48 protein-coding genes (1 of these 48 only partly in view) are annotated in these 57,671 nt (G+C 42.4%); 20 read left to right on the top strand and 28 right to left on the bottom strand.

What is annotated here, in order from left to right:
• The 6 genes from coaBC to ACN0T8_RS05290 all read left to right on the top strand — a co-directional run.
• Positions 1 to 350, top strand: partial view of a bifunctional phosphopantothenoylcysteine decarboxylase/phosphopantothenate--cysteine ligase CoaBC gene (coaBC, locus tag ACN0T8_RS05315; RefSeq protein ID WP_417879716.1) — the 3' portion only. Its footprint begins 859 nt before the window's first position; 350 of the gene's 1,209 nt are visible here — the last part of the coding sequence; its start codon lies off the left edge, out of view; its stop codon occupies positions 348 to 350.
• Positions 351 to 365: 15 nt separating this feature from the next.
• Positions 366 to 824 carry a dUTP diphosphatase gene (gene dut / locus ACN0T8_RS05310; protein WP_417879616.1) on the top strand — a complete coding sequence of 153 codons (459 nt, stop codon included), beginning with the start codon at positions 366 to 368 and terminating at the stop codon, positions 822 to 824.
• A 160-nt stretch (positions 825 to 984) separates the two neighbouring features.
• Positions 985 to 1,575 (top strand): nucleoid occlusion factor SlmA, encoded by a 591-nt coding sequence (gene slmA / locus ACN0T8_RS05305; protein WP_192999792.1) that lies wholly within the window; start codon positions 985 to 987, stop codon positions 1,573 to 1,575.
• A gap of 160 nt (positions 1,576 to 1,735) precedes the next feature.
• A complete protein-coding gene (gene lpxL, locus ACN0T8_RS05300; RefSeq protein ID WP_417879615.1) occupies positions 1,736 to 2,707 on the top strand; it encodes an LpxL/LpxP family Kdo(2)-lipid IV(A) lauroyl/palmitoleoyl acyltransferase in 972 nt (323 codons plus the stop codon).
• A 180-nt stretch (positions 2,708 to 2,887) separates the two neighbouring features.
• Positions 2,888 to 4,969 (top strand): ATP-dependent DNA helicase RecG, encoded by a 2,082-nt coding sequence (gene recG, locus ACN0T8_RS05295; RefSeq protein ID WP_417879614.1) that lies wholly within the window; start codon positions 2,888 to 2,890, stop codon positions 4,967 to 4,969.
• Between the two features lie 480 nt (positions 4,970 to 5,449).
• Positions 5,450 to 6,811 (top strand): uracil-xanthine permease family protein, encoded by a 1,362-nt coding sequence (locus ACN0T8_RS05290; RefSeq protein WP_417879613.1) that lies wholly within the window; start codon positions 5,450 to 5,452, stop codon positions 6,809 to 6,811.
• A gap of 394 nt (positions 6,812 to 7,205) precedes the next feature.
• On the opposite strand, the gene envZ is transcribed toward ACN0T8_RS05290, so the two are convergent.
• The 3 genes from envZ to greB all read right to left on the bottom strand — a co-directional run bounded on the left by envZ (position 7,206) and on the right by greB (position 10,181).
• Positions 7,206 to 8,549, bottom strand: a complete 1,344-nt coding sequence (envZ, locus tag ACN0T8_RS05285; RefSeq protein ID WP_417879612.1) for a two-component system sensor histidine kinase EnvZ — start codon at positions 8,547 to 8,549, stop codon at positions 7,206 to 7,208.
• Positions 8,550 to 8,765: 216 nt separating this feature from the next.
• A complete protein-coding gene (ompR, locus tag ACN0T8_RS05280; protein WP_089124664.1) occupies positions 8,766 to 9,488 on the bottom strand; it encodes a two-component system response regulator OmpR in 723 nt (240 codons plus the stop codon).
• Between the two features lie 213 nt (positions 9,489 to 9,701).
• A complete protein-coding gene (gene greB / locus ACN0T8_RS05275; protein ID WP_417879611.1) occupies positions 9,702 to 10,181 on the bottom strand; it encodes a transcription elongation factor GreB in 480 nt (159 codons plus the stop codon).
• A 160-nt stretch (positions 10,182 to 10,341) separates the two neighbouring features.
• On the opposite strand from greB, the gene ACN0T8_RS05270 reads away from it, so the two are divergent.
• A complete protein-coding gene (locus ACN0T8_RS05270; protein WP_417879610.1) occupies positions 10,342 to 12,675 on the top strand; it encodes a Tex family protein in 2,334 nt (777 codons plus the stop codon).
• Positions 12,676 to 12,954: 279 nt separating this feature from the next.
• Here the strand turns inward: ACN0T8_RS05270 and glpQ are convergent, their stop codons facing one another.
• The 4 genes from glpQ to ACN0T8_RS05250 all read right to left on the bottom strand — a co-directional run bounded on the left by glpQ (position 12,955) and on the right by ACN0T8_RS05250 (position 18,205).
• Complete coding sequence (gene glpQ / locus ACN0T8_RS05265) at positions 12,955 to 14,067, bottom strand: glycerophosphodiester phosphodiesterase (RefSeq protein WP_417879609.1); 1,113 nt, start codon at positions 14,065 to 14,067, stop codon at positions 12,955 to 12,957.
• A gap of 142 nt (positions 14,068 to 14,209) precedes the next feature.
• The gene (gene glpT / locus ACN0T8_RS05260; RefSeq protein WP_417879608.1) at positions 14,210 to 15,571 is read right to left on the bottom strand and encodes a glycerol-3-phosphate transporter; all 1,362 of its coding nucleotides are present in this window, start codon (positions 15,569 to 15,571) and stop codon (positions 14,210 to 14,212) included.
• A 247-nt stretch (positions 15,572 to 15,818) separates the two neighbouring features.
• Positions 15,819 to 17,318, bottom strand: coding sequence for a glycerol kinase GlpK (gene glpK, locus ACN0T8_RS05255; protein WP_417879607.1), 1,500 nt, complete (start codon positions 17,316 to 17,318; stop codon positions 15,819 to 15,821).
• Positions 17,319 to 17,356: 38 nt separating this feature from the next.
• Entirely contained in the window at positions 17,357 to 18,205 is an 849-nt protein-coding gene (locus tag ACN0T8_RS05250) for an MIP/aquaporin family protein (protein ID WP_417879606.1), read from the bottom strand.
• Positions 18,206 to 18,592: 387 nt separating this feature from the next.
• On the opposite strand from ACN0T8_RS05250, the gene glpD reads away from it, so the two are divergent.
• Both glpD and ACN0T8_RS05240 read left to right on the top strand, forming a co-directional pair.
• Positions 18,593 to 20,152: a glycerol-3-phosphate dehydrogenase gene (gene glpD, locus ACN0T8_RS05245; protein WP_417879605.1), complete on the top strand. Its 1,560-nt coding sequence runs from the start codon at positions 18,593 to 18,595 to the stop codon at positions 20,150 to 20,152.
• A 115-nt stretch (positions 20,153 to 20,267) separates the two neighbouring features.
• The gene (locus ACN0T8_RS05240; RefSeq protein ID WP_417879604.1) at positions 20,268 to 21,035 is read left to right on the top strand and encodes a DeoR/GlpR family transcriptional regulator; all 768 of its coding nucleotides are present in this window, start codon (positions 20,268 to 20,270) and stop codon (positions 21,033 to 21,035) included.
• A 164-nt stretch (positions 21,036 to 21,199) separates the two neighbouring features.
• Here ACN0T8_RS05240 and bioH read toward each other — a convergent pair whose 3' ends face one another.
• The gene (gene bioH, locus ACN0T8_RS05235; RefSeq protein WP_417879603.1) at positions 21,200 to 21,964 is read right to left on the bottom strand and encodes a pimeloyl-ACP methyl ester esterase BioH; all 765 of its coding nucleotides are present in this window, start codon (positions 21,962 to 21,964) and stop codon (positions 21,200 to 21,202) included.
• Between the two features lie 100 nt (positions 21,965 to 22,064).
• Here bioH and ACN0T8_RS05230 point away from each other — a divergent pair, with 100 nt between their 5' ends.
• Complete coding sequence (locus ACN0T8_RS05230; protein ID WP_417879602.1) at positions 22,065 to 22,784, top strand: ComF family protein; 720 nt, start codon at positions 22,065 to 22,067, stop codon at positions 22,782 to 22,784.
• A 249-nt stretch (positions 22,785 to 23,033) separates the two neighbouring features.
• Positions 23,034 to 23,621 (top strand): Fe-S biogenesis protein NfuA, encoded by a 588-nt coding sequence (gene nfuA, locus ACN0T8_RS05225; RefSeq protein ID WP_417879601.1) that lies wholly within the window; start codon positions 23,034 to 23,036, stop codon positions 23,619 to 23,621.
• A 133-nt stretch (positions 23,622 to 23,754) separates the two neighbouring features.
• Here nfuA and cysQ read toward each other — a convergent pair whose 3' ends face one another.
• The 14 genes from cysQ to gspC form a co-directional block, all read right to left on the bottom strand.
• Complete coding sequence (gene cysQ / locus ACN0T8_RS05220; RefSeq protein WP_417879600.1) at positions 23,755 to 24,582, bottom strand: 3'(2'),5'-bisphosphate nucleotidase CysQ; 828 nt, start codon at positions 24,580 to 24,582, stop codon at positions 23,755 to 23,757.
• Between the two features lie 2 nt (positions 24,583 to 24,584).
• Positions 24,585 to 25,163: an ADP compounds hydrolase NudE gene (nudE, locus tag ACN0T8_RS05215; RefSeq protein ID WP_417879599.1), complete on the bottom strand. Its 579-nt coding sequence runs from the start codon at positions 25,161 to 25,163 to the stop codon at positions 24,585 to 24,587.
• A 35-nt stretch (positions 25,164 to 25,198) separates the two neighbouring features.
• Positions 25,199 to 25,948: a type II secretion system protein N gene (locus ACN0T8_RS05210; protein ID WP_417879715.1), complete on the bottom strand. Its 750-nt coding sequence runs from the start codon at positions 25,946 to 25,948 to the stop codon at positions 25,199 to 25,201.
• A gap of 45 nt (positions 25,949 to 25,993) precedes the next feature.
• The gene (locus ACN0T8_RS05205; RefSeq protein WP_417879598.1) at positions 25,994 to 26,503 is read right to left on the bottom strand and encodes a type II secretion system protein M; all 510 of its coding nucleotides are present in this window, start codon (positions 26,501 to 26,503) and stop codon (positions 25,994 to 25,996) included.
• Positions 26,500 to 27,888, bottom strand: a complete 1,389-nt coding sequence (gene gspL / locus ACN0T8_RS05200; RefSeq protein WP_417879597.1) for a type II secretion system protein GspL — start codon at positions 27,886 to 27,888, stop codon at positions 26,500 to 26,502. The genes ACN0T8_RS05205 and gspL overlap by 4 nt, the downstream gene beginning before the upstream one ends.
• On the bottom strand, positions 27,854 to 28,927 hold the full coding sequence (gene gspK, locus ACN0T8_RS05195) for a type II secretion system minor pseudopilin GspK (protein ID WP_417879596.1): 1,074 nt from the start codon (positions 28,925 to 28,927) through the stop codon (positions 27,854 to 27,856). Before gspK ends, gspL begins: the two co-directional genes overlap by 35 nt.
• A complete protein-coding gene (gene gspJ, locus ACN0T8_RS05190; RefSeq protein WP_417879595.1) occupies positions 28,927 to 29,604 on the bottom strand; it encodes a type II secretion system minor pseudopilin GspJ in 678 nt (225 codons plus the stop codon). Before gspJ ends, gspK begins: the two co-directional genes overlap by 1 nt.
• Positions 29,591 to 29,953, bottom strand: a complete 363-nt coding sequence (gene gspI / locus ACN0T8_RS05185; RefSeq protein ID WP_417879594.1) for a type II secretion system minor pseudopilin GspI — start codon at positions 29,951 to 29,953, stop codon at positions 29,591 to 29,593. Before gspI ends, gspJ begins: the two co-directional genes overlap by 14 nt.
• Positions 29,943 to 30,530 (bottom strand): type II secretion system minor pseudopilin GspH, encoded by a 588-nt coding sequence (gspH, locus tag ACN0T8_RS05180; RefSeq protein WP_417879593.1) that lies wholly within the window; start codon positions 30,528 to 30,530, stop codon positions 29,943 to 29,945. The genes gspI and gspH overlap by 11 nt, the downstream gene beginning before the upstream one ends.
• A 250-nt stretch (positions 30,531 to 30,780) precedes the next feature.
• Positions 30,781 to 31,242, bottom strand: a complete 462-nt coding sequence (gene gspG / locus ACN0T8_RS05175; RefSeq protein WP_027698025.1) for a type II secretion system major pseudopilin GspG — start codon at positions 31,240 to 31,242, stop codon at positions 30,781 to 30,783.
• Between the two features lie 154 nt (positions 31,243 to 31,396).
• Positions 31,397 to 32,617: a type II secretion system inner membrane protein GspF gene (gspF, locus tag ACN0T8_RS05170; RefSeq protein ID WP_417879592.1), complete on the bottom strand. Its 1,221-nt coding sequence runs from the start codon at positions 32,615 to 32,617 to the stop codon at positions 31,397 to 31,399.
• Positions 32,618 to 32,620: 3 nt separating this feature from the next.
• Entirely contained in the window at positions 32,621 to 34,111 is a 1,491-nt protein-coding gene (gene gspE / locus ACN0T8_RS05165) for a type II secretion system ATPase GspE (RefSeq protein ID WP_417879714.1), read from the bottom strand.
• A gap of 35 nt (positions 34,112 to 34,146) precedes the next feature.
• Positions 34,147 to 36,159 (bottom strand): type II secretion system secretin GspD, encoded by a 2,013-nt coding sequence (gspD, locus tag ACN0T8_RS05160; protein WP_417879713.1) that lies wholly within the window; start codon positions 36,157 to 36,159, stop codon positions 34,147 to 34,149.
• Between the two features lie 117 nt (positions 36,160 to 36,276).
• Positions 36,277 to 37,173, bottom strand: coding sequence for a type II secretion system protein GspC (gene gspC / locus ACN0T8_RS05155; RefSeq protein WP_417879591.1), 897 nt, complete (start codon positions 37,171 to 37,173; stop codon positions 36,277 to 36,279).
• A 435-nt stretch (positions 37,174 to 37,608) separates the two neighbouring features.
• Here gspC and hslR point away from each other — a divergent pair, with 435 nt between their 5' ends.
• From hslR to ACN0T8_RS05135, 4 genes are all read left to right on the top strand, one after another.
• Positions 37,609 to 37,998 (top strand): ribosome-associated heat shock protein Hsp15, encoded by a 390-nt coding sequence (hslR, locus tag ACN0T8_RS05150; protein ID WP_417879590.1) that lies wholly within the window; start codon positions 37,609 to 37,611, stop codon positions 37,996 to 37,998.
• 24 nt (positions 37,999 to 38,022) lie between these two features.
• Positions 38,023 to 38,889, top strand: coding sequence for an Hsp33 family molecular chaperone HslO (hslO, locus tag ACN0T8_RS05145; RefSeq protein WP_417879589.1), 867 nt, complete (start codon positions 38,023 to 38,025; stop codon positions 38,887 to 38,889).
• Positions 38,890 to 39,169: 280 nt separating this feature from the next.
• On the top strand, positions 39,170 to 40,795 hold the full coding sequence (pckA, locus tag ACN0T8_RS05140) for a phosphoenolpyruvate carboxykinase (ATP) (protein WP_417879588.1): 1,626 nt from the start codon (positions 39,170 to 39,172) through the stop codon (positions 40,793 to 40,795).
• A 245-nt stretch (positions 40,796 to 41,040) separates the two neighbouring features.
• Complete coding sequence (locus ACN0T8_RS05135) at positions 41,041 to 43,047, top strand: AsmA family protein (RefSeq protein ID WP_417879587.1); 2,007 nt, start codon at positions 41,041 to 41,043, stop codon at positions 43,045 to 43,047.
• A 95-nt stretch (positions 43,048 to 43,142) separates the two neighbouring features.
• Here the strand turns inward: ACN0T8_RS05135 and ACN0T8_RS05130 are convergent, their stop codons facing one another.
• From ACN0T8_RS05130 to typA, 4 genes are all read right to left on the bottom strand, one after another.
• Positions 43,143 to 44,066, bottom strand: a complete 924-nt coding sequence (locus ACN0T8_RS05130; RefSeq protein WP_417879586.1) for a YiiD C-terminal domain-containing protein — start codon at positions 44,064 to 44,066, stop codon at positions 43,143 to 43,145.
• Positions 44,067 to 44,126: 60 nt separating this feature from the next.
• Complete coding sequence (dtd, locus tag ACN0T8_RS05125; protein ID WP_417879585.1) at positions 44,127 to 44,564, bottom strand: D-aminoacyl-tRNA deacylase; 438 nt, start codon at positions 44,562 to 44,564, stop codon at positions 44,127 to 44,129.
• The gene (locus tag ACN0T8_RS05120) at positions 44,561 to 45,436 is read right to left on the bottom strand and encodes a virulence factor BrkB family protein (protein ID WP_417879584.1); all 876 of its coding nucleotides are present in this window, start codon (positions 45,434 to 45,436) and stop codon (positions 44,561 to 44,563) included. Before ACN0T8_RS05120 ends, dtd begins: the two co-directional genes overlap by 4 nt.
• 195 nt (positions 45,437 to 45,631) lie before the next feature.
• Entirely contained in the window at positions 45,632 to 47,461 is a 1,830-nt protein-coding gene (typA, locus tag ACN0T8_RS05115; protein WP_417879583.1) for a translational GTPase TypA, read from the bottom strand.
• A gap of 624 nt (positions 47,462 to 48,085) precedes the next feature.
• Here typA and glnA point away from each other — a divergent pair.
• The 5 genes from glnA (at position 48,086) to ACN0T8_RS05090 (ending at position 55,830) form a co-directional block, all read left to right on the top strand.
• Entirely contained in the window at positions 48,086 to 49,495 is a 1,410-nt protein-coding gene (glnA, locus tag ACN0T8_RS05110) for a glutamate--ammonia ligase (protein ID WP_417879582.1), read from the top strand.
• A 173-nt stretch (positions 49,496 to 49,668) separates the two neighbouring features.
• A complete protein-coding gene (locus ACN0T8_RS05105) occupies positions 49,669 to 50,346 on the top strand; it encodes a DUF4124 domain-containing protein (protein ID WP_417879581.1) in 678 nt (225 codons plus the stop codon).
• A gap of 175 nt (positions 50,347 to 50,521) precedes the next feature.
• Complete coding sequence (glnL, locus tag ACN0T8_RS05100; RefSeq protein ID WP_417879580.1) at positions 50,522 to 51,607, top strand: nitrogen regulation protein NR(II); 1,086 nt, start codon at positions 50,522 to 50,524, stop codon at positions 51,605 to 51,607.
• 56 nt (positions 51,608 to 51,663) lie between these two features.
• The gene (gene glnG / locus ACN0T8_RS05095) at positions 51,664 to 53,076 is read left to right on the top strand and encodes a nitrogen regulation protein NR(I) (RefSeq protein ID WP_417879579.1); all 1,413 of its coding nucleotides are present in this window, start codon (positions 51,664 to 51,666) and stop codon (positions 53,074 to 53,076) included.
• Positions 53,077 to 53,277: 201 nt separating this feature from the next.
• The gene (locus tag ACN0T8_RS05090; RefSeq protein WP_417879578.1) at positions 53,278 to 55,830 is read left to right on the top strand and encodes an EAL domain-containing protein; all 2,553 of its coding nucleotides are present in this window, start codon (positions 53,278 to 53,280) and stop codon (positions 55,828 to 55,830) included.
• 137 nt (positions 55,831 to 55,967) lie between these two features.
• Here ACN0T8_RS05090 and hemN read toward each other — a convergent pair whose 3' ends face one another.
• Both hemN and ACN0T8_RS05080 read right to left on the bottom strand, forming a co-directional pair.
• Positions 55,968 to 57,341 (bottom strand): oxygen-independent coproporphyrinogen III oxidase, encoded by a 1,374-nt coding sequence (gene hemN, locus ACN0T8_RS05085; protein WP_417879577.1) that lies wholly within the window; start codon positions 57,339 to 57,341, stop codon positions 55,968 to 55,970.
• Positions 57,342 to 57,488: 147 nt separating this feature from the next.
• Positions 57,489 to 57,671: DUF2489 domain-containing protein (locus ACN0T8_RS05080; protein WP_417879576.1), on the bottom strand; the 183-nt coding region annotated here is incomplete at its 5' end.

Raw genomic sequence — 57,671 nt, 5'->3', positions numbered from 1 at the left:
CAGAGCAGAAAATCAAAAAAACCTCCGATAACGATCACATGCAGATCAACATGGTGAAAAACCCCGATATCGTTGCCTCAGTTGCCGCGCTAACAAAACAACGTCCATTTACTGTAGGCTTTGCCGCTGAAACTCAAGATGTCGAACAATATGCTCGCGGCAAACTGAAAAAGAAAAATTTAGATCTCATCTGCGCCAATGATGTTTCCATCGCAGGGTTAGGCTTTAACAGTAACAACAATGCCCTACATTTATATTGGAATGACGGCGAACAAGCCTTGGCAACCTCAAGCAAAACGCAATTAGCCAAACAGTTACTTAACATTATTGCCGAACAATTTAATCAGTAAAAGAAGACATTAAACATGACGAAGAAGATTGATTTAAAAGTATTAGATAGCCGTATCGGTAAACAATTCCCTTTACCAGCCTACGCAACTGAAGGCTCTGCTGGCTTGGATTTACGCGCTTGTTTAGATGAAGTGCTAACCGTTGAACCGGGACAAACTCACCTTGTTCCAACCGGCCTTGCCATTCATATTAATGATCCTCATCTAGCGGCAACTATCCTTCCTCGTTCTGGTTTAGGCCATAAACATGGTATCGTGCTCGGAAATTTAGTCGGCTTAATTGATTCAGACTACCAAGGCCAATTAATGGTTTCAGTCTGGAATCGCAGCCAAGATACTTTTACTATTGAACCTGGCGACCGCATTGCACAATTGGTTTTTGTGCCAGTCGTGCAAGCTGAATTTAATATCGTAGAAGATTTTGATGCCACTGTACGTGGTGAAGGTGGTTTTGGGCATTCGGGGAAGGCATAAAAAGCCGAAGCTCGTGTCTAGGGCGCTTCGCTCCTCGTAACTAGGTATAGATTCGCGCTCTTACCACAACTATCTGCTCAACTTAAGTCACATAACCTCGAGAAACGAGAGACTAGAAGCGTAGCGCTCGAAAAACGATAAGATAAAACAAGGAAAAACCATGGCAGGGCCAAAAAAACATAATCGTCGTGAAGAGATCCTTCAGGCATTGGCGCAAATGTTAGAGTCAACAGATGGTGCCTCGCGTATTACTACCGCGAAATTGGCGAAACAAGTTGGGGTTTCAGAAGCGGCACTTTATCGTCACTTTCCAAGTAAAGCACGTATGTTTGAAGGGTTAATTGAGTTTATTGAAGATGCCTTGTTATCTCGCATCAACCGAATTTTAGCCGAAGAAAAAGATACCTTGAACCGCATTCGTTTGGTCCTACAATTGTTATTAGCCTTTGCTGAGCGTAACCCTGGCTTATCTCGTATCATGTCTGGTCACGCATTAATGTTTGAAAATGAACGCCTACGTAGCCGTATTAATCAATTATTTGATCGCATTGAAACTCAGCTACGCCAAATCCTGCGTGAACGTCAAATTCGTGAAGGTAAAAGCTTTCCGGTCGATGAATCGATTTTAGCAGCTCAATTATTAGGTCAAGTCGAAGGTAGTTTAAACCGCTTTGTACGCTCAGATTTTAAATACCAACCAACAGAAAATTTTGAGCAATATTGGGCGTTGTTAAAAGCGCAGATGGAATAAAAGAACGAGACTCGTTACTCGACCGCTGCGCTGCTTGTTTCTCGAAAAAGAAACAATTGCGAAAGTCGAAATCATTTCGAGCAACGAGTCACGAGAAACGAAGTGCCCGAAATTCGTAAATCTTTTAACCATCAATACGCATAATTTTAGAGAGAAATGAATGACCGATAACAAACCATCCCAAAAAGAGGAATCTCTGGTCAATTTTGTGCCACCAAAGTTTTCACTTAGCTTATTACACCCGAAATACTGGGGCGTTTGGCTCGGCTTTGGTTTTATTGCTTTACTTGTCAATGTCTTACCGTATCGCGTTTTATATTGTGCTGGCCGTTCATTGGGTTACTTATCGATGTTTATCGTTAAGAAACGTGTAAAAGTTGCCCAACGTAACCTTGAGCTATGCTTTCCAGAAATCAGTCAGACTCGTCGTGATTATGTGGTTAAGGAGAACTTCAAAAATACTGGCTTTGCGATCTTTGAAAGTGCGATTGCTTGGTTTTGGCCTGATTGGCGTTTAAAAAAACGTGTGGGTTATTATCACGTCGATCGTCTAACTCGATTCGAAGAGCAAGGTCGCGGCACGTTGATCTGTGGTGTTCATGCCCTTAATGTTGAATTAACCGCACGCTGTTGCGCGTTATTCTCCCCAGGTTATGGTGTTTATCGCCCACACAACAATCCAGCTTATAACTTTATTCAGCATTGGGGCCGTACTCGCAACGGCAACATTATGGTCGACCGTAAAGACGTAAAAGGTATGTTGAAAGTTCTACGCAGAGGCAAAAAGTTATTCTATCTACCAGATCATGACTATGGCCCTAAAAATTCAGTATTTGTGCCTTTCTTTGCAGTTCAAGATGCCTGCACAACCACCGGCACTAGTGTGTTAGTTGACGCAAGTAAATGTGCGGTACTTCCTGTTTCTTGTTTCAGAGTCGGTTTCCGTTACGACTTCCGAATCGAGCAGGATATTAGTGAAAGCTTCCCACGTCGTGATCCTGAAGGTGCCGCTACTCTCATGAATAAAACCATTGAAAAACTGATTTTACGTGGTGGTGATCAATGGATGTGGCTACATAAACGCTTCAAGACCATGTCTGATGGACAGCCGAAAGGGATTAGGTATAAATAAACGCGAGGCTCGATCGCTTCGCTTATCGTAGCTCGTGACTCGATAGCACTACCATTAACCGATGAAGTGCTTTATTCGAAAACGTAGCTCCCTAAAACGAAACACGAGAAACGCTCTGCTTGTTGGCTCCTTCTTTTTCGAGTCACGAGCAGCGAAGCGCCCGACATACGAGAATCCTCAATGCAACCACAAATCCTTTCCGCGGTACCATTAACTTCCCTTTCAGGTGTTGGGGCAAAGGTGGCTGAAAAACTAGCCAAGATAGGTTTACATTCAATCCAAGATTTACTGTTTCATTTGCCTTTGCGCTACGAAGATCGTACTCGTGTCTACCCTATCGCCAAATTACATGCCGGATTATTTGTCGCGATTCAAGGTCGAGTGATGAGTTGCGATACTCACTTTGGTCGCAAAAAAATGCTGACCGTCAAAGTGAGTGATGGCAATGGCACCCTGACTTTACGCTTTTTCAATTTCAATGCTGGCATGAAAAACAGCTTTGCCGAAGGTCGCCCGCTCTACGCTTATGGTGAAATCAAACGCGGCAATATGGGGCTTGAGATCATGCACCCTGACTATCACTTTTTAAATGGCAATGATACGCCGCAGTTGGAACAAAGCTTAACGCCGATTTATCCAACGACTGATGGTTTACGCCAAAATACGCTCAAAAGCTTAACCGACCAAGCACTCGAATTATTAGATAGTTCTGCAGTAACTGAATTACTGCCTAGCGGTTTATACGATCATCAAATTACCTTAAATCAAGCGCTGCATACCATTCATCGCCCTTCTCCTAACATCGATATACAACAATTTGAATTGGGTAAGCACCCAGCACAACGACGCTTAATTATTGAAGAATTGCTCGCACAGAATTTATCTATGTTGGATGTGCGTAGTAAAGGGCAACAAGATCAGTCATTACCACTCAACTGCACTGGCCAACTTAAACAGCAACTGCTCGCCACTCTACCTTTTACGCCAACTAATGCTCAAGCTCGTGTAGTCAGAGAGATTGAAAAAGACTTACAACAGCCACACCCAATGATGCGATTAGTGCAAGGCGATGTTGGCTCCGGTAAAACGCTCGTTGCAGTGTTAGCAGCCACTCACGCATTAGAACAAGGTTATCAAGTCGCATTGATGGCACCAACCGAGTTATTAGCCGAACAACATGCAATTAATTTTGCCCAATGGTTAGAGCCACTCGGTATTTCAGTCGGCTGGTTAGCAGGTAAATTAACAGGAAAAGCCAAACAAACTCAGCTAGGACGCATTGCCTCTGGTGAAGCAAAGATGATAGTGGGCACTCACGCACTTTTTCAGCAGCATGTGGAATTTAATCATCTAGCGCTAGTGATCATTGATGAACAACACCGCTTTGGTGTTCACCAACGTTTAGAGTTGCGCGAGAAAGGGAAGCGACAAGGTAGTTATCCTCATCAGCTAATCATGACGGCGACGCCAATTCCGCGCACCCTTGCGATGACCGCTTATGCCGATTTGGAAACATCCATTATTGATGAGCTGCCGCCCGGTCGAACGCCGATTCAAACCGTCGCGATTGCTGATACTCGCCGAAACGACATTATCGAACGAGTTCGCATCGCTTGTGCCCAAGAAGGTAAACAAGCATATTGGGTGTGTACTTTAATTGATGAATCCGAAGTATTAGAAGCTCAAGCTGCTGCGGATACCGCAGAAGAATTACAACACCAACTATCTGAACTTAACATTGGTTTGGTGCATGGTCGTATGAAGCCCTCCGAAAAACAGCAAGTGATGCAGCAATTCAAATCCGGTGAATTACATTTATTAGTCGCTACTACCGTGATTGAAGTTGGAGTCGATGTACCTAACGCCAGTTTGATGATCATCGAAAACCCTGAGCGTTTAGGCTTAGCACAACTGCATCAGTTACGTGGTCGAGTAGGACGTGGCTCGGTTGCTAGTTCTTGTGTGCTGCTTTATCACGCGCCACTGTCTAAAACCGCGCAAAAGCGTCTCGGCGTGCTACGTGAAAGTAACGATGGTTTTGTGATAGCCCAGAAAGATCTCGAAATCCGAGGACCCGGCGAAGTACTCGGCACCAAGCAGACTGGCGTAGCGGATTTTAAAATCGCCGATTTACTGCGAGATCAATACCTAATCCCCGAAGTACAACGCATTGCTCGCCACATCCACCAGCAATATCCAAACAATGCCAAAGCGATCGTTGAGCGTTGGTTGGGTGAGCGTAGTGAGTATGTGAAGGCGTAAGAATAAAAGCGGTTTCGAGATCCGAGAGCGCTACGACATAAAGGTTCCTAGTCCCTAGTTTCGGTTCCTAGGAAGAGCCGTTCAGCGCTCGCTATTGCTTTTACACACTACACGAAACCCGCAAAAAAATGTCATTCCTGCCGAGCCTTAGCGAGAGCGGGAATCTAATCACCACGCGCAATAAGCTATGACAAACAGAATGATTCAATACGTTTTTAGTAGATCCCCTATCTTCTTCGCTTAGGCTCATGTAGGGGATGACGACGTACTTACCCCAAGCTCACACGCTTTTACTTTTAATCAAAACACTCAACTCGCCACAATCACTCTGCTCTTTCTTTTCCGAGTCACGAGAAGTGAAACACCCTAGACTCGATAATCGCTTACGCGCAAACGTTTGCTTTCTTCATCCAACCTCTTATAATATGCGCAAAATTCTTGACGTATCAGTCAAAAAACATTGGGATTATAAGGAAGATTATGACTGCCCCGCATGCTTCACGACCTACGGAACTGGTGTATCAATTAAATGATCGTCCACCCTTTCCTCAAACCATTTTTGCCGCTCTGCAACACTTACTTGCGATGTTTGTTGCGGTCATCACCCCTTCCCTTATAATTTGCCAATCTTTAGGGGTGCCTGCCGAGCAAACCAATACCATTATCAGCATGTCACTATTTGCTTCGGGTATTTGTTCATTTATCCAAATACGCACTATTGGGCCTATTGGTTCTGGTTTGCTTTCCATTCAAGGCACTAGTTTTAACTTTCTCGGACCGATCATCGGCGCTGGCTTATCGTTGAAGGCCGGTGGCGCTTCGATTGAAACTATGATGGCAGCGATTTTCGGCACTATCTTGGTAGCTTCTAGTGCGGAAATCTTCTTATCTCGCATTTTGCAGTACGCACAAAAAATTATTACCCCACTCGTGTCGGGCATTGTAGTGACATTAATTGGTTTAACGTTAATCCAAATCGGCTTAGTCTCAATTGGTGGTGGCTATGGCGCAATGGAAAACAACACCTTCGGCAGTTTGGATAACCTAGCACTTGCTGGCGTAGTATTAGGTTTAATCGTGATTTTAAATCGAGCGAAAAACCCATATTTACGTGTAGCATCCATTGTGATTGCGATGCTTGTCGGCTGCGTTGTAGCTTATTTCATGGGAATGCTTGATCTCAGCCAAACCGCTCATACTGAAGTAGTCGCCTTGCCGATTCCGATGCAATTTGGTCTAGGGTTTGATTGGTCGCTGTTTATTCCTTTAGTGCTAATCTTCCTTATCACCGCACTAGAAGCGATTGGTGATATTACCGCAACGTCAGAAGTTTCAGGCGAGCCAGTTGATGGCCCGGTTTACCTAAAACGTATCAAAGGTGGTGTGTTAGCCGATGGTTTAAACTCTGCCATTGCCGCACTTTTTAACAGTTTCCCTAATTCAACCTTTAGCCAAAACAACGGCATCATAATGTTAACGGGTGTCGCGAGTCGTTACGTGGGTTACTTTATTTCTGGCATGCTGATTATTCTGGGTTTATTTCCGGGCGTAGCAAGTTTTGTACAGTTAATTCCAGAACCAGTACTTGGCGGCGCGACTATCGTGATGTTCGGCACAATTGCCGCAGCTGGGGTTCGTATTATTTCACGTGTTGATTTAGACCGTCGCGCGATTTTAATCATGGCACTGTCGTTCTCGATGGGGCTAGGCATTGCGCAAAAGCCAGAGATTCTGCAATTTATGCCTGAATTTATTAAGAGTATTTTCTCATCAGGTGTGGCTGCAGGTGGGATCACCGCAATTTTACTCAGTATGTTGTTGCCGACAAATAAAGAGGATTAGAAAGTGTAGCTAGATCCGAGTGCGCTCCGCTTCGAGTTACGAGAAGCGAGGCGCACTAGATACGAGTAAGGAAATAAAGGTTCCTAGTTTCTGGTCCCTGGGAAGAGCAGTTCAGCGATCGCTATGCTTTTACACGACCCCCTCAGAAAGCGTCATTCCTGCCGAGCCTTAGCGAGAGCGGGAATCTAATCACCACGCGCAATAAGCTATGACAAACAGAATGATTCAATACGCTTTTAGTAGATCCCCTATCTTCTTCGCTTAGGCTCATGTAGGGGATGACGACGTATCTACCCAGCCACACGCTGTTGCTTTTTACACGCTACTCGAAACACGTCACACGCAACAATCTCCCCGGCTCCCTAGCGCAGCGTCCCCGAAGCTCGGCTCGCGCTTACCCTTCTCTAACCAATCTCTTATCTTTCTTCGCGGTTGGAATACTGATCTGCACTTTCAAACCACCTTGAGTACGGTTGGTGACGACAATTAGGCCTTGATGCTGGCTGACAATACGCTTAACAATCGCAAGCCCTAATCCCGCACCTTCACTGCTACCACGAGCAGTATCCCCCCGGGTGAAAGGTTCAAATAACGATGCGAGTTGGGCTTTATCAATGCCAGGTCCATTATCTTCAACAGTAACCCAAACCAACTTATTATCTGCCGTCATACCGGTAGACACTTTAATCCAGCCATTGCCATAACGTAATGCGTTAACAATTAAGTTAGATACTACACGCTTAAGCGCCACGGCTTCACCTAGAGCATGACGAATCCCTTCAGTAATGGTTAATTCAAAATCGGTACTGTGTTTATCTTGCTCTGCAACCACCACTTCCGAGACAATTTGATTTAAGTTTACCGCTTGGTGATCTTTGGTATGAGCTGGTTTAAGGTAATCCATAAATTGACTAATAATTTCATTACACTCTTCGGTGTCTTTAATCATGCTTTCAGCTAGGTAATCATCTTGCGGTGACATCATTTCGGTGGCTAAACGAATACGTGTTAACGGGGTGCGTAAATCATGGCTAATGCCCGACATTAATAAAGCGCGATCTTCTTCTAGGGCTTGGATACCTTTCGACATTTGGTTAAACGCTTTGGTTACAGCTAAAATTTCTGACGCACCTTTTTCTGGTACCGGATCAGGAATTTCCCCTTTACCCACTTTCTTCGCCGCATCTTCCAATGCCACTAATGGCCTATTTTGCAAACGCATGAAAAACCACATACCAGCAATTAATAACAAGGCAATTAACAGGCTGTTGCGAAACAAAGGTGCAAAATCTTTTTCAGTTAATTCGGTTAGCGGAATACGGATGAGGTGATCGGGCAAAGCATCGACTTTAAGCCATAGAACATAACTTTCAGCACTTAAAACTAACCGAACTTCCGTCGGTGAGCCCACTTCAGCCCCCATTTCTTCACTCAAAAAGTCGATAGCTGAGGCAACCTCAAACTCTTTAGCTTGCGGAGAATCTTTCGGGTAAATTGACACCCCAAGTTCAGCTAGTAGCTCACGACGAAATGGTCGTTCTTGTTCACCTGATTGCTTCAACATATCTTCTTCGTCTAACATCAGCCGAACTTCGTGGGAAAGAATCCGATTAAATTGTTTAAGGCTCGGAAGTAACGCGTAGTTAAACACGATCATATAAGACAAAACTTGGCTAGCGATCAGAAGAACCACTAAGAAAAAAACAGTTTGAGTACGAGAACTGCGAAAGCGAAGCATGGAAAGTACCGATTAAATAAGAAATAGAAAGGTTACTAATAATTAAAAAGAAGTTTGATAGTCATTAGGGTGACTGTCAATCAGTTATCGTTTCTCATGGCTAGGGCGCTTCGCTTGTCGTAGCTAAGATCCATCATAGAGCACATAAAATAAAAGCGCGTTGCTTTGCAGCTCTGCGCTTTTTCGAGTAACGAGCGACGAGGTTCGAGCCCCGTATTACACCTTCTTCCCATCAGGAACAAAGACATAACCTAAGCCCCAAACCGTTTGAATATAACGAGGATGGCTTGGATCTTCTTCTAGCATGCGGCGAAGACGAGAGATTTGTACATCAATCGAACGCTCCATTGCTGAATATTCACGGCCACGTGCCATGTTCATTAACTTGTCACGGGACATTGGTGTACGAGCATGGGTGACCAAAATCTTCAATACCGCAAATTCGCCCGAGGTTAGTGGCATTGGCTCTTCACCGCGGAACATTTCACGAGTACCTAAGTTTAAAGTAAATTCACCAAACTTAACGATTTCTTCATCTGAGCTTGGCGCTCCCGGCGCTTCTACTGATTGGCGACGCAATACTGCACGTAAACGCGCTAGCAACTCACGTGGGTTAAATGGTTTTGGTAAGTAATCATCGGCACCAACTTCTAGACCAACGATACGATCGATTTCATCCCCTTTCGCAGTCAGCATTACAATTGGTAGTTGGTTATTATCTTTGCGTAAACGCTGGCAAATAGATAAGCCATCTTCACCAGGCAACATTAAATCGAGCACCATTAAGTGAAAGTTTTCACGGGTTAATAAACGGTCCATTTGCTCAGCATTGGCAACACTACGTACTTGAAAACCTTGCTCTGATAAATAACGTTCGAGCAATGAACGTAGACGGGCATCGTCATCGACCACTAGAATTTTGTAATTTTCTTGTTGCATTGAATTCTTCCTATTCACTATCACTGGTGATTTTAATCAATATACCCTATACCCAAGTGACTTCAAGATACAGAATTCAGAGCTATCATCTTGAAGTTACTTGGGTATCAATCGGGCTGAACATACACCTAATCGAAACTTTACTCAGAATACTTAAATATAAAGCAAATTGTCTTTAACTAAGTACCAGTTTGTAACAAATGCATACTCTTTTTATGGTTTTTTATAACTAATAGCGTTCACAAACCATGCTTTATCACCATCGGGGGTTTTGACTACGACTTCATCGTCTACTTCTTTTTTCAACAAGGCTCGTGCCATTGGTGAATCAATTGAAATATAGTCTTTTGCATCGCCATAAATTTCTTCCGGCCCCACAATGCGAAATGACTTCACATCCCCAGCTTCGTTTTCAATTTCGACCCAAGCTCCGAAGAAAACCTTTCCTTCTTGTTCAGGAGAATAATCTACTATGGTTACTTCGGGCAGAAACTTGCGTAGGAATCGCACCCGTCGGTCTATTTGACGAAGTAAACGTTTGTTAAAGGTGTAGTCAGCGTTTTCAGAGCGATCACCTAGGCTAGCAGCCCAAGTCACTATCTTAGTGATCTCCGGGCGTTTTTCATGCCACAAATGATCGTGTTCAGCTTTTAGCTTATTATAGCCCTCTCGGGTGATCAGTTTAGTTTTCACATCGATATCCTGAAAAATAACACCAATTAAACGTTAATAGTTTTGATTATACTGCAAAGTCGATTGTTAATTTATCGCCAACTCAAGATTAATCCCTTGCTCCCTAGTCGATTAGCTTGCAGAATCCTAGCCAACAGTAAGCATTATAAAGAGAGACACCATGAGCCAACAGAACCAAATCTGTCAGATCATCGCTCAAGAATTAAATGTTCGCGTTGAACAAGTTCTTGCCACGGTCACCTTAATCGACGATGGCAACACTGTACCTTTTATCGCGCGTTATCGTAAAGAAGTCACTGGCGGCTTAGACGATACTCAACTACGTAATTTAGATAGCCGTTTAAACTATTTACGTGAACTGGATGACCGCCGCCAAACCATTCTAAAATCGATTCGTGATCAAGATAAGCTAACGCCTGAGCTTGAAAAAGAAATCTTAACGACCGATAGCAAAACCCGCTTAGAAGATCTCTATCTCCCTTACAAACCAAAGCGTCGTACTAAAGGCCAAATCGCTATTGAAGCAGGCCTTGAACCTCTAGCCGATGCGCTATGGCAAAACCCGCAACTCGATCCTGAAGTAGAAGCGGCTAAGTACGTTAAAGATTCCATTGCCGATACCAAAACAGCACTGGATGGTGCGCGCGCAATTTTAATGGAACGCATGGCGGAAGATGCTGACCTTCTAGACAAAGTGCGTACTTACTTGCAAAAAAATGCCGAGCTGCAATCTCGTGTGATCACTGGCAAAGAGCAAGAAGGCGAGAAGTTTAAAGACTACTTTGAACATAATGAACTGATCAGCCGAGTACCGTCACACCGCGCCCTCGCCATGTTACGTGGCCGTAATGAAGGCTTCTTACAATTAAGCCTTAATGCTGACCCGGCGCAAGAAGAAAGCGTACGTGGTTCGTATTGTGAAACCATTATTGCTGAACACTACCGCATTCACTTCAGCCCTATTGCTAGTGAGATGGCCCCTGCCGATAACTGGCGCAAACAAGTAATCAGTTGGGCGTGGCGGATTAAGATTTCAATGCACCTTGAAACCGAATTGATGGGCGCAATGAAAGAACGCTCTGAAATCGAAGCGATTGAAGTGTTTGCTACCAACCTAAAAGATTTATTGATGGCAGCTCCCGCTGGCCCTCGCGCGACTCTAGGTTTAGATCCAGGTTTACGTACTGGCTCAAAAATCGCAGTGGTCGATGCCACTGGTAAAGTACTGGCAACGGAAACTATTTATCCACATCAGCCGCATAATAAAATCGAAGCATCGACTAGTACGATTTTGAAATTAGTGAAAGCGCACAATGTCGATTTGATTGCGATTGGTAATGGTACTGCTTCACGTGAAACCGATACTTTGGTTGCCGACATCATCAAGCATCACAACTTAAAAGTGCAAAAAATCATGGTCAGCGAAGCCGGTGCATCAGTGTATTCTGCCTCTGAATTAGCCGCCAAAGAATTCCCCGATATGGATGTATCCCTACGTGGTGCCGTGTCTATTGCTCGTCGCTTGCAAGATCCATTGGCAGAATTAGTGAAGATTGATCCTAAATCGATTGGGGTTGGTCAATATCAACACGATGTCAGCCAGTCAATGCTCGCCAAACGCCTTGATGCGGTAGTAGAAGACTGTGTGAATGCGGTTGGGGTAGATGTCAATATGGCGTCTGCTGCACTGCTGACTCGCGTGGCCGGTTTATCGACGACGATGGCGCAAAACATTGTTGATTATCGTAATGAGCAAGGCCGTTTTGATTCACGTACCGCGCTGAAAAAAGTGCCTCGTTTAGGGCCAAAAGCCTTTGAACAGTGTGCGGGTTTCTTACGTATTATGAACGGTAAAAACCCACTGGATGCTTCATCGGTTCACCCAGAAGCCTACCCTGTCGTCAAGAAAATTGCTGAGCAAACCGGTAAAGCGACCAAAGCATTATTGGGCGATAGCGATTTCTTACGTAATCTACGTGCGACAGATTATACCGATGATACGTTTGGTCTACCGACCGTTACCGACATCATCAAAGAACTAGATAAGCCGGGTCGAGATCCTCGTCCTGAGTTTAAAACCGCAACCTTTGCTGAAGGGGTGAATGAAGTTAAAGATCTGGAAATCGGCATGATTTTGGAAGGTGTGGTATCGAATGTGGCTAACTTTGGTGCCTTTGTTGATATCGGCGTTCACCAGGATGGATTAGTACATATTTCTGCTTTGACCGATCGCTATGTGGCAGACCCACGTGAAGTAGTGAAAGCGGGTGATATCGTGAAAGTTAAAGTCATGGAAGTGGATATTCAGCGTAAACGTATTGCACTCACCATGCGTTTAAACGATCAGCCGGGCGAGCAAAACTCACAACGTAGTGCTAAGCCGAATAATGATCGTCGTCAGGCTCCGCGCCAACAAAACCAACGCCAAGCAGAACCGGCTAATGCAGCAATGGGCGGTGCGTTTGCAGCAGCATTTGCTAAAGCGAAAAAGTAGAAAAGAGGTAGCGAATTCAAGTTCCTAGTTTCGAAGAAGAGCGATTTCTCGATCGTTGTTGCTTTTGCACACAACCCGAAACTAGGTACTCATGACTTTTTGTTGCGTTTTACCTGAACGCTGCGCCCGAGTTATGAGAAAGCATGCTCATAACTCGTGCTTCTGGCGCGTTGCTGCTCGTGGCTCGAAAAACCAAAAACACCATTTCCTACAAATAGTTAATAATCTGTTAGCTATGATGCACTGAATATCAATATTCCAGGGTCTAACTTGCAACTATTATTTACGATGCAAAAATGTCACTGCTTTATCTGGAAAATCAGTAAACACACCGTCGACCTTAGCTTTGTTGTAAAAAATATCCAACATATCATTGAAATCTTTCGCATAACTCGGAATACGGCCTTCATCTGCTCGGAAAGTATAAGGGTGAATTTTCAACCCAGCTGTTTTAGCCCGTTCCACCAGAGGCATTACCATGATATTAGAAGGCGTTGATTTTTCATCAATCACCATCGGTTTCCATGGTCCGATACCATCGGCATATTTCGCGACTTTTTGCATTCCATCGGCTTTAAACATCCAGTCATAGCTATAAGGGGTTGATTTGTCACCTTGATATACCATGGTTGTATTCCAGTTGGTATAAGCCATTAACTGAACCAATTTAAGATCCATATTCATTTTTGGCATCAACTCTTTATCAATACGTTTAAGCTCAATTGGATCAAAGGATTGCAAATAAACCTTATCGTTTTTACTGGTGTACCCATAGTGTTTCAACATAACCAGCACCGCCTTGCTGATATCCTTCCCTTCATGGCGATGAAAAGCAGGCGCTTTAATCTCAGGATACAGCCCCACGTTATAGCCTAAAGTTTTATTTAAACCTTGAATCATTTCAATTTCTTCGGCAAAGGTGGGAACAGAAAAGTTAGATTGCCAAATAGGAAAGCGCTCTTGGAATGTGGCTTTAGGGTGACCAGAATTATCCAACACAAAACCTTCGGTTACTTTTAACTGTTTAATTTCCGCCAAAGTGAAATCAATGGCATAATAACGCCCATCTTTTCGAGCACGGTTTGGAAAAATTGTTGCCACATTAGTCACACGATCCAAATAATGGTCATGTAAAACAACCAGTTGGTCATCTTTAGTCATTACTACATCTTGCTCGATATAATCAGGTTTCATTCCATAGGCTAACGCTTTTGCCGGTAAAGTATGTTCAGGTAAATATCCAGAAGCACCACGGTGTGCAATCACGATTTGAGCCGGATCTTTAGCCCAACTAACATTTACTAAACCAATATTCGAAATCACCGCTAAACCCAATAAGCAGGTTCTTTTTTTCATTAACTTTTTTTTCAATAAAAAATGAATTGACAACATTTATTGCTCCTTAAGGCGAATCTGTTAATTGTATTTATCTTGCACATAGTTATTCAAATACGAACAAAAAACACTGTGCTCTTTTAAAGTGACCCCTTAAATAAAGCACAGTGAATTTTTGATGATACATTAATCAATGTGATTAACTTACTTTGAATTTAAGGCTATTTTCACCACGGTATTTACCTTCACCAAAATGCGCCACGATGAAGCAAAGTATAGAAATCACACAGGCTGCGGTTAATACCATGAAGCCGCCATCCCAACCGAAGTGATCGACGGTATAACCGAGAATCGCGTTCGCTGCAACTGCACCACCCAAGTAACCAAATAACCCCGTCAAACCAGCTGCCGTACCTGCCGCTTTTTTAGGCACAAGTTCCAGCGCGTATAAACCAATCAACATGACCGGACCATAGATTAAGAAACCAATAGTGATCAAGGCCAGCATATCGATGGTAGGTTGACCTGGTGGGTTAAACCAATACACAAGCACCGCGATAGTAACAAGTACCATAAATAAGATACCGGCGGGTGCGCGTTTACCTTTAAATAACTTATCGGAAATCCAACCGCACAATAAGGTTCCTGGAATACCAGCCCACTCATAAAGGAAATAAGCCCAAGAAGATTTATCAACCGTAAAGTGCTTTACTTCACCAAGATAAACAGGAGCCCAGTCAAGCACACCATAACGAATTAAATAAACGAAGGCGTTAGCAACAGCAATAATCCAAAGTACAGGGTTATTAAATACGAATTGAAAGAAAATTTCTTTGGCTGAAAGCTCTTTTTCATATTCTTGACTGTAATCCTCTGGATAATCATCTTTATATTCTTCAATAGGAGGAAGACCACATGATTGAGGTGTATCGCGCACAGTTAACCAAATAAAGAAAGCAACTAAAATTGCTGCAAAGGCTGGCACATAAAAAGCCGAACGCCAATCATCATTAAATGCCCATAAACCAACTAAAAACAATGGACCAATTAGACCTCCGCCCACATTATGCGCGACATTCCAAACAGAAACGATCTCCCCTCGTTCTTTTTTAGACCACCAGTGCACCATAGTTCGACCACAACCTGGCCACCCCATACCTTGGAACCAGCCATTTAAGAACAACAAAATGAACATGGCAGTAACACTACCTGTTGCCCATGGCATAAAACCAAAACACAGCATAATCAATGATGACATGACCAGACCAACCGATAGGAAATACCTAGGGTTAGAGCGATCCGATACACTCCCCATTAAAAATTTAGATAAACCATAAGCAATAGATACCGCAGAAAGTGCTACGCCTAATTGCCCACGAGTAAACCCTTCTTCAATCAAGTATGGCATTGCCAAACTAAAATTTTTACGTACTAAGTAATATCCCGCATAGCCAAAAAAGATGCCCAAAAAAAGTTGCCAGCGTAAACGAGTATAAGTAGTACTAACTTCACCTTCGCTCAAGCGTTCTATATGCGCTTGAGGCTTAAATATATGAAACATAATGACCCCTGTTATTATTGATTTTATTTCATAACGTATTTTTATATCACTGGATAAATTAAAAGATCAGCAAAGTATTCATATTGAAATACAAGCAATAAAAACCATTCAATCAATATAAAAATAAAATTCACACAAACTAATCATGATCAGGTTTTAAAAAGTCAGATCAAAATTAATTAAAACGTAAGCATAAAAATATTATTATTTTCATGCTTGACGTTTATTTTCCAACATGAATATTAATTTACTCCTGCACCCAACCTTTCGCACATTCAACCGCGCGCTTCCAGCCATCATGACGGCGTTGACGTTTGCCATCATCAGCACATGGTTGGAATGAACGATCGAGCACAGATTTGTGTTTTAACTCATCAATACTTCCCCAAAATCCAACGGCAAGACCAGCAAGGTAGGCCGCACCTAATGCCGTCACTTCGGTGACCACTGGGCGTTGCACCTCAGTATTTAACACATCCGATTGGAACTGCATTAGGAAGTTATTAGCAACTGCGCCGCCATCAACTTTAAGGAAATCCAACTGAATGCCTGAATCAGCCTGCATCGCTGAAATCACATCTAATGATTGGTAAGCAATACTTTCTAAAGTCGCTCGGATAATGTGATTACGATTCACCCCGCGAGTTAAGCCAACAATTGCGCCACGTGCATACGGGTCCCAGTGTGGCGCACCTAGTCCAGTAAATGCTGGTACTACATAAGCACCGTTAGAGGTTTCTACTTTCGTGGCGAAGTATTCGGTATCCGCAGCATCAGTAATTAAACGTAATTCATCACGCAACCATTGAATTGAAGCTCCTCCCATAAAGACTGCGCCTTCCAATGCGTAACTCACTTCACCTTTAGGGCCACATGCCAGCGTAGTCAGAAGCCCATTTTGTGAGGTCACTTTTTTCTCACCGGTATTCATTAATAAGAAGCAACCTGTACCGTAGGTGTTTTTGGCTTGACCTGCTTCAACACACATCTGACCAAATAATGCCGCTTGCTGATCGCCTGCAATCCCTGCGATTGGAATACGGGTACCGCCTTTACCACCAATATTAGTTTGCGCGTAAACTTCTGAAGAAGACTTCACTTCTGGCATCATGGATTTAGGAATGCCCATCGCATCAAGCAGCTTATCATCCCATTCAAGTGTATTAATGTTAAATAACATTGTACGACTAGCGTTCGTTGGGTCGGTCACGTGAGTACGACCTTGAGTCATATTCCAAATCAGCCATGAATCAACGGTACCGAAAGCAAGTTCACCATTTTCAGCTTGCTGACGAGCACCTTCTACATTATCAAGAATCCATTTTACTTTGGTTCCAGAGAAATATGGGTCAACTACTAGGCCTGTATTTTCTAGAATGTACTCTTCAAGACCGGCTTTTTTTAGCTCTTCACAAATACTCGCAGTGCGGCGGCATTGCCACACAATTGCATTGTAAACTGGTTTACCTGTTTTACGATTCCATACAATCGTGGTTTCACGTTGGTTAGTGATACCAAGCCCGGCGATTTCATCAGAATGCAAACCACCTTTGGCTAATGCTTCAACTAGAGTTGAACTTTGCGATGCCCAAATCTCTAAAGGATCGTGCTCTACCCAACCAGCTTGAGGATAAATTTGAGTAAATTCACGTTGCGCACTACAAACGATATTAGCATCACGGTCGAGTACGACAGCGCGAGAGCTTGTAGTGCCTTGATCTAAAGCGACGATGTATTTCTTTTCCATGTTATTTCCCTACTTTATTCGTTTTATTATTGTGATAATTAAATATTCTTTGGTACTTGAGGTGATTGTTCTGCGGGAACATTAACCTCTTGTGGATCATTATTCAGGTAAAAACCGATTACTTTTGGATACAACCAACCACCAAATGAAGCCCCAAAAATCGGTGCAAGAATTGGTACAATAAAGTACGGAATATCTTTACCACCGGTTAACGCCATATCGCCCCATCCGGCTAAATAAGCGAAAAACTTCGGCCCAAAATCACGTGCAGGGTTCATTGCAAAACCAGTCAATGGTCCCAAAGAACCGCCTATTACCGCAATCAATAGACCGATTAATAACGGAGTCATCGCACCATTAGGAGCACCATTGCGATCATCAACTAAAGCAAGAATTGCGAACATTAATACGGCAGTGATGACAAACTCCACAGCAAAAGCGCCACTAAAACTAAGTAAAGGATTGGGATAAGTCGAAAAGATACCCGCCAACGCCAAACTCTCTTGTGAACCACGCACCATATTGTGTGTCAGTTCATAATTGATAAATAAATTGCCATATAAGCCATACACTAATGCTGCAGCACTGAATGCACCTAGTAATTGTGACCCAATATAAGGCACCACTTTACGCTTATCAAAACCGTGGAATAAAGCGAGCGCGATTGTCACCGCCGGATTAATATGTGCACCAGACACACCACCTGTGCAGTAAATCGCTATCGCAACCCCTATCCCCCAAATAATACTAATTTCCCATTGGCCAAAGCTTGCCCCAGTTAACACTAAAGCAGCAACACACCCGACTCCGAAAAATATCAGTAGGCCAGTACCGATAAATTCCGACAAACATTCCCCGAGCAATTGTTTTTTATTATTTGTAGACATACTGACGACCCATTCTTATTTTTAGTAAAGCTAGTTATTGGAAGAATTCGTTGCTAAACCTACAATATGTTTCATTTATGTAAACAAACAATCACCATAAATGTGCGTACGCTCATACTTTTAATTATTCGAACACAAACGAATGGAAGTAAATTTCAAAAATCAATAATTAAAATCAGTAACATATCGATGAAAAATAATAAAAAACAAATAAATCAATAAGAGAAAATCATATAAAATCTATAAAATACAACTAGATAAAACAAAATTCACCTAAACTTACTACAAAAAATTTAAAAATAGCTCTGGACAGAAATTTTATTTTCGGTAGATTAAACAAAAATGCTCGAACGAACATTTAATCGCTAAATTCGAACAGAGGTTAAGATGAACAAGCCAGAAAATGTAAATACAGTGTTAGATATCATTGTTGTCGGTGGTGGGATCAACGGCGCAGGAATCGCTGCCGATGCGGCAGGTAGAAACTTAAAAGTTGGTCTTTATGAGTCGAGTGACTTTGCTTCTGCTACGTCATCAGCCAGTTCGAAATTAATCCATGGCGGCTTACGCTACCTAGAGCATTATGAGTTTCGTTTGGTATCTGAGTCACTCGCAGAACGTGAAGTATTACTGAAAAAAGCGCCTCATATTGCCAAGCCGATGCGTTTCCGTTTGCCACATCGCCCATTTTTACGCCCGGCTTGGATGATTAGAGCGGGTCTATTTCTCTATGATCATCTAGGCAAGCGTACAACGTTAAAAGGCAGCCATGGTGTTGATTTTCGCTCGACCAATGTTTTAAAAGAAGAAATGGTCAAAGGCTTTGAATATTCAGATTGCTGGGTCGATGATGCGCGTTTAGTGCTACTCAATATTCAACAAGCTGAGCAACATGGCGCAGAAATTAAGAACTATTGCCATGTCGAAAAAGCCGAGCGAGTAGGCGACTTGTGGCATGTTACCTTATTGGACAAACGAACTAACACCCGCTTTACACGCCAATCTCACGCGTTAGTGAATGCCACAGGACCTTGGGTTCGTAGCTTCATCACCGATAATATGGATGCTCAATCACCTTACGGTATTCGCTTGATCAAAGGTTCACACATTATCGTACCGAAAATCCACAATGAGGAACAAGCCTACATTCTACAAAACGATGATCAGCGCATTGTGTTTGTCATTCCTTATCTTGAAGACTATTCATTGATTGGCACTACCGATGTCGAATATAAAGGTGATCCACGCCAAGTAGCGATTGATGAACAAGAAATTAACTACCTAATCGAAGTGGTCAATAAACACTTTATTCATCAAATATCGCCAGATGATGTGGTTTCTACATACAGCGGTGTTCGTCCATTATGTGATGATGAATCGGATTCACCGCAAGCCATTACTCGCGACTACACCTTGTCTCTTGAACAAGAAGGTGAAGAAGCGCCACTACTGTCAATTTTTGGCGGTAAGTTAACCACTTATCGTAAACTGGCAGAGTCAGCGATGAAGCAACTGTCTCCTTTCTTCCCACAAATGGGCAATAGTTGGACAGCAGAATCAGTATTACCAGGCGGTCAAGGTTATGATGAGAACTTGCTTACCATGAAACTGCGTCAGCAATGCCCTTGGATGAAGGATAAAACTTTACGCCGCTACTGCCATCAATATGGTGTTCAGGCTCGAGAAATGCTGAAAGGTATTACTTCGGAATCGGAAATGGGGCAACACTTTGGCCAAGGGGTTTATCAATATGAAATTGATTATTTACTTGAGCATGAATATGCCTATACCGCTGAAGATATTTTATGGCGTCGAACTAAATTGGGTGTAGTGTTATCTCAAGTTGAGCAAGCGTTAGTCAATGACTATATTGAACAAAAAACTCAACAACGTACGTCTCATGAAACAGATGACAAAAAGCTCGATTGCGCACAAAAGATGGGATAGTTATAACATTTTGAACATTACTTGAGTGTATGCGATCGGATAAATTGCCTTTCATTACGCGAATCACGTAAACTAGTTTTTATATATTAATGACAAGAATTAAAGGAAAAGCAGCGTGAAAGCGAGTGAAAGGCATCAAAAAATCATCGAACTAGTCAAAGCGCAAGGCTATGTCAGTACCGATGATTTAGTAGAAATGTTTGATGTTAGTCCTCAAACTATTCGCCGCGATCTGAATGAATTAGCGGATACCAACAAAATTCGACGCAATCATGGTGGCGCGACCATGGCCAATAGCGCGGAAAACTCGCCTTATAGTGACCGTAAAGTAATGAATCAAAATGAAAAAAATGACATCGCTCGCGCTCTAGTCAAACACATTCCTGATGGCTCAACTCTATTTATTGATATTGGCACCACGCCAGAAGCCATCGCGAAAGCTTTACTTGAAAGCCACCAGCACTTACGAATCGTAACTAATAACATTAATGCGGCAATTATTTTAATGAGCAATCCAGACTTCAAAGTCATCTTAGCTGGTGGTGAAGTACGCAATAAAGATGGTGGCGTAACAGGTGAAGCCACTCTGGATTTTATTTCTCAATTTCGTTTAGATTTCGGCATTTTAGGCATTAGTGGTGTCGACTTTGATGGATCACTACTCGATTTTGACTATCATGAAGTGCGGGTAAAACGTGCGATTATCGAAAATAGTCGCGCGGTATTCCTACCAATCGACCATTCTAAATTCGGCCGTAACGCGATGGTGAATTTAGGAAAAATTGAAGATGTCGATTTGATCGTCACCAACCAAAATCCACCAAAAGAAATTATCACTTTGATTAAAGATTTAGATATTAAGATTGAGGTTTTAAGGGGATAACATTTGAGGTTGCTGGTTTCTAGTCCCTAGTTTCTAGGAAAAGCATTCGAATCTCGTTTCTCGGCCGCTGCGCTACTCGTTGCTCGGGTGCCCTCTTGACGTTTCTTTTTCAAGCTACGAGAAGCGAAGCGCCCTAGCCACGAGCAACGACACTCTTTTATGCTCTATTCACAAACAAACTCCACCACCTTCTCACAAAACAAATCATGTTCGGTCATAAATGGCGCATGAGACGACGACTGAAAAATATAACAATCACTATTCGGTGCGTATTCACTCACTAAGTCCGCGACTTTCTTTGGTACTAGTCCATCTAGGCGACCATACAAACGCAACATTGGCGCTTGAATATCCGAAAGTGCGGGGCGTAAATCGACAGTTGCCAAAATATTTAACCCAATGGCCAGTGCTTCAGGGTTGGGCATTGGACGTGAAAATACCTGCTTTTTAATCGCTTTGACGTCTTGTCTTGCCGATGGACTACCCAAGGCTTGCAAGGTCATAAAGCCTTCAATGGTAAGTTTAAAGTTATTGGTCAGTTGTTCGGTAAAATCAGTCAGCACTTTCGGCATAATGCCGCGCCAACCTTTTTCGGCAGCAAACTTGGGTGAACTGGCTAGCGTGATCAACTTATCGACTCGTTCAGGATGCTTTACTGCAATATTGGTTGCGACTAAACCACCAAGAGACCACCCAAGATAGACTGCGGTTTCCGGCGCTTGGGCTAATACTTGGCAACAAATATCATCAAGATCGTCAGCGCTTGCTTGATGACTTAGTCCATAACCGGGTAAATCAACGCTATGCACGCGAAATTGTACCGATAACGCATCTATAGTTTGTTGCCATACCGCGCCATTCATTCCCCATCCGTGAATAAGAACGATATCTTGTCCTTCACCTTGTGATTGCCAATGCAGTTGTGTCATTGCCTTTTCCTACTAATTTCATACCTAATCAATATTATTCTGGTTGATGATGACATCATTGATTCACTTTTTCATTTTTAACTTAAATAAAATGACGCCAATGAAATTACTCGAACGCCTAAAACGTAACTTACCTCGTCAATGTCATTTATGTCGCTTAACCATCACACCACAAGATGCACATCCATTACATAACCTGTGGTGCCAACATTGTGTTGAACGTTTTATCGATACCACTCCTCGCTGTCAACGTTGCGGCCTGAAAACCGTTACTCGGATAGAACAATGTGGTCAATGCTTGGTGCAACCGCCCAAATGGGATCGCTTATATTGTATTAATGACTATCAAGCGCCATTAAAAGGTTACATTCAAAAGTTAAAATATCGTCGTCAATTCTGGTTAGCCAGCGATCTTGCCTTGTTACTTGCGCCTATTATCACTGAACCTTGTCATGAATTAATTCCCGTACCATTACATTGGCGCAGGCAGTGGTCACGCGGTTTTAATCAAAGCGCTGAAATCGCGCAACAGCTCGCCAGCCACTGGCAAAAAAATCAGTTCGATTGCCAAGTAAACCATGGTGTATTTCGCCGAGTTAAAGCGACACCACAACAAAAAGGGCTGACGAAAATTGAACGTCAACGTAATACCAAACGTGCTTTTCAACTGAAAAATACACGTATCAATCAACATGTGGCACTGGTTGATGATGTAGTCACCACTGGTAGTACTTTAGCGCCTTTATGTATATTACTGAGAAAAGCAGGCGTGAAGCGAATTGATATATATTGTTTATCTCGTACCCCCACACCAAACTAAGTAAGCTTATACCCAAAGTAGTTGTAGTTTCAGTGAGGCGACAAGTGAATAAAACCTTATGAGCACAGCCTGCCTATGATCTTCTTTAATAAAGAGATAAGGAGGCGAATGAATGCTGTCAACAAAGTTGCTGCTCCAAGTACGAGGGTATAGATCAAGTTTGTTGAAATTATCAGTAAATTGGTTTGATCCATACGGCAAGAGGAGTAAAATACCCCAAAAGCCCACTAAAATAGTCAGGTATTAGTCGTGTCAGATACAATTACTATCACAGAAAGTGCTCAAGAGCATTTTGCAAAACTACTGGAACAACAAACGAATGAAACTCATATTCGAGTTTTTGTCGTGAACCCAGGTACACCTAGCGCAGAGTGTGGCGTATCTTATTGTCCACCTGAATCGGTTGAAGCATCAGATACTATTTTTGAATTCAAAGGCTTTAATGCTTACGTTGATGAATTGAGCCTACCATTTTTAGAAGAAGCCGAGATTGACTTTGTCACCGATAAAATGGGTTCACAGTTAACACTAAAAGCGCCAAACGCTAAAATGCGTAAACTGGATGACGACGCCCCTCTAATGGCTCGGGTTGAATATGCCATTCAAACTCAAGTTAACCCACAACTAGCAAGCCACGGTGGCCATGTTAGCCTAATCAGTATTTCGGATGATGGTGTGGCTCTGGTTCAATTTGGTGGCGGTTGTAACGGTTGCTCAATGGTAGATGTCACGTTAAAAGAAGGCATCGAGAAACAATTGGTCGATCAATTCGCAGGTGAATTAACCGCAGTACGAGATTCAACAGAACACCAAGCGGGTGATCATTCGTATATGTAAGACGAATATCGTTTCTAGGGCGCTTTGCTTCTCGTAACTCGAAGCAAAGCGCTCTCGGATCTCGCAACTAAGCTTTTATCTTTTCCGAGACACGAGCAACGAAGTGCCCGATAAACGAGCCACGTCTTTGTTTTTATCCTTGCTTCAATATCTCATCCCAACCAATACTCTCATCCCCCAACACAATAAAATTCGGGTTTTCTAAAGTATCTCGCTCATTGTATGACAATGGCTCTAAGCGAGTACTGAGAATTCTTCCTCCCGCCTCTTCAACAATACATTGGGTTGCTGCGGTATCCCACTCGCCGGTTGGCCCTAAGCGGATATAACAATCTACGGATCCTTCTGCCACCAAGCATGCTTTTAATGCGGCGGATCCTAATGGCACTAATTCATAGTTACGCGCTGGGGAGAGCTTTTCTGTAATACGGTTTATGTTTTGACGACGGCTGATCGCAATGGCTATCGGTTGATCGGGTTGTTCATGCTTTAAGGTATGAATACGTAAGCTGTCATCCATTTCAGGGATCTTCCATGCGCCTTTACCTTGATAAGCAAAATAAGTCACACCTGAAACGGGGGCATACACTACGCCCATCACTGGCTGATTATTTTCAATCAACGCAATCACGGTCGCAAAATCGCCACTTCGAGCTATAAACTCTTGAGTACCATCAAGCGGGTCAACTAACCAATAACGATCCCATTTTGAACGCTTTTTGAGGCTAATATCGGCATCTTCTTCTGAAAGAATCGGGATGTTTGGCGTCAGCTCAGCCAACTGTTGCATAATGATTTTATGGGCAGCTAAATCCGCAGTCGTGACTGGCGTGTCATCGGCTTTAGTAAATTCTTGATAGTCTTTATTTTGATAAATTTCTAAAATTTGCTGACCGGCTTCACGAGCAATGCTGATCACTTGAGGAATAAGATGAGAGAGATCGCTTTGCGTTGCCGCCATGATTAGCCTTCCTTATTTTTATCACTATTTGTATCACTTGAGAGTATTCGTAGTGCCAGCATTAAAGCCGTGATACTGCGAGCTTCGCAAAAATCCATGTGAGTCAGCAGCTCTTCCGCTTGTTGCAGCGGCCAACGGATCACCTCTAACTCTTCCGGCTCATCACCTTGTAGACGTTCTGGGTATAAACCGGTGGCGAGAAATAACGTCATTTGGCTAGAAAAATAGGATGGTGCTAAAACGACTTGTTTAAGTGGCACAAACTTATCCGCGCCCATGCCTATTTCTTCTTTTAATTCACGATTGGCGGCTTGCTCTGGCGTTTCTCCCGGATCAATTAAGCCTTTAGGAAAGCCTAGCTCATAACGATTTGTTCCGGCAGCATATTCACGAATCAACAATAAATCACCTTGCTCAGTAACCGGTACTGTCATTACCCCACCGCGGTTACTTGGCTTCATACGTTCGTAGGTACGCTCTTCACCATTTGAGAAACGAAGCTCTAAGGATTCAATGGCAAATAAGCGAGATTGCGCCACCACTGAACTTGATAAGATCTCTGGCTTTTTATGCTTGGTCACTTCGTCTCTCCTTTACCACTCGATTGGGTTAACGGCTATAATTTTCCGGCAAAGCTAAATTGATAGCGGCCTTGTGCATTCGGTTCGCCTAACCATTTTAGTTGCTCTGCCATTGATGATGGGAATTCAGCCCCCGGCTTAAACCATGCCAGCGACTCATAACGAGCTTGATCATTTAAGCTTACTTTAAATTCACTCATCACTTGCGAATTATTCTGCTTACCTAACACTTCAATATTTTGCGCCTGACAAGTAATGTCTGCAATCACCGGGCCGGGTGTTAATTGACCAATCGGTGAGATAATGTTACTGCCCGTCCAAGCAAGACTACCTGTGGCTTCTTCGCACCATGGTTGCGCATATTTTAATGAAGCGAGTGATAGCTCTAAACGACCTTTTAACTCAACCGGTACTTGGGTTGGTACATAAGCCAGTACTTGCTGTATCGGCAATGACGCTAAAACATTATTAGCATACACACCAGAAAAACCAACCCCAACAAAAGCTTTTCCATCTAGCTTCATGCTGCTGCCACGACCGAAACGTACTTGGTATTCTAATTTAGCCGTCAATAGTTTACTGGCTTGAAAATCCCAAGAAAGACTACCGTATGACTGGCGGTTTACTTCCAGTTGCTGAACTTGTCCCTGCCAAATTGTGCCACTAATTCCGGTCACTTCTACGCCACGTTGAGCGGGCAATTGACTATACACCCAAGACGCAGGAATATGTGCCACTAAACTTGCAATCAGCATCAATACAAAAACCAGCAGATACCATTTCATACTTTTCACAAATCTAATCCTTTCACAAACGTATCGCTAAAATGGCTAACCACGCTGAAACTGTAAGCGGTTAACTTCAACCATACCGGCTTTATCTGAACGGTTAATGTCTAAGAATAACACTTGCAGACCATATTGATCGCGCAACTGAGCTAACCAATTAATTAAGGTATTAAATGGCACCGGTTGAATCCATACTTGCAACATATCATCACGCGGTTGCATACGGATCAACTCGATATTAAAACGAGTGGCGGTCGATGACACTACCTGGTTTAACGGTTGACTACGCTGTACACCTTTAGTACCAGTTTGCGCACGTAATGTGACAATATGATCGGCAGATTGAGTCACCCAACCCAACAATTGTTTTTCATTATTTAAACGCATTTGCGCTTGTTCTGTACGGGCGCTTAGTGGTTGTAAGATCCCCCAATACAAAAAGCCTGCTGCAAATAATCCACCGCAGATTAATACGAGTCGTTGTTCCCTAGTAGAAATACTGTGCCACCAGCGAAGTACTGGGGCCATAAGAGCGGTTAATTTATCATTCATGAGCCACTCCCTTTCTTTTTGATCACATAGCTCCCTTGCACTAGATCACCATTTTTATTTAACTGGCCTTGGCTAACATCAAACTGTTTGGTCAACTCTACTCTCAAGCGCTCAAAAGATTGAAAATCATCACTTTGTGCATTTAAACGAATTTCTTGGCGAGTGCCATCAAATTGTACGCTTTGCACCGTGACTGATTTAACGGTCTGTAATGCTGGTGTCAACTTAGCCATCCAACCCAGCATAGAAACACCACCGCCTCCAGAGCCCGATAAAACATTTTCTTCATCTTGCATTAAACGCTTTAAATAGCTGACGGTTGGAATGCGTTGTCGTTCAGGAAATACGCTACGAAATATCCGTTCACTCTCCGCTCGATAAGCTTGAGTTTGCGCTTCTATTTGTTGAACTTGCACTGTTTGTTGTACTAGTAGTAATACCAATAGAATACTCGCGGCAATCGCCACCTTACGCCACACTCGTAAATGCTTAAACCACGATGATTGCGCTTTAAACGGCCCAGTTAATAAGTTAGTTTTTGATTCAATAGCCCCTTGCGCAAAGGTTAGCATTGCCATCTCTTTCGGCGCAGAAATCCAGCGGCCTGGTAAATCAGCATGTTGTTCAGGCAGTTCGCTATAGCTATAAATCGTGAAGTGCTCACCAGTAGCATGAACATGTTCTAAAGCATCAACACTCGACTGTGCTTCAGCGACAATTTCTTTACTCGATAACACCGCACTGTCGGCAGCATCGCTATCTTGTACTTCATCCTCAGACTGTTCATTATCTTGCAGCAAGCTTTCAAAACTTAACGCATCACCATCGGGATCGAGCCAGCCTGACGCTAAAAACACATCGAGCCAATCATCATCAACCGCCGCACCTTTCACATCACTTTTGCGCATTAGCCACTGGTGATTGATGTGCATCGCACTGATGTAATTATCTTTTAATGGCAAAGCTAAGCAATCTGGCAGCACTTTTTTTAGCTCAATGCCATGCGATTTAAACTCATCGACCCAATCAGATAAATATTGCTGCTCAACCGTGGCAACAATCGCCTGATCGCCTTGCTTTTTGATCACGCTAAAGTGCATGCGCTCAATATCTTGCGTCAGCTCATCTTCCATTAAGAATGGCAACATTGAGTGTAATTGACGCCCTGCACCCGATGGAATTTGAATCGGGGTAATTAACACATCACTGCTTGGCAACAGCGCGATCACACTACGTTGAACGCTGTAATCAACTAATTCACCTAATTGCTCTCGATTCGATAATTCACCTGAGGCAATCACTTCTTGTAAGCTTGGTGACCAAACTAACCAAGGCATTGGATCAGTTGGATTACTGCTCAGTTTGATTGTCAGAAACTCGTTCACTGATCCCTCCGAAACGACGACGTATCACTTGTGTCGTTTTTTTATCTGAACTGTAGATTAGACTACGCAGCCTAACCCTTGAATCTTCTACTTTAATTTGTGCATCTAACTCAAAATACTGGCTAGTCACCGCTAAAAATGGGCTCGCTTTACTGGTAATATTGGCGGGTACTCGAGTCATTTGCGGTTCATTTAAAAAGGTTTCCACATCTTGCCAACCGTCATGCGGTCGATTTTCAATTAGTTGCTGCGCGTCACTTAAGCTCAATGACGGTTGAAACATTCCAGCCAACAACAAGGCTTGCTGAGGCTTTAAGGTATTCACATTAATATACAAATCGGTACTCGGTAGCGCGCAAGCCACTTGATTTAAAATCATCATTGCCGGAACCGTCACTTGATTCACCGCTCTCAATTCACTGCTATCGGCAATTAAGCCATCTGGTGCGTCATAGCTAGGTTGAAACCCTTCATAGGTAGCACTTTCTACCCCACTTTGAGTGCTCACTTGATCATCACTATCAACATACTCTTTAATCGAATCGGCAATCACTTCCGCTTGATAGTTATCAACGCCTTCCTCTTGCAGCATATAAGCCAAAGCTTTTAATAAATAGGGGCGCTCGGGCGTATTTGTTGCCGGTAATGCCGCCAGTGCATTAACATTAAAACAAGCTTGTTTATCGATAATGCTACCGACTGCATCACCATTTTCTAGTGGATATTGAGTGCCTTCAATCGCCCACGCTTGGCTTAAATTAATATTATCGTCATTGTCTTTATAACTTTCTTCGATAGCAACTTGAGCCAATGCTTCCACCCCCATACTGTACCAGTAAGCTTGTTGGTGATTTAATAAATTACTGGCGCGATAAAACTGAGTCGACATTCTTTCTGTCATCGTCGCGGCAATAGCCACTAGCACCGCCACCAGCAATAGCACAAATATAAGCGCCACACCTTGTTGACGCTTAACGCCGCCAAGTGAGCCACGGCTATACGAAGCTCGGCTAGATACATTACGAGAAGAAACCAACATTATTGCGAGATCTCCTCATCCGAACTATTGAGTGATGCTGCCTGACCTGGCGCGGTTAAATACACCCGTCGGATCTTGGCGTAATCTTTTAATTCCAGAGTCACTTCCACCGCTTGTGGCAGTTTATCTTCCACTTGCCAAGTTTCTTGCCATCTATTGTTCTCGCTGTCGTAAAACCGAAAACGTAATGCTTCAACATCGGATAATAGCGATTTATGTAATGGCTCTTGTCCTTCTGGCGTATCAGGATAACGCCACCATACTCGCTCTAATTGATTGTCGACGACTCGATAGCCAACCTTAACCACTTCCCCTCGTGGAAAAGCGTGCTGAGGGTTTTGCCAACCTAGTCGGGTAAACAGTATCCCTTGTGATTGGGAATCCAATAAATATTGATCGACATACAATAAACGACTGCCATGGGCATTAGCGCGCCCCTTAAATGAACGAGCAACCATTTGGCGAAAGTCACTGTCCATAATAATCATCGCTCGTTGCATCTCTTGCAGACGACCGGTTTTCTCCACCGACAGTTGATTGCTACGTTGAACCTGATTCACCACTTGATAAGCGGCAATGCTCAAACTGGCAAATACCATGATGGCGACCATCACCTCTATCAAGGTAAAGCCCTTACGGAACGCTCTATGGCTTAGACCTTTCTTACGGCTGAACATAAGTCCTCACCGTCATCAGAGTACTTTTTCGCTGCGGATCTAAAGACACACTCACATCCACCGCTTTAATTAAATCTAATCCTGTTTTAACGGGGGTTGCCGTCCAGTACCATGTTTGTCCAGCAAGCTTTTCTTCCCCCTTTTTAGTCGCCGTAAACGACTCAGACAAATGCACCATTGCCAATTGGTTATCCACCACCATACTGGCAAAGGTTTTTTCTTCTAAATAGCTCAGAGTGTTGATGTGTTGAGTCACCGCGCGAATCACGCTAATTGCAGCAGTGGCAAATATTGCCAACGCAATCAAGACTTCCAATAAAGTCATGCCTCGAACCTGCTTACGATTCATCATCGACTCCATCACGGCTCATCCCCGGAGCCAAAAGTTGAATGACGCCAGCTTCGGTCACTTTCACCCGCCAAGTTTGCTCAGGTTTTTGATTGGGCTCTGAGGTAAAAGTTAATAAAAATGGCGTCACATCACCACTGGATAATACGTACACTTGTGGTGGCTTAGGCTTAGCATCCGAATCTTCAAAGCGATCTTCATAGAAATCTTCTTGTTCAAAAAGGCTATCGCTATCGCCCCACGCTTCACTACCTAACTCAAAACTAAAGGTTAAGTCTTCTGGCAATGTGGTTTCGGTAAAATACTTGCTGTTTTGTACCTTCTGCCAACCGCCTTCGGTTAATTGCATATAGGTATAAATCGACTTTTTCTCATCGAAACGTAAACCGTAATCTTGACCATTGAGGATCGCATCATCACTGAGCAATTGCAGTCGTTGGAAAAAACGGGAAACTTCGTCCTTCGCTTGATCGTCATTACTCTGCGGCAAGGTTTGCACCACCGCTAACGCACTGAGTGACATTAACACCACCACTAACAGTACTTCGAGTAAAGTAAAACCACGCTGACGCTGCATTGTGTTCCTTAGGTTTTGTTGCGGGTTTTTAGTTGTCATTCCGTACATGAGCCTAAGCGAAGAAGATACGGAATCTCCTACAGCAGTTGATAAACCAAATGTTGTAGGAGATCCTGAACTGCGCTCCTACGTCGCTTTTCAGGATGACGGCTTTTTTCATTTTCAAGCAACGAGAAGTAAAACGCTCGAGGTACGAGCAACAATATTGTCGGCTCCCGAGCGAAGCGTCCTCGTACCTCGACTCTCTCTGTTACTGAAAATCTTGAATATTCCAGTTACCAATATCTTTCTGTGAACCGTCATCACCGCCTTCTTGACCATCTGAACCTAGAGTAAAGATATCAACTGTGCCGTGGTCGCCTGGGCTTAAATATTGGTAGTCGCCACCCCATGGATCACTAGGAAGACGCTTAATATAGCCGCCGTCACGATAGTTACGTGGCTCAGGACTTCCAGTTGGTTTACTCACTAATGCATCCAAACCTTGGTCTGTGGTTGGGTAAACACTGTTATCTAGCTTGTACATATCCAGTGCATTTTCTAGCGCCACAATATCCGTCACCGCTTTTTGTTGATCAGCTTTTTCTTTGTTACCCAATAAGTTCGGGACAACGAAGCTAGCTAGAATCCCCAAAATAACGACTACAACCATGACTTCCAGCAAAGTAAATCCGGATTGTTTTTTAGTCGATAAGTTTAATTTTTTACTCATTGTGACTCCTAAAAAAATATCAATTTTATTTTTGGTATCTTGTGTTTCGTATCTCGTTTCTCGGGCGCTACGCTGCTCGTGGCTCGAAAAAGATGAAAGCAAAAGCAAAAGCATTCATTGGCCCGAATAAGCGAAGCGACCTAGCAACGTTCTTTTACTGCGTCACTAAATTATTCAATTCCAATATCGGCATTAAAGTTGCGGTAACGATAAACAGCACAATACCGGCCATTGCTACAATCAATAATGGTTCGAAAATACCTAATGCCATATTAACCAAAGATTCAAAATCTCGGTCTTGGTTGTCGGCGGCGCGAATTAACATAGGTTCAAGCTCACCACTTTGTTCACCACTGGCGATCATATGAAGCATCATCGGTGGGAATAAGCGGGTATGTTCAAGCGATTTACGCAAACTGGTCCCTTCTCGAACTTTATCGGCGGCATCTAAAATCTGTGCTTTAAAATATTGGTTGCTCATTACATCGGCTGCCACTCGCATCCCATCTAATAGCGGAATGGCGCTGGATGAACAAATCGCTAAGGTTCGAGCAAAACGCGAGGTATTCAGCCCTTTAGCCACTTTGCCTATCACTGGCAGTGCTAAGACTCGTTTATCCCACTTCATGCGAAAGTCGGGTTTATTCAATGCTACCTTTAAAGCAAATATCAACAGTACAATCAGCCCAAGCACCAACAATCCCCAATGTTGCACAAAATTACTGGCGACCAATAAAAACTCGGTCGACATCGGCAAGCCTTGCCCCATTTGCACAAATTGATCGACAATTTTCGGTACGACTGCGGCAAGTAAGAATGCCACTACGCTGATGGCAATTAGCGTCAGCATAGTTGGGTAGATAAGAGCTTGCTGTAGCTTAGAGCGCATCTTTTGGCGGTTTTCAGCGTAGTCAGCTAGACGATCGAGAATCGCATCCAAATGACCAGACTTTTCACCTGCTGCCACCATGGCGCAAAATAGATCATCAAAGACTGCCGGGTATTCCGCCATGCTGTCCGATAAGGTATAACCTTCGACTACTCGCGAGCGAATACTGACTAGCATATTTCGAATATGTGGCTTTTCAGATTGATCGGCTACCGCGCGAATACATTCTTCTAGCGGCATGCCAGCTTGTACTAGGGTAGATAATTGACGCGTGACTAAGGCTAATTCATTGGTACTGATACCGCGCTGGAAGCTAAAACCACTCGATTTAGTTCGTTGTGATTTGGCTTTGGTTTCCACCACTTCGGTGGGTATTAAGCCTTTTTCTTTAAGGCGCTGACGCACTTGGCGGGCATTATCGCCTTCCAATACGCCTTTCTTTTGCTTACCTTTTGCATCGAGTGCTTTATATTCAAACGCCGCCATGGGTTACACTTCCTTGGTCACACGTAACACTTCTTCTAAAGTAGTCACGCCACGGCGAACTTTAGCCAAGCCATCATCACGAATACTTGGCGTTTTAGCTCGAATCGCTTTCTCAATGACCTGCTCGCCGGCTTCCGAATGGATCAATTCTTGGGTTTCATCATCAATTAGCAATAGTTCATGGATACCAGTACGACCACGATAACCTTTGTGGTTACAGTGCTCACAACCTTGTGGTTTATAAAGCTCTAATGAATCATCGGTGCTCACGCCAAACAATTGCTTTTGTTGAGTATCGGCTTGATAAGGTTGCTTACAGCTAGAGCATAAAGTTCGTACTAGACGCTGCGCCAATACCCCCAATAATGAAGAAGAAATTAAGAAAGGTTCAATCCCCATATCACGCAAACGAGTGATCGCACCAATTGCGGTATTGGTGTGCAAGGTCGACATTACTAGGTGACCGGTTAATGAGGCTTGTACTGCGATTTGTGCCGTTTCTAAATCACGAATTTCCCCAACCATAACCACATCTGGATCTTGACGCAAAATCGCACGCAAACCACGAGCAAAGGTCATATCCACTTTTGGGTTTACTTGAGTTTGACCGATTCCATCAATATCAAATTCAATCGGATCTTCCACAGTTAAAATATTACGTTCACTGCTGTTAAGCTCTTGCAAACCTGCATACAAGGTCGTTGATTTACCCGAACCTGTAGGACCAGTCACCAAAATAATACCGTGCGGTCTTGCAATTAAATGACGAAATGCTTCGTGGTTTTTAGGCGTCATACCTAGACTATGTAAATCTAAGCGCGTGGCGTTTTTATCTAATAAACGCATTACGACTCGTTCACCATGGGAAGACGGCATGGTCGATACACGCACATCCACTGCACGACCACCGATACGTAATGAAATCCGGCCATCTTGCGGGACACGTTTTTCAGCGATATCGAGCTTAGACATCACCTTGACGCGAGACACCAAAATCGGCGCGAGTTTACGGCTTGGCGATAATACTTCACGCAGCACACCATCGACTCGAAAGCGGATCGATAAGACTTTCTCGAAGGTTTCAATATGAATATCTGAAGCGCCTTCTTTGATCGCTTCGCCTAACATGGCGTTGATCAATTTAATGATCGGCGCATCATCTTCTGATTCTAATAAGTCTTCGTTTTCTGGCAGTTCTTCGGCTAATGAAAAGAAGTCATCATCCGCGCCAATATCTTCCATCAACTGACGTGCTTCTGATGAATCGCGTTGATAAGCATCAGTCAGCTTATTCTCAAATTCATTAACCGTCAGTTTTTGTGGCTTAAAGGATTGCCCAGACGCGCGACGTATTTCAAGCAACACTTGTGGAGTAAGCGATCCGCAATAGTACAGGACACTTTGTTGTTGCTCGTTATAATCCAACACCACTTGATGACGTTTAGCATAAGCAAAAGGCAGACGAAACTTAGGACGAAAGTCTTGCTCATCCATGGATTCTGGTGCCATATCTTGTGCTGAATCGACCATTATTGATTACCCTCAACCTGAGCACTTTCACTGTGATTTAATTGTTCAAGGAAAGCTTGAATTTCAGCAGGTTGACGCTCACCTTGACCAAGCTTAGGCAATACTGGCGTTTCTGCATTCGGAAGCAGTTTTAAGCCTTTTTGCGCTTTATATAACTGCTCAGCGCGAATGTAATTGTATTTACGACGCGACAGACCATCGATCGACATACCATCGCGAATAATAGTCGGCTTAATAAACACCATTAAGTTCTTTTTCTCTTTGGTGGTGTTGGTATAAGAGAATAATGCACCTAAATAAGGAATATCACCCAATAGCGGTACTTTCGAGACACTCTCTTGCGCGCGTTCATCAATCAAACCGCCGAGCACAATCATTTGACCATCTTGCACCATCACAGACGTGTTAATTTGACGCTTAGCAAAACGTACATCCACGGCACCATTGGCACCAAGTACATTGGAAACTTCTTGCTCGATTTGCATTTGAATTGAGTCACCTTCGTTAATTTGAGGTGTCACTTTAAGTTTGATACCCACTTCTTTACGATCCACGGTTTGGAATGGGTTTGAGTTATCTGAGCTGGCGGTAGAGCCCGTCACGACCGGCACTTCTTCACCGACAATAAACGAAGCTTCGCTGTTATCTAACACGGTAATACTTGGAGAAGACAGAATATTAGAATTACTGCTGGTTGCCACCGCACTAATTAGTGCCGTCCAATCACCTTTTACAATACTCAGCGCCGCACCATTCACACCACTTAATGCTGCTGCTAATGTTGAATAGTCACCAGATTCAGTTGTGGTTTCATTTCGAAGGAAATTACCGTCAGTATCATATACAGCTGTTGTACTAGACGTGTCTTTAGCTTCTTCAATACCAACAGCCACCTCTCCAATTCGGGCATTCGCGTTGGAGTACTGCACCATGCTGCCAGTTTCTAGGTTGCCATATTGCACACCGAGATCGATCCCCTCACCTTCGGCAAGCTCAACAATCAAAGCTTCAATCAATACTTGCGCGCGGCGAATATCTAACTGACTAATCACCTCTTGAAGTGCTTTCATAATATCTGGCGGTGCGGTTAACACTAAAGCGTTAGTGCCTTTATCAGCCGTAATCATGACTTTGGTTTTATTGGTGCTGCTAGCGCCTGATTGAGAATCTTTTTCTGCTTGTAGGTTTTCCGATACCCCAGTTAATACATCCACCAAATCTTCAGCTTTAGCATAACGTAAATACACCACTCGGTTATTGCCTTTGGTAGCCATTTCAACATCAAGTTGGCTAATCAGTTTTTTCAAACGTTGACGAACTTTCGGGTCACCAGAAATCAGAATTGAGTTAGTGCGCTCATCAGCGACTAACTTAGGTTGTAGTAATTCAGGGGTATTTTTGGCATCGGCGCTTTTGCTTAGAGAATCAACAATTCGCACCATTTCGGTAGCTGAGGCATTTTTTAACTCAACCACTTCGACTTCTTTATCGCCGGCTTGATCGACACGTTTAATAATTTCCGCCAAGCGGTTTACTACCGACGCTCGACCCGTTAAAAGAATGATATTTGATGGATCGTAGTGCACAACATTACCAGCTCCAGCATTATCATTTAGCTGACGTAAAATAGGTGAAAGCTCTCTAACTGAAACATTTTTCACAGGAACAACACGAGTGATCACTTGATCGCCAGAAATACTCGAATCATTTCCCACCACAGGCACTGCCGCGGTTTTGGCATCTTTATCTTTAATTACTTTTAAAATGCCATTGTCCATTTCCACCACAGCGTAACCATAAACTTCCAATACATTAAGGAAGAACTTGTAATATTGTTCTTGGTTAAGAACATCGTAACTACGCACATCAATTTTGCCGCGCACCGATGGGTCGACAATAATCGTCTTTTGTAAATTACGCCCGACAATATTGATAAACTCTTGAATATCAGTACCTTTAAAACTAGCACTAAAATCTTCTGCAATAGCAGATACCGAGACCAAACTTGTCATTACAATTAGCGAGACTTTGCTCAACCACTTTTTCACACCATGCTCCTGCTCACCTGAGGTGACGTTGCTATACTCTTCGTTCCTGAATTAAAGCTCGGTACGAATTGAGAATCCATTTTAAAATTGAATATAAATATCATGAGTCTGACCATCTCTTTCCACGGTTAGGTTCCATTCCATAGACTCTAATGCCGTTTTCCATAATGTTGCCATTTTCGATGGGTCAGTGAGATCTTGTCCGTTTAATGCAGTGGCAATATCACCATCTTGTAAACCAACTTGTTCAAATAAAGCGCGATCTTTACCGGGACGAACTCGGTAACCTTTTAATTGCCCTTCATCCATCACTTGTGAAAGACGAATATATTGAAATATTTTTTGTGGATCTTCGGAAATCTCTTTGCGAATTGTATCTAAATCTGCCACATCATCCGTCGTAGCTTGATTCTCAACAGGATTACGTGTAACTGATTGAGGCGATTTACTATAATCAACACCTTGCAGCATCAAGGTTTCATCACGCCCTTGGTTGCTAATAATTACTCGGTCGACATACACCGCGGTCAGTGTGACTCGCGTACCATCTATGGTTTCACCAATGCCGTAAGTCGCCTGCTTACCTTGATTAGCAATAATTGCGAGGCTTAATTTATCGTTGCTACTGGCAACGGCTCCCACTAGTGTTAAACTCAAACGTGTTTGAGGTGCATCTTGGGCGACTTGTTGTTTTTGAGTTGGTGTTTGAGTGTATAAACCAAATAAATTAGCACTTAAGAGTGGGGATAACGTATCAGTTTGACTGTTTGAAGAAGTTTGAGAGGCAATCACATTCGGTGCCGACCAACGAGCAATACCAGAGGTCGGGAATAATAGCGCCCATAATAAGATGCCGACCACCCAAGCGATCAGAGCCGTTAATAGCATAGTGATAACAAAACTTAGCTGAGATTGATTTTGTAACCAACGATTCGCCAATTGTGTCCATTGTTGTTGGATATTCTCTTTTGACACCATTAGAGATGACACCTTAAATTCGATTCCATTCTTATTTATTTTTCGAAGCCTAACCTTAACGGTTTAAAGAGATTAAACCAAATTAATTCATTCGATCATGTCTTTATACCCAAGTAACATCAAGATGTGAGCTTCAGCAAGAATAAAACAAGCTTTCGGCAAGGAAAATAGGACATAATCATTGTTATTCTATCTCTGTTCAATTTAGCGATGCTAAATGCAGAATCATTCATTAAGCTAACAATTCTGATAGTTTTACATTCACTGAACCAATGCAGACAACGGAATCGAAAATTATATCCCCAAATTCTTACATCTTTCGAATTATGCCTTGAAAATACCAAAAACCACCTCCATTTGAGTCATATTATGAGTAATTAACAAGGTATAACTTTTACTCTCTTTACTGTTAACCCTTCGAGGCCATATCTCAGAATGAGTTCACAAACTTTATCAGTCCGTTTAGATAAATGGCTATGGGCCGCCCGTTTTTACAAAACACGTTCCATTGCCAGAAGTATGGTTGAAGGTGGCAAAGTTCACTATAATGACCAACGTAGTAAACCAAGCAAAATTGTTGAGCTCGGTGCTTCTATCCGCTTACGTCAAGGTAATGAAGAAAAGACTGTGATCATCGAAAAAATTTCCGATCAACGTCGCGGAGCGCCTGAAGCACAAACCTTATATACAGAAACGCAAGACAGTATTGCCAAGCGTGAAGAAAATGCTCAAAAACATAAACTGAACGCACTGTATAGCCCAAGCCCAGAACGACGTCCTGATAAAAAACAACGACGTAACCTCATTAAATTTAAACAACAATAAGCCCAGGCTAGGAGTTTCCAACTAATGGCAAATAACCTTTTACATCGCTATTTATTCGAAGATTTGTCTGTTCGTGGTGAATTAGTGCAACTTGATACCGCTTACCAACAAATCATTGCCAACAAGGATTACCCACAGCCGTTACAAAACTTATTGGGTGAACTACTGGTAGCAACAAGCCTACTCACCGCAACTTTAAAGTTTGAAGGCTCTATTACTTTACAACTGCAAGGTGATGGCCCAGTTTCTTTAGTAGTCATTAATGGCGATCATGACCAAAAAATGCGTGGTGTTGCACGCTGGGAAGGTCAAATTTCTGACGATGCAGGCCTACACCAAATGATTGGCAAAGGGCATTTAGTGATCACGATTTCTCCCGATAAAGGTGAACGCTATCAAGGTGTAGTGGGTTTAGAAGGCGATACGCTTTCAAAAGTACTAGAAAGCTATTTTGAGCGTTCAGAGCAGCTAAAAACACGTTTATGGTTCCGCACGGGTGAACATGACGGCCAAGCCCATGCCGCTGGTATGTTATTGCAAATCATGCCTGACGGTACCGGCTCTGCTGATGATTTTGAACACTTAGAAAAGCTGACCGAAACCATTAAGAATGAAGAATTGTTCTCACTAGAAGCCAATGACGTGCTTTACCGCTTGTATAACCAAGAAAAAGTACAGTTATTTGAAGCACAACCGGTCAAATTTTTCTGTGGTTGTTCGCGTGAGCGTAGCGCAGGAGCGATTGCAACCGTTGCCAAGGAAGAATTGGATGACATCTTAAAAACAGAAGGTGAAGTGGCTCTGCATTGTGACTACTGTGGCAGCACTTATTCTTTCGATGCAGCACAAGTTGATCAAATATTAACAGCCGCGAAAAAAAACCTGCATTAATTCATTGTATACAATAAGTTATACGTGACACTAAATAAGCCGACTCAGTTCGGCTTTTTTTTCCTCTAAAATCAGCTTTTAATTCCATATTTAGTCTCACCTTTAAGCACTTATTTTATTCAAGATAATAATCATAGTGTTCTTGACTCCACCTTTTTGTACTCTGATATTTGCTAAAATCACAACAGAGCTCAAATAAACCACACATAGAAAGTGGTTATAATGTGTTCATTACCTAACATTATAATATTCCCTACAAATTTCCTATTAAGGAGCACCTATGACCGTTATAGAAAAGAGCACTACTGTTGCCCAATTGGATCTCACAACTTACGGCATTACTGACACAACCGACATCATTCGTAACCCTAGTTATGAACAACTGTTCGTTGAAGAAACTCAAGAAAATTTAAGCGGCTATGAAAAAGGTATTGTTACTGAACTTGGCGCGATTTCAGTCGATACCGGTATTTTTACAGGTCGATCCCCCAAAGATAAGTACATCGTAAAAGATGACACAACTAAAGATACCTTGTGGTGGTCTGATCAAGGTAAAAACGACAACAAACCAATCACGCCTGAAGTCTGGTCTGATTTAAAGTCGTTAGTCACGACTCAACTGTCAGGTAAACGTATTTTTGTGATCGACTGCTTCTGTGGTGCCAATCCTGAGTCACGATTAAAAGTTCGCGTGATCACAGAAGTTGCATGGCAAGCTCATTTCGTAAAAAATATGTTTATTCGCCCAACCGAGCAAGAACTGCAAGAATTTGAGCCTGATTTCATCGTCATGAATGGTGCCAAGACCACCAACCCTAACTGGCAAGCTCAGGGATTAAACTCCGAAAATTTTGTCGCCTTTAACTTAACCGAACGCATTCAAATCATCGGAGGCACTTGGTATGGCGGTGAAATGAAAAAAGGTATGTTCGCCATGATGAACTACCTACTACCGCTTAAAGGCATGGCGTCAATGCACTGCTCTGCCAACGTAGGTGAAGATGGTGATGTGGCGATTTTCTTTGGTCTGTCAGGCACTGGCAAAACCACCCTATCTACTGACCCAAAACGTCAGTTAATTGGCGATGACGAACATGGCTGGGATGATGACGGGGTATTTAACTTTGAAGGCGGTTGTTACGCCAAAACAATCAAATTATCGAAAGAGGCTGAACCGGATATTTATAACGCCATTCGCCGTGATGCGTTACTAGAAAATGTAACGGTTTCAGACGATGGCATTATCGATTTTAACGATAACTCAAAAACTGAAAATACCCGTGTTTCTTACCCGATTTATCACATTGAGAATATTGTTAAGCCCGTATCTAAAGCTGGTCATGCACAGAAAGTGATTTTCTTAACTGCTGATGCCTTTGGAGTATTGCCTCCGGTTTCAAAACTGACGCCCGAGCAAACTAAGTATCACTTCTTATCTGGCTTTACTGCAAAACTAGCCGGTACAGAGCGTGGGATCACCGAACCTACACCAACCTTCTCCGCCGCCTTTGGCGCAGCATTTTTAACCTTACACCCAACACAATACGCAGAAGTATTAGTAAAACGTATGGAAGCCGCTGGCGCAGAAGCTTATTTGGTGAATACCGGTTGGAATGGCAGTGGTAAACGTATCTCCATTCAAGATACTCGTGGCATTATTGACGCGATTTTAGATGGCTCTATCGATCACGCACCAACTAAAGTTATTCCAACCTTTAACCTAGAAGTACCAACTGAACTACCTAACGTTGATAGTCAAATTCTCGATCCGAGAGATACTTATGTAACGGCAGAGCAATGGCAGCTTAAAGCCGATGAACTGGCGCAACTTTTCATAAAAAACTTTGATCAATATACTGACAACGATGAAGGTAAATCCTTAGTTAAGGCTGGCCCTCAACTGTAGTTTTATGCCTAAAGCGACTTAACTGAAACGAGAAACTTAACGGTTTCTCGTTTTTTATTATGGGTTGTAGACCCAAAGTAATTGGAGTGATAATAAGAAGAGCGAATAGCTAAACAAAACAGCAACTTTAAGTACGGAGGAAGCACCCAATCTAAGCAGGAATAATTGTACCTAAACGAATAACTGCTTATACTTCATAGCTCTAACCGCCTCGTTAATGGGGAGATGAACACACAGGACGTTACATGAGAAAACTACTAGCCATTATTGTTGGCTTGATTTCATTAATGATTGTTGCTCTTTCCGCTTCTTACGCAGCCTTACACACTAAATATGCCGCTCAGGTAGTCAATACGGTTCTTGAATATGCTTACCAAGATAATATCCAAGTTCGTGAGGTTAACTATTCATACCAAGAACCTAAGCACTTACAACTTGACGGTGTGTTGATCAAGAATGGTAATGAGGAATCCATCCTCGTTGATAAAATAGATATTTGGCTGGCAAAACATGCTTGGCGAAATAACCGACTACAAATTGATAGTGTGGTGGTTGATGGCATTACTCTACAAGCGGGATGGCCTAACCTAGATTTTCCGGATTATATCCAGTTAAATAAATTATCAATAGCCAACGTCGACTTCGCGGATAACGACTGGGTAGGACGTGACGTTAATATCCAGATTAAATCCCCTGAAAAACGTGATGATAGACTACTGCCTTTTTATGGTGAGATTCAACTCTCCGCCGGACAGCTCTATTGGCAAGGTGAAGCCATTAATAACTTATTTCTTGATGGTGATATCACGCCAGAACATTCAACCTTTTACGATATTCGTTTCCAGTGGCGCAAAGGTCAATTTTCTGCCCAAGCCACCAAAAAGCAATCACAAAAAATCTGGCAACTCCCTCGCGTGACAATTAGTGGATTACGCTTACAACAAAATAACCTCAATAATATTAGTCAGCAAAGTATCGATTGGTTTAATCAACAAGCAATGACAATCGATGATCTTGAAATCAGCAACTCCAGTATCGAAGTGCCTAATTTTTCAGTTAATAATATTAAGCTAACCGCTGAACAACTTAACTTGCCATTTAATTTTTGGCATCAGCAAAATGCCTCTATCTTTGCTACCGCCGATACCATGAGCGCTTTTGGTCAGGCGATTCATTCACCGGCTTTAGATATTAACTTGCACCCTAATATCGCCAACATCCACGATATTTCATTAGAGATGCTGCAAGGTAATCTGCACATTCAAGGTCAAGCCACCCCAACCGGTTTAGACTTGTCACAATTCAATATTAATAATATGAAATGGATTTCAACCGCGGAATCTAAACAGTTGGCACTAGATTACTTGTCCAACTTACAGTCTCTTAAAGCCAAGATGCTTACCATTAACAATGTGCAATTTATCGATCTCACCACTTCCCCAGCCAAGCAAGCAACCGGACTCAGCATTGACGGTGATAATCTTGAAATTAAAAAACAAGGCGATTGGGGTTTATGGCAAGGTGAGTTAAGCATTAGTGCCAATCGGGCTAGCTACGATAGTGTTAATAGTAAAAACCTACTGGTCAGTATGCGCAGTGAAAAAGGTCACTTTTGGCTGAATAAGCTATTTATCCCATTAGAAAATGGCCTAGTCAAAGGCTCTGGTGAGATGGCATTTAGCCAAACCAGTCAGCCTTGGAAGCTTGCACTTGAAGCCTCAGGGATCCCGCTGCGCTTTTTCTCTCGTTGGTTTGATTTACCATTGCATCTCGATGGTATTACTGATTTCACGGTAAAAGGTGAAGGCTTATATGGCGATCAGTTAATCTTCAACCATAGTGTCACCGGACAGCTTAACGCAAGTGTTACCCGTGCCACTAGCGATGATGACTTCCAAACCTTATGGCTTCGTAATCAAGGTGTTGAATTGCCACCATTAACGCCACCACAAAATTCAACGACTACTGCAGAAGATAAAACGGCACAAGCTAAACCAGTGAAACAGAAGGACAAGAAGGTCCAGTCAGTTATTATCAGTGACATACATTTAATGGCTGACCGAGGCCGTTTATCACTTAAACCATTTAAGATCGAAGGCAAAGATTTCTCTGCCCAGCTAGGTGGCGAGTACGACTTTTTATTCCCAGAAAAAGGCAATCTGAAATATCGCTTACAAGGTGAATGCCAAGCGTTAGTGTTTGATTTACTCAGTCATAAAGACTCAGTGTTAGTGGAAAATAACTGCCACTAAGCCGACGGGACACAAGCAACTCAAAGCCAAATAAAAAGACGGTGATAGTATCAACTATCACCGTCTTTATTGTATGTCCTTTTTAATTAAAACTATTACTTAACCAACGGCGCTTCGCCTAAAAAATCAGTCATCAACATATAAGTACCAGTAAATTCCACTGCTGCCACATCACCACTATAAACGGTCACCTTCACGATCACCCTAGCACGGCGTCCACTGACCAAACGATCTAAGTCACCACTAATACCATCTAAAGAGGTTACCGCAACTGGACTTTGTGTCACCGGGGCACGAAAACGCACTTGGCTATCGGCTAAGATAATATCCGCTTCTAAACCTTTTTCACGCATTAATAACCAAGCCATTCCCCAGCCTGTTAATGTGGTTAAAGTAAATAATGAACCGGCAAACATGGTTTCATGCGGGTTGATGTTTGGGTTAAGTGGCGCTGAACATTCAAATTGATAACCCGTATATTGGCTAATGTGTATACCCATCGCCGCACAAATTGGAATCTCTTGTCGCCAGCGCTTTTGTAATTCATCACACCAATCTGGACGGCGTGAAACATTGGCACTTGCTTTTAAACGCTTCAACATTTGCTGATGACGAGTCGGGCCTCTTTCATCACTGAGTTCACCTTGGCTTTCAAAGCCATTTTTAGCGTAAAAATTAATCGCATCTTCACGTGAGTTACACACCAGGCGCTTAGCACCTTCTTGCATCGCATACGACTCTAACGCCACCAGAATCAATGAACCTAGCCCTTTACTTCGATGATGAGGGTGCACTGCCATATAACGTATTTGGCCTTCGCTATTTGGCGTTAAATACATACGGCCTACTGCCATGATACGGCCTTTTCCATCAACAATCATACGATGGGCACTCATTTCATCATATTCATCACGTTCAGAACCTTGTGGTTGATGAAATGGTTCTCGCAGCATTTGCCAACGGAAGTGATAATATTTTTGCAAGTCAGATTCGTTTCTTGGCGTCACTAACTTAAACATGTAAGTCCCTTACTATTTAATTGGTTAATCCACATTCAATCTATTGAGTTCGGTAATACTTTATACTTGTAGCCAGAAAGTTACCGGGCCATCGTTGATCAGCGCCACTTTCATATCCGCCGCAAATTGACCGTTTTCAGTATGAACATCCGCTTGCTGACAGCACTGTGAGAAATAGTGATATAACCTTTCCGCTTCTTGTGGATCAGCCCCTTTAGAAAAGCTCGGACGCATGCCTTTTTGCGTATCCGCAGGTAAAGTAAATTGCGATACAACTAAGACTTCACCACCTGCTTGCTTCACATTGAGGTTCATTTTACCTTGGTCATCTTCAAAAATTCGATAACCTAATACTCGTTCGCTCAAGCGTTTAGTCTTTGCTTCATCATCGCCTTTTTCTACCCCAAGTAGCACTAATAAGCCTTGATTAATACTACCGACAATCTCGCCATCAACCTTAACACTGGCTTCACTGACCCTTTGAATCAAAGCAATCACACATCATTCCTTTTATGAGTAAATTTTTCTTTTAACTTTTGTAATGGATGGTAGGGCCCTTCATCATACCAATCTTCTCGTTCACCAAGACTTGCGGTCACTTCCGCACCGACTAACACGATAAACCAACACAAATATACCCAAACAAATAAAATTGGTATTGCTGCCAATGCGCCATAAATTAACTGATAGGATGGAAATGCGGTGATGTACATTGCAAAACCTTTTTTCGATAACTCAAAAAGTAATCCGGCAACGAGAGCACCTGTGCAAGCGTTAAGGAATTTCACTTTAATATTCGGTACCAGCATATACAAGCCGACAAAAGTCGACATCGATAAAATCATCGGCAAAATTCGGTAAATACCACTGACCACTTCTTGGCTAAGGTATCGTTCCGAAGTGATATAAGAACTGAGCGCCAAGCTAGCTCCCATAAACAAAGGTCCTAAAGTTAGTACCATCCAATACATAGAAAATGAATAAACTAAGCGGCGTTTACGTTTAACCCGCCAAATAAAATTAAGATTCTTATCAATATTAGAAATCAACATCATAGCGGTAACGAATACGAAAAAACCACCTATTGCCGTCATACTAGAAGTATTGGATATAAAAGTATTGAGGGCATTTTTTACCGCATCGCCAGCAGCTGGCATAAAGTTAAGAAACACGAACTCTTGGATTTGTTCAGTAATACCATGAAAAACGGGAAATTGAGATAGAATTGTAACCAGTACCGTTACCAGTGGCACCAGTGATAGCAATGAGATATAAGCCATATATCCAGCATTCACAGTTAAACGGTCACGAACGATACGATCCTTTAAGTACACCAAATAATGGATATATACATTGATTTTTTTGTCCATCATCGCGTCCTTAATGATATTAACTAAGATGGTCACTTTAACAAAATGAAATACTTTTAATCGAATACCAGCCTATAATCTTAAGATAATTTAAGCTCATAACTGACTTTATATGGCCGCCTCTAGGATAATAAAAAAGCCGATGCATTGATAGCATCGGCTTTAATTAGGTATAAACGCTTAAGCTGTCGTGGCTTACTTAGGAGATCGACCTGCACGTTTACGATCATTTTCAGTCAAATGACGCTTACGGATACGGATGCTTTCTGGTGTTACTTCTACGAGCTCATCATCATCAATGAACTCTAAAGCTTGCTCTAAAGTAAATTTGATAGCTGGAGAAAGCGTTTGAGCTTCATCAGTACCAGATGCACGTACGTTAGTTAGTTGCTTACCTTTCAGACAGTTAACTGTTAAGTCGTTGTTACGGTTATGAATACCGATAACTTGACCTTCGTAAACTTCATCAGCATGCTCTGCAAATAAACGGCCACGATCCTGTAAGTTAAACAAGGCGTACGTTAGTGCTTTACCTGTTGCATTAGAAATTAATACACCATTGCTACGTTGACCGATTACGCCACCTTTATGGTCGTCATAACGCTCAAACGTATGGTAAAGAAGACCTGAACCTGAAGTCAGTGTTAGGAATTCAGTTTGGAAACCAATCAAGCCACGAGAAGGCATGTAGAAGTCCATGCGAACACGGCCTTTACCATCTGGTGCCATATCAGTCAATTCACCTTTACGGATACCGATATTTTCCATGATGCCACCTTGGTGCTCTTCAAGCACATCGATAGTCACTTTTTCAAACGGTTCCATTAGTTTGCCATCAATTTCTTTTTCGATAACTTCTGGACGTGATACTGCAAGCTCGAAGCCTTCACGACGCATGTTCTCGATCAGAATTGAAAGGTGAAGTTCACCACGACCTGATACTTTGAATTTATCTGGATCGTCTGTTTGCTCAACGCGTAATGCTACGTTGTGCACTAATTCTTTTTCTAGACGCTCAAGGATATTACGTGAAGTCACAAACTTACCTTCTTTACCCGCGAACGGAGAAGTGTTTACTTGGAACGTCATTGTTACTGTTGGTTCATCAACCGATAATGGAGTCATTGGCTCAACATTGTTTACATCACAAATGGTGTCAGAGATTTTAAGCTCACCAAGACCAGTAATTGCAATAATGTCACCAGCGTTAGCTTGTTCCACTTCGTGACGCTCAAGGCCTAGGTAACCTAGAACCGTACCCACTTTACCGTTACGTTTCTTACCATCAGCACCAACGATGGTGACTTGTTGGTTTGGTTTCACGCTACCACGAGTAACACGACATACGCCAATGACACCAACGTAAGAGTTGTAATCAAGTTGAGACACCTGCATTTGCAGTGAACCATCGATATCAACGTTTGGACATTCAACATTATCAACGATTGCTTGGAATAGTGGTTCCATGTCTTCGCCAATTTCACCTTCTTCCAAAGTTGCCCAACCGTTTAATGCTGAAGCGTAAACCACTTGGAAGTCTAGTTGCTCATCGGTTGCACCTAGGTTATCGAATAGGTCGAATACTTGATCCATAACCCAATCAGGACGAGCACCTGGGCGGTCGATTTTGTTAATAACAACAATTGGCTTCAAGCCGTGTGCGAATGCTTTTTGGGTGACGAAACGCGTTTGAGGCATTGGGCCGTCAACTGCATCAACGATAAGCAATACTGAATCAACCATTGACATGATACGCTCAACTTCACCACCGAAATCGGCGTGTCCTGGGGTATCTACGATGTTGATGCGGAAGTCATTCCAATTAATTGCGGTGTTTTTCGCAAGAATGGTAATACCACGTTCTTTTTCGATGTCATTTGAATCCATGACGCGCTCTTCAGCTTCACCACGAGATTCAAGTGTACCCGATTGCTGTAAAAGCTTATCAACCAAAGTCGTTTTACCGTGGTCAACGTGCGCGATAATCGCGATATTTCTTAACTTATCAATCTGTGGAGTAGTCATGGAATTCGATTCACTTATAAAAGACACCCAAACATTGGGCGAACTTGATTAAAAAAACGGTCGTAAATGTACCAGATTTTCCGAAAAAACCTAGGAATATGTCACATTAGCGGCCAAATATTACCCGTAAATGACCATTTTAGTGTAAACCACCTTGAGGTTTTTCGCTTAATCGTCAATTCACCTTTGGTTAAATGTAAAAAATAGCCAATCGAGTCAATGAGATAGATAAATTATCTCTCTCTACCCTTTAAAAGGTGAATAAAAAGATAGAAATAATACATTCTACACACCATGTTGCATCTTTCCCTTAGTTTTTACATTGACAAACCGATCAATTCTCGGCTGAATAGGACAAGTTATTTAACCGCTTGCATCACCATGGCGCATAGTGCACCAATATAATGCAATCAAAACCCAAAACAGTGCAACCGAATGCACTCCATTGGCATAAATAATCTTATCTTTATGTTTTTAAAGGATTTATTTTTTTGGCACGATTTTAGCTTTATTCAAAGCATCGTTGATTACTTTTTATAGAATCAAGATCGCTGAAAGCTGGATTCATTCACTGAATCACTTTTATCGTTCAAACAGTATTAATAACACCGGAGGTTATCCAAGATGTCAGTAGAAAATGTACTCTCTCTGATCACAGAAAACGAAGTTAAATTTGTTGATTTACGCTTTACCGATACCAAAGGTAAAGAACAACACATTTCAATCCCTGCTCACCAAGTAGATGCTGACTTCTTTGAAGACGGTAAAATGTTTGATGGTTCTTCAGTTGCAGGCTGGAAAGGCATCAACGAATCAGACATGGTCATGATGCCAGACGCATCAAGCGCAGTTCTTGACCCATTTACAGAAGACGCAACACTAAATATCCGTTGTGATATTCTTGAACCTGCGACAATGCAAGGCTACGACCGTGATCCACGTTCAATTGCAAAACGTGCTGAAGATTACATGCGCGCTGCCGGCTTTGCTGACACTGTGCTTGTTGGTCCAGAACCCGAGTTTTTCTTGTTTGATGATGTTCGATTCGAAAATAACATCTCAGGTTCTTTCTTTAAGATTGATGATGTCGAAGCAAGCTGGAACTCAGGCACTGAATACGAAGGTGGTAACAAAGGTCACCGCCCAGGTGTGAAAGGCGGTTACTTCCCAGCCGCACCAGTGGATTCTTCTCAAGATATTCGTTCTGCTATGTGCCTTATCATGGAAGAAATGGGACTTGTTGTTGAAGCACATCACCATGAAGTAGCTACTGCGGGTCAAAACGAAATCGCTTGTCGTTTCAACACGCTAACTGAAAAAGCTGATGAGATTCAAATCTATAAATATGTCGTGCATAACGTAGCGCATGCTTACGGTAAAACAGCAACCTTTATGCCAAAACCACTTGTTGGTGATAACGGTTCAGGTATGCACGTTCACATGTCGCTTGCGAAAGATGGTGTTAACCTATTCTCTGGTGACAAGTACGGCGGTCTTTCTGAAATGGCGCTTTACTACATCGGTGGTATCATCAAGCACGCACGTGCAATCAACGCCTTTGCTAACCCATCGACTAACTCATACAAACGTCTAGTACCAGGATTCGAAGCACCAGTTATGCTTGCATACTCTGCACGTAACCGTTCTGCGTCAATTCGTATACCTGTCGTACCAAGCCCGAAAGCGCGTCGTATTGAAGCTCGCTTCCCAGATCCAGCAGCGAACCCATACCTAGCGTTTGCGGCATTGCTAATGGCTGGCCTTGACGGTATTAAGAACAAGATCCACCCTGGTGACGCTATGGATAAAGACTTGTACGACCTACCAGCAGAAGAAGCAGCAGAGATCCCGAAAGTAGCGGAATCTCTAGAAATCGCTCTAAAAGCACTCGACGAAGACCGTGAATTCTTAACTTCTGGTGGCGTATTCTCTGATGACTTCATCGATTCTTATATTGATCTGAAATCAAAAGATGTTGAGCGTATTAATATGGCAACGCACCCATTAGAGTTTGAATTGTACTACTCCGTATAATCAAACTGGTTCACCTGATCAGATTTACTCTGTAACGGTGTAAACCCAATGAAAATTTTAGGCTCGCCTCTCAGGTGAGCCTTTTTTTTATTGTGGTCACACAACCATCAATTAAGCTATTCATAAGCAGTAAACGATAAGCTACCATCAACACGACGATCACGGTGCCCATTATGAAACGGATCCACATACCAGCATTGTTATTTAGCCTAATCATGAGTCAAGTAGCTCTAGCAGGGCAAGTTTACAAATGGACTGATAGTAACGGGGTAACACACTTTAGTGATAACCCACCGCCAGAAAAAGCCAATAGAAAAGAAGTGCTTTCTCTGCCGGATATAAAAGCACCCGCTCCAGAGCCTCAATACAGTGACAGCACTCAAGTAGCTCAAGCACAAAACTCTGCCACCAATTCGCTTGACTCGACGGAGGCCCCAAATTCACCAGCAACTCAACATACACCTGAAACTCAAAACTTGACGAATGCTACTAAACCTGAAGAAAATGACGAATTATCTAAAGACAAAGCCAATACTAAGAAGCAATCATCAGAGTCCGATAAAAAAATTGCTTTAAAGATTATTAGCCTACAAGACGATCAAACGATTCGTAGTAACCGAGGCTTTATTACGGTGCAAGTTGAGCTCAGTAAGAAGTTAGGAATTGGTCAATCATTGCAATTAATGATGGATACGCAACCTTATGGTGCGCCACAAACGCCATCTTTGTGGGAATTAAAAAATATAGACCGAGGTTCACATACATTTTCGGTAAATATTGTCGAAAGCGGCAAGGTTATTGCATCATCCAATACAATCACAGTGCACCTACATAGAACAACTGTGAAGTAGAAGTATGATCTGCAAAGCATAAGTCGTTAACCCTAGTTATAATAGTCATCAACTTAACTAACTAGTTAAAAACAAAAATTAAAAACCATATTTTTGTTTGTGCTCACTTTTATCATGCTCCATACTGAAACTTTCAGGTGCACCTTTTTAGTGCAACATGATGGATGTAAGCATAATGAACAAGCAAATAATTCAAAGTGATGAGCTAGTTACCACGATTCTAGGCAATATGGTAACGGCAACTTTATTACTCGATGAAAAATTGACGATTCATTATGCCAACCCTGCCACCGAGCAATTATTTTCTCAAAGCGCTAAGCGACTCCTTAACACCGCCTTATCCCAATTAATACAACATGCCTCGATGGATTTAGCATTATTTACCCAACCATTACAAAGTGGCCAGAGTATTACCGATAGTGACGTGACCTTCGTGATCAATGGTAAGCCTATACTACTTGAAGTCACTGCTAGCCCCGTTTCAGTAAAATCCAATGACAAGCTAACACTAATGCTACTGGTTGAAATCCGAAAAATCGATTCACAGCGTCGCTTAAGTCAGGAGCTCAACCAGCACGCACAACAACAAGCAGCCAAACTGTTAGTTCGCGGTTTAGCGCACGAAATTAAAAACCCACTTGGTGGACTAAGAGGCGCCGCGCAATTATTAGGTCGCATGTTGCCCGACCCTAATTTAAACGAATACACCCAAATCATTATAGAACAAGCTGACCGCCTCCGAGCTTTAGTCGATCGTCTACTTGGCCCGCAAAAACCGGGAAAAAGAGCACCCGTCAATTTACATGAAGTAATAGAAAAAGCTCGTCAACTGGTCGAACTCGAATTTAGTAACCAAGTGCTTATTGAGCGTGATTACGATCCAAGCATGCCACATATTATGATGGATGCCGATCAGGTCGAACAAGCCTTGTTAAACATTACCAGTAACGCAGCACAAATTTTAGCGTCGCAACCCGACGGCACGATTACCATAAAAACTCGTACCGTTTACCAAGCCAACATTCATGGACAACGCCATAAATTGGTGGCTCGGATTGAAATTATGGATAACGGTCCCGGCATTCCAAGTGAACTCCAAGATACCTTGTTTTACCCCATGGTCAGTGGGCGAGAAGGCGGCACTGGGCTCGGGTTATCCATCTCACAAAATATTATCGACCAACACAACGGAAAAATTGATGTTGAAAGTTGGCCTGGGCATACCGTATTTACCATTTATTTACCAATCCAAACGGTTTAAAAATCGGAAATGTCAGATGTTGTTTAATTTATCGAACTTGCGCAAGGAATTAGGATATGAGTAAAGGATTTGTATGGGTCGTTGATGACGACAGCTCAATCCGTTGGGTACTAGAAAAAACATTATCATCCGCCAATATCCAGTGTGAAACATTCGCGGATGCGGAAAGTGTCCTTTTGGCATTAGAGCGTGAAACGCCTGATGTATTAATTTCCGATATTCGTATGTCGGGTATGGATGGCTTAGCACTACTAAAACAAGTACAAACCAGTCACCCTGATTTACCCGTTATTATTATGACCGCCCACTCAGATTTAGATGCCGCGGTGAATGCTTATCAAACCGGAGCTTTTGAATATCTACCTAAGCCATTTGATATCGATGAAACCCTTACCTTAGTTGAGCGTGCCATTACTCATAGCTATGAACAAAAGCATGCTACTAACGGAACCGAAAATCTCAAAACCGTCACACCAGAAATTCTCGGTGAAGCGCCGGCCATGCAAGAAGTCTTTCGTGCGATTGGACGCTTATCTCGTTCTTCTATTTCAGTATTAATCAACGGTGAATCAGGAACGGGTAAAGAGCTGGTTGCTCATGCTCTACATCGTCACAGTCCACGATCAAAAAATCCGTTTATTGCTTTAAACATGGCGGCAATTCCTAAAGATTTGATTGAATCAGAACTGTTTGGTCATGAGAAAGGCGCATTTACCGGCGCTAATAGCGTTAGACAAGGCCGCTTTGAACAAGCCAATGGAGGTACTTTATTCTTAGATGAAATTGGTGATATGCCATTGGATATTCAAACACGCCTATTAAGGGTGTTGGCCGATGGACAGTTTTATCGAGTCGGTGGTCACGCCCCGGTTAGTGTCGATGTACGGATTATCGCGGCGACGCACCAAAACCTAGAAAAGCTAGTCAATCAAGGCGATTTTCGTGAAGATTTATTCCATCGCTTAAATGTTATTCGTGTGCAGATTCCAGCATTGCGTGAACGCCGTCAAGATATCGAAAAGTTAGCTTCGCACTTTTTAGGTCGAGCTGCCGATGAACTAGGTGTGGATATGAAAACACTTCACCCAAGCACGGTTGAAACCTTAAACCGACTCCCTTGGCCTGGTAATGTTCGTCAATTGGAAAACATCTGTCGTTGGTTAACTGTGATGGCAAGTGGTAGCGAAGTGCTTCCTAACGACCTCCCCTCTGAACTCATCAATGAAAAGCGCCCAACCGATCAAGAAGACAGCGCCGGATCGTGGCAACAACAATTAGAAAGTTGGGCTCGTTCAGCGTTATCAGCCGGAGAATCAGAACTGTTGAATATTGCTCAACCAGAGTTTGAGCGTATTTTACTACAAACTGCGTTAACCCATACTAATGGCCATAAGCAAGATGCCGCAAAATTATTAGGTTGGGGACGCAATACTTTGACCCGAAAATTAAAAGAGCTCAATGTAGATTAAGCTCAATAAACACTCTTAATAATCGAGTGGTTGATGTGTTATAAAAAACAAACAACTCATCAACCACCAAAATAATAACTGAATAACTATCTTTACAAAATGATGAAAGCAGCATAATTACGCTATTATTATAAAAAACACAGACTAAGTTACAGACTTTGATTTATACTCATAATTCATCCTCTATAAACATTGATTGGTATGAAATCACCACGCTTATCATTACGCACAGCTATTATTTTACCTTTGACTCTCATTTTGTTCACGATGAGTGTGATAATTTTTGTTATTCAATCAATTAGCTACCAAAATACTTTAGAAGACATTAGTAAAAAAGAGCTAACAACACTAGCGCAGACGGTAAAAACCAACTTAGGTAATTATCTCTACCCTTCTTTTATTATCAGCTCCACATTAAGCCAGTCCGTTATCCATCATTTTCAAGAACCAGCGAGTACTTCGGAAAATAAAGCACTCTTTATATTTGATATCTATGAAAATATTAAAAATCGGCTCCCTCAGATTGATACATTAAGTATTGGAGTGAATAAAACCGGTTATTATTACGGCTTTCGTAAAGAAGACGATCAATCTTTATCCTTATTATTAAAAGATGAGTCGACCAATAATGATCTTGTGGTTTTTGATGGTGACAAAAGAAATGCCAAAGAGTTATATCGAATCAAAAATTACAATATGTATTCACGTCCTTGGTATGCGCCTGTCGCTTTTTCCCGTAAACAAATGTGGTCTGAACCTTATATCAATAAAGATGAGAAAAAAGAGATTACCCTTTCGGCTCTTACTCCCATCATTGATAAAGACCAATTATATGGCGTAATCTCCGTCGATATTAAAATATCCACTTTTAATCAATTACTTACCGAACAAAAAAATCAGCATAATCGTTCAATATTTATTTTTGATGCTAACCAACGCTTAGTGGCACAATCGGGCTCTTCAGACGAATTAAGTATTATTAGTAAAGATTCCCTTAAATCAAAAAACCACAATCTACTTTCAATTGCAGATGGCCGTCGTACGATATATGCCAGTACCGATCCAGTAATCAAAGCCACATCAAAAGCTTATTTGTCGCAATCGGTTGATGATGAGCAACTGTTTGAATTTGCACTCGATAACAAAAAACACTTTGGTTATGTCATACCATTTAACGACCAATACGGCCTGAACTGGCATATTGCGATTTCAATTCCGGAATCAGAAGTACTAAGTAAAATGTCTAGCCAACAACACATGATGAACTGGACAATTATCGGTAGTACTACCTTGTTATGTTTCATAGGCTTTATCTTCTTAACCAGAGTCACTTCACCGATAACACAAACCGCTAAAGCGGCGCAAAGGTTAGCGAAAAAGGAATGGGATACGCAATTGCCTGTTTTTGGTCATACTTTTGAGACTTACACCTTAGTTAAGTCTTTCAATGAAATGGCCACCGACTTACAAGTCGCATTTACTGACTTACATAAACAGCTCGCATTTGACTCTTTAACCGGGCTATATAGTCGTGAGGGATTAATTGAATCAGTTAAAAACCGCAAAAGACTCAATGGGTTTGTATTCATTATCGGATTTGATAGCTATTCTAATATCAACGATACTTTGGGCTACCATAGTGGTGACCAACTACTTAAGACAATTGCGGAGACCATCAAAACTATTGCACCCACTAACAGTTACCAAGCAAGAGTAGGCAGTAGTGAATTTGCATTGATTACATTGAATATGGAATCAAGCTACAAACAAGATTTAATTAATTTGATTATTCGAACTTTTGATAAACCAATTCGCTTAGGCATAGAAAATATCTTATTGGCTCCGGTCATTGGAGCGAGTGACATTAATCATAACGCTTTAGAGCAATCCCTTCGTCAAGCAAATATTGCTTTAAGACATGCGAAGAAACACCAATTAAAAGAAATTACTTACTCATCTGAAATTGAAGAAAGTTCATTAAAACGTACCCAAACGATCTTACAAATCAGCGAGGGCTTAAAAAGTCGTGAATTTGTGCCTTTCTATCAACCCTTAATTGACCTAGAAAGCGGTAAGATTATTGGGGCTGAAGCCCTTGCTCGCTGGTTATCAAAAAGCAGGGGCTTAATCTCACCGATGAAGTTTATTCCGATTGCAGAAGAAACCGGCTTGATTCATCAAATTGGTTATCAAATTTTATTGCAGTCATGCCAAGATACTCAAAATGAAATTGATGCTGGTCGCTGGCCTGAAAACTTCCATATTCATGTCAATGTCGCAGTCGATCAGCTTGCTTCAGAGCAATTTATATCAGAATTAAGGTATATCTTAGAAAAGACCAGACTATCTCCAAATAACCTAACCCTAGAAGTCGTGGAAAGTAATTTAATTGATGATAACCCACTACTACTGGAACATATTAAGACCATTCGCTCAATGGGTGTCGGTATTGCCATCGATGACTTTGGTACTGGCTACTCTTCACTGACTTATCTACAGACGATCCCATTTGATTGCTTGAAAATCGATCGAGCTTTCATCAAAGACTTAACGAAAGAAAATAGCCATAACTCGATTGCTGCGGCGATCTTATCGTTAACACGAGATATGAATGTCGAAGTGGTTGCAGAAGGCATTGAAACTGAGGAGCAAGCAAACATCTTGGCTAAATTAAAATGTGAGCAAGTACAAGGCTTCTACTATGGCCGACCTTCTCCACTCAAAGATTGGGCCACTAGCTTCCCGCTTAAATAAACAAAATTCCCCCCAATGTTGGTTGTACAACGATTGGGGGTCACTTCAAAATGAAGTCGCGGTATTTTTACAACTAATACATACTCAAAGTCATTGAGTTGCGGTCAACAAAGCCGCAGCTTCAAGTACGACCAGTATTAAATGACACGTGAGAACTGCTGCTGACGAGCGCGAGTTCGTAGGTAAGTATCAAAGCACATACAAATATTACGAATCAATAAACGGCCACGTAAGGTCACTGTAATATGCGAATCGGTCACTTCAACTAACTGGTCATCAACAAACGTTTTTAGCAAAACTAAGTCTTCGTTAAAGTACTGATTAAAATTGAGGTTAAACTCTTTTTCGATCCCAACTTTATCTAGGGTAAAGTTACAAATCAGCTGCTTAATCACTTCACGACGAATCAAATCATCTTGGTCTAATACCACACCACGCCATAATGCATGGCGTTGCTCATCAACTTGAGCGTAGTACTTTTTCAGCTCTTTTTGGTTTTGTGCATAACTATTGCCAACCATAGAAATCGATGACACACCAAAGCCAATCAAATCACAATCCCCTTGAGTAGTGTAACCTTGGAAATTACGGTGCAATACACCAGCTCGTTGAGCAATCGCGAGTTCATCGTCTGGTAGAGCAAAATGATCCATACCAATAAACTGATAACCAGCCTCAGTAAGGGTTTTAATTGTATATTGCAGAATTGCCATTTTTTGCTCAGCGCTCGGCATGTGTTCTTCTTTGAGCTTAGCTTGAGCGGCAAATAACTGTGGCATATGCGCATAGTTAAAGATCGATAATCGGCCCGGTTTCATGGCTAACACTTTTTCTAGCGTATTTGAGAAGGTCGCTAGTGTTTGTTTTGGTAAACCGTAGATTAAATCGAGGTTGGTAGAACGGAAACCCAACTCTTTAGCTCTTGCGACCATGGCAACAATGAAGTCTTCATCTTGCTCACGGTTCACCAATTGCTGAACTTCTTTATCAAAATCTTGTACACCGATACTCAAGCGGTTGAAACCTTCAGCCCGCAAATGATCAAGCATATCGAGCTCAATTTCACGCGGGTCGACTTCAATACTAATTTCAGCATCATCGGTAAAGGTAAACTCGGCACGTAGAGCGGTCATAATGCGCGTCATTTGAATTTTGGTTAGGAAGGTTGGCGTACCGCCACCAAAATGCAATTGACTCACCTGACGCTGCTGAATCAGCGGAGCACGCTCACGGATTTCCTGAATTAACACTTGTAAGTAATCATCGGCTTTATGCTGATGACGGGTGATCACTTTATTACAGCCACAGTAGTAACAAAGCTTATGACAAAATGGGATGTGAATATAAAGTGAAAGTGGACGCTCTGGATAGTCGGCATAAGCCATATCAAGATCAGAGATGGTGAAGGCTTCATGGAACTCAACCGCGGTTGGGTAGGACGTATAACGAGGGCCAGAGTAGTTATACTTCTCTAGCATTGCTTGATCCCACACGATTTGTTCTTTTAACATCATGACTTCCACTTATTATTTCAACAACACTTACTGAATGTGCCCTAGTCATCTAGGCTTTAAGTTATCAATATCGACAAGCTATCAATACTAATTTTCACCCAGTATGGATATACCTACAAAGGTTAAAAACGAGCTTGGTTTGTTCTACATCATTTTTATTGGAATTTGATTGTTTAACGGTGCGATTCGCTCTTTAAGATCAGACAACTCAGCAATCACTTGATCGGTTAAACGCACTTCCGCTTTCTGACGCGCTAAGTTTTGCTTCATTCGATCTTGTTTGGCGAGCTTTTGTCTCTCTTCACCGCGGGCCATATCTTTGACGAC

Origin of the sequence: Vibrio sp. (genome assembly GCF_048266485.1) — a bacterium.
GTDB lineage: Bacteria > Pseudomonadota > Gammaproteobacteria > Enterobacterales > Vibrionaceae > Vibrio.
This window is presented reverse-complemented; position numbering and strand designations above follow the sequence as displayed.

Coding starts and splice junctions, on each gene's coding strand:
- dut (WP_417879616.1), top strand. CDS start 366: ATGACGAAGAAGATTGATTTAAAAGTATTAGATAGCCGTATCGGTAAA.
- slmA (WP_192999792.1), top strand. CDS start 985: ATGGCAGGGCCAAAAAAACATAATCGTCGTGAAGAGATCCTTCAGGCA.
- lpxL (WP_417879615.1), top strand. CDS start 1,736: ATGACCGATAACAAACCATCCCAAAAAGAGGAATCTCTGGTCAATTTT.
- recG (WP_417879614.1), top strand. CDS start 2,888: ATGCAACCACAAATCCTTTCCGCGGTACCATTAACTTCCCTTTCAGGT.
- ACN0T8_RS05290 (WP_417879613.1), top strand. CDS start 5,450: ATGACTGCCCCGCATGCTTCACGACCTACGGAACTGGTGTATCAATTA.
- envZ (WP_417879612.1), bottom strand. CDS start 8,549: ATGCTTCGCTTTCGCAGTTCTCGTACTCAAACTGTTTTTTTCTTAGTG.
- ompR (WP_089124664.1), bottom strand. CDS start 9,488: ATGCAACAAGAAAATTACAAAATTCTAGTGGTCGATGACGATGCCCGT.
- ACN0T8_RS05270 (WP_417879610.1), top strand. CDS start 10,342: ATGAGCCAACAGAACCAAATCTGTCAGATCATCGCTCAAGAATTAAAT.
- glpQ (WP_417879609.1), bottom strand. CDS start 14,067: ATGTTGTCAATTCATTTTTTATTGAAAAAAAAGTTAATGAAAAAAAGA.
- glpT (WP_417879608.1), bottom strand. CDS start 15,571: ATGTTTCATATATTTAAGCCTCAAGCGCATATAGAACGCTTGAGCGAA.
- glpK (WP_417879607.1), bottom strand. CDS start 17,318: ATGGAAAAGAAATACATCGTCGCTTTAGATCAAGGCACTACAAGCTCT.
- ACN0T8_RS05250 (WP_417879606.1), bottom strand. CDS start 18,205: ATGTCTACAAATAATAAAAAACAATTGCTCGGGGAATGTTTGTCGGAA.
- glpD (WP_417879605.1), top strand. CDS start 18,593: ATGAACAAGCCAGAAAATGTAAATACAGTGTTAGATATCATTGTTGTC.
- bioH (WP_417879603.1), bottom strand. CDS start 21,964: ATGACACAACTGCATTGGCAATCACAAGGTGAAGGACAAGATATCGTT.
- ACN0T8_RS05230 (WP_417879602.1), top strand. CDS start 22,065: ATGAAATTACTCGAACGCCTAAAACGTAACTTACCTCGTCAATGTCAT.
- cysQ (WP_417879600.1), bottom strand. CDS start 24,582: ATGGCGGCAACGCAAAGCGATCTCTCTCATCTTATTCCTCAAGTGATC.
- ACN0T8_RS05210 (WP_417879715.1), bottom strand. CDS start 25,948: ATGAAATGGTATCTGCTGGTTTTTGTATTGATGCTGATTGCAAGTTTA.
- ACN0T8_RS05205 (WP_417879598.1), bottom strand. CDS start 26,503: ATGAATGATAAATTAACCGCTCTTATGGCCCCAGTACTTCGCTGGTGG.
- gspK (WP_417879596.1), bottom strand. CDS start 28,927: ATGTTGGTTTCTTCTCGTAATGTATCTAGCCGAGCTTCGTATAGCCGT.
- gspJ (WP_417879595.1), bottom strand. CDS start 29,604: ATGTTCAGCCGTAAGAAAGGTCTAAGCCATAGAGCGTTCCGTAAGGGC.
- gspI (WP_417879594.1), bottom strand. CDS start 29,953: ATGAATCGTAAGCAGGTTCGAGGCATGACTTTATTGGAAGTCTTGATT.
- gspH (WP_417879593.1), bottom strand. CDS start 30,530: ATGCAGCGTCAGCGTGGTTTTACTTTACTCGAAGTACTGTTAGTGGTG.
- gspG (WP_027698025.1), bottom strand. CDS start 31,242: ATGAGTAAAAAATTAAACTTATCGACTAAAAAACAATCCGGATTTACT.
- gspF (WP_417879592.1), bottom strand. CDS start 32,617: ATGGCGGCGTTTGAATATAAAGCACTCGATGCAAAAGGTAAGCAAAAG.
- gspE (WP_417879714.1), bottom strand. CDS start 34,111: ATGGATGAGCAAGACTTTCGTCCTAAGTTTCGTCTGCCTTTTGCTTAT.
- gspD (WP_417879713.1), bottom strand. CDS start 36,159: ATGACAAGTTTGGTCTCGGTATCTGCTATTGCAGAAGATTTTAGTGCT.
- gspC (WP_417879591.1), bottom strand. CDS start 37,173: ATGGTGTCAAAAGAGAATATCCAACAACAATGGACACAATTGGCGAAT.
- hslR (WP_417879590.1), top strand. CDS start 37,609: ATGAGTTCACAAACTTTATCAGTCCGTTTAGATAAATGGCTATGGGCC.
- hslO (WP_417879589.1), top strand. CDS start 38,023: ATGGCAAATAACCTTTTACATCGCTATTTATTCGAAGATTTGTCTGTT.
- pckA (WP_417879588.1), top strand. CDS start 39,170: ATGACCGTTATAGAAAAGAGCACTACTGTTGCCCAATTGGATCTCACA.
- ACN0T8_RS05135 (WP_417879587.1), top strand. CDS start 41,041: ATGAGAAAACTACTAGCCATTATTGTTGGCTTGATTTCATTAATGATT.
- ACN0T8_RS05130 (WP_417879586.1), bottom strand. CDS start 44,066: ATGTTTAAGTTAGTGACGCCAAGAAACGAATCTGACTTGCAAAAATAT.
- ACN0T8_RS05120 (WP_417879584.1), bottom strand. CDS start 45,436: ATGGACAAAAAAATCAATGTATATATCCATTATTTGGTGTACTTAAAG.
- typA (WP_417879583.1), bottom strand. CDS start 47,461: ATGACTACTCCACAGATTGATAAGTTAAGAAATATCGCGATTATCGCG.
- glnA (WP_417879582.1), top strand. CDS start 48,086: ATGTCAGTAGAAAATGTACTCTCTCTGATCACAGAAAACGAAGTTAAA.
- ACN0T8_RS05105 (WP_417879581.1), top strand. CDS start 49,669: ATGAAACGGATCCACATACCAGCATTGTTATTTAGCCTAATCATGAGT.
- glnL (WP_417879580.1), top strand. CDS start 50,522: ATGAACAAGCAAATAATTCAAAGTGATGAGCTAGTTACCACGATTCTA.
- glnG (WP_417879579.1), top strand. CDS start 51,664: ATGAGTAAAGGATTTGTATGGGTCGTTGATGACGACAGCTCAATCCGT.
- ACN0T8_RS05090 (WP_417879578.1), top strand. CDS start 53,278: ATGAAATCACCACGCTTATCATTACGCACAGCTATTATTTTACCTTTG.
- hemN (WP_417879577.1), bottom strand. CDS start 57,341: ATGTTAAAAGAACAAATCGTGTGGGATCAAGCAATGCTAGAGAAGTAT.